Origin of the sequence: Methylocaldum sp. RMAD-M, assembly GCF_017832375.1 — a bacterium.
Classification (GTDB): Bacteria; Pseudomonadota; Gammaproteobacteria; order Methylococcales; family Methylococcaceae; genus Methylocaldum.
This window is the reverse complement of record NZ_JAFIBZ010000009.1, coordinates 1-57,671: the sequence shown is the minus strand read 5'-3', so window position 1 is coordinate 57,671 and position 57,671 is coordinate 1. Positions and strand designations below refer to the sequence as shown.

The 57,671-nt window shown below is 53.9% G+C and carries 55 protein-coding genes and 1 pseudogene (1 of these 56 running past the window's edge); 30 read left to right on the top strand and 26 right to left on the bottom strand.

The window, feature by feature from the left end:
• Window positions 1-489 carry the beginning of a redox-regulated ATPase YchF gene (ychF, locus tag JOD69_RS11140; RefSeq protein WP_077732554.1) on the bottom strand. It extends 603 nt beyond the left edge of the window, so only the first 489 of its 1,092 coding nucleotides appear in the window; its start codon is at window positions 487-489; its stop codon lies beyond the left edge, outside the window.
• 33 nt (window positions 490-522) lie between these two features.
• Window positions 523-1,986 carry a mannose-1-phosphate guanylyltransferase/mannose-6-phosphate isomerase gene (locus tag JOD69_RS11135; protein WP_086134758.1) on the bottom strand — a complete coding sequence of 488 codons (1,464 nt, stop codon included), beginning with the start codon at window positions 1,984-1,986 and terminating at the stop codon, window positions 523-525.
• Window positions 1,987-2,339: 353 nt separating this feature from the next.
• Here JOD69_RS11135 and JOD69_RS11130 point away from each other — a divergent pair, with 353 nt between their 5' ends.
• Window positions 2,340-5,102, top strand: a complete 2,763-nt coding sequence (locus JOD69_RS11130) for an EAL domain-containing protein (RefSeq protein WP_077732553.1) — start codon at window positions 2,340-2,342, stop codon at window positions 5,100-5,102.
• Window position 5,103: 1 nt separating this feature from the next.
• On the opposite strand, the gene waaA is transcribed toward JOD69_RS11130, so the two are convergent.
• The 15 genes from waaA to JOD69_RS11055 all read right to left on the bottom strand — a co-directional run bounded on the left by waaA (window position 5,104) and on the right by JOD69_RS11055 (window position 19,990).
• A complete protein-coding gene (waaA, locus tag JOD69_RS11125) occupies window positions 5,104-6,372 on the bottom strand; it encodes a lipid IV(A) 3-deoxy-D-manno-octulosonic acid transferase (RefSeq protein ID WP_077732552.1) in 1,269 nt (422 codons plus the stop codon).
• 60 nt (window positions 6,373-6,432) lie between these two features.
• On the bottom strand, window positions 6,433-6,879 hold the full coding sequence (gene rplI / locus JOD69_RS11120; protein WP_077732551.1) for a 50S ribosomal protein L9: 447 nt from the start codon (window positions 6,877-6,879) through the stop codon (window positions 6,433-6,435).
• 54 nt (window positions 6,880-6,933) lie between these two features.
• Complete coding sequence (locus tag JOD69_RS11115; protein ID WP_077732550.1) at window positions 6,934-7,677, bottom strand: hypothetical protein; 744 nt, start codon at window positions 7,675-7,677, stop codon at window positions 6,934-6,936.
• A gap of 199 nt (window positions 7,678-7,876) precedes the next feature.
• Complete coding sequence (gene rpsR, locus JOD69_RS11110) at window positions 7,877-8,104, bottom strand: 30S ribosomal protein S18 (RefSeq protein WP_077732549.1); 228 nt, start codon at window positions 8,102-8,104, stop codon at window positions 7,877-7,879.
• A 57-nt stretch (window positions 8,105-8,161) separates the two neighbouring features.
• Window positions 8,162-8,572: a 30S ribosomal protein S6 gene (gene rpsF / locus JOD69_RS11105; RefSeq protein WP_086134757.1), complete on the bottom strand. Its 411-nt coding sequence runs from the start codon at window positions 8,570-8,572 to the stop codon at window positions 8,162-8,164.
• Between the two features lie 274 nt (window positions 8,573-8,846).
• The gene (locus JOD69_RS11100) at window positions 8,847-10,220 is read right to left on the bottom strand and encodes a flagellar hook-length control protein FliK (protein WP_086134756.1); all 1,374 of its coding nucleotides are present in this window, start codon (window positions 10,218-10,220) and stop codon (window positions 8,847-8,849) included.
• 64 nt (window positions 10,221-10,284) lie between these two features.
• Window positions 10,285-10,740, bottom strand: coding sequence for a flagellar export protein FliJ (gene fliJ, locus JOD69_RS11095; RefSeq protein WP_086134755.1), 456 nt, complete (start codon window positions 10,738-10,740; stop codon window positions 10,285-10,287).
• A 44-nt stretch (window positions 10,741-10,784) separates the two neighbouring features.
• Window positions 10,785-12,146 (bottom strand): flagellar protein export ATPase FliI, encoded by a 1,362-nt coding sequence (gene fliI / locus JOD69_RS11090; protein WP_077732545.1) that lies wholly within the window; start codon window positions 12,144-12,146, stop codon window positions 10,785-10,787.
• Window positions 12,143-12,850, bottom strand: a complete 708-nt coding sequence (gene fliH, locus JOD69_RS11085; protein WP_086134754.1) for a flagellar assembly protein FliH — start codon at window positions 12,848-12,850, stop codon at window positions 12,143-12,145. Before fliH ends, fliI begins: the two co-directional genes overlap by 4 nt.
• Window positions 12,837-13,844: a flagellar motor switch protein FliG gene (gene fliG / locus JOD69_RS11080; RefSeq protein ID WP_077732543.1), complete on the bottom strand. Its 1,008-nt coding sequence runs from the start codon at window positions 13,842-13,844 to the stop codon at window positions 12,837-12,839. Before fliG ends, fliH begins: the two co-directional genes overlap by 14 nt.
• Window positions 13,837-15,543: a flagellar basal-body MS-ring/collar protein FliF gene (fliF, locus tag JOD69_RS11075; RefSeq protein WP_077732542.1), complete on the bottom strand. Its 1,707-nt coding sequence runs from the start codon at window positions 15,541-15,543 to the stop codon at window positions 13,837-13,839. The genes fliG and fliF overlap by 8 nt, the downstream gene beginning before the upstream one ends.
• Window positions 15,544-15,563: 20 nt before the next feature.
• Window positions 15,564-15,875 (bottom strand): flagellar hook-basal body complex protein FliE, encoded by a 312-nt coding sequence (fliE, locus tag JOD69_RS11070; protein WP_077732541.1) that lies wholly within the window; start codon window positions 15,873-15,875, stop codon window positions 15,564-15,566.
• 53 nt (window positions 15,876-15,928) lie between these two features.
• Window positions 15,929-17,269, bottom strand: coding sequence for a sigma-54 dependent transcriptional regulator (locus JOD69_RS11065; RefSeq protein WP_077732540.1), 1,341 nt, complete (start codon window positions 17,267-17,269; stop codon window positions 15,929-15,931).
• Complete coding sequence (locus tag JOD69_RS11060) at window positions 17,256-18,473, bottom strand: ATP-binding protein (RefSeq protein ID WP_245245566.1); 1,218 nt, start codon at window positions 18,471-18,473, stop codon at window positions 17,256-17,258. The genes JOD69_RS11065 and JOD69_RS11060 overlap by 14 nt, the downstream gene beginning before the upstream one ends.
• Window positions 18,474-18,583: 110 nt before the next feature.
• A complete protein-coding gene (locus JOD69_RS11055; RefSeq protein WP_210023949.1) occupies window positions 18,584-19,990 on the bottom strand; it encodes a sigma-54 dependent transcriptional regulator in 1,407 nt (468 codons plus the stop codon).
• Window positions 19,991-20,303: 313 nt separating this feature from the next.
• Between JOD69_RS11055 and JOD69_RS11050 the strand changes: the two genes are divergently transcribed.
• From JOD69_RS11050 to JOD69_RS25065, 3 genes and pseudogenes are all read left to right on the top strand, one after another.
• The gene (locus tag JOD69_RS11050; RefSeq protein WP_077732538.1) at window positions 20,304-20,924 is read left to right on the top strand and encodes an FHA domain-containing protein; all 621 of its coding nucleotides are present in this window, start codon (window positions 20,304-20,306) and stop codon (window positions 20,922-20,924) included.
• Between the two features lie 17 nt (window positions 20,925-20,941).
• On the top strand, window positions 20,942-21,322 hold the full coding sequence (locus JOD69_RS11045) for a PilZ domain-containing protein (protein ID WP_077732537.1): 381 nt from the start codon (window positions 20,942-20,944) through the stop codon (window positions 21,320-21,322).
• Between the two features lie 63 nt (window positions 21,323-21,385).
• A pseudogene (locus tag JOD69_RS25065) lies at window positions 21,386-21,622 on the top strand (transposase); the annotation flags it as partial.
• Window positions 21,623-21,901: 279 nt separating this feature from the next.
• Here the strand turns inward: JOD69_RS25065 and JOD69_RS11035 are convergent.
• From JOD69_RS11035 to JOD69_RS11020, 4 genes are all read right to left on the bottom strand, one after another.
• Window positions 21,902-22,633 carry a class I SAM-dependent methyltransferase gene (locus JOD69_RS11035; protein WP_077732536.1) on the bottom strand — a complete coding sequence of 244 codons (732 nt, stop codon included), beginning with the start codon at window positions 22,631-22,633 and terminating at the stop codon, window positions 21,902-21,904.
• A gap of 1,083 nt (window positions 22,634-23,716) precedes the next feature.
• Window positions 23,717-25,096, bottom strand: coding sequence for a DNA repair protein RadA (radA, locus tag JOD69_RS11030; protein ID WP_346425855.1), 1,380 nt, complete (start codon window positions 25,094-25,096; stop codon window positions 23,717-23,719).
• Window positions 25,087-25,827 carry a class I SAM-dependent methyltransferase gene (locus JOD69_RS11025; protein WP_210023948.1) on the bottom strand — a complete coding sequence of 247 codons (741 nt, stop codon included), beginning with the start codon at window positions 25,825-25,827 and terminating at the stop codon, window positions 25,087-25,089. The genes radA and JOD69_RS11025 overlap by 10 nt, the downstream gene beginning before the upstream one ends.
• 35 nt (window positions 25,828-25,862) lie before the next feature.
• A complete protein-coding gene (locus JOD69_RS11020; RefSeq protein ID WP_077732301.1) occupies window positions 25,863-26,981 on the bottom strand; it encodes a sorbosone dehydrogenase family protein in 1,119 nt (372 codons plus the stop codon).
• A 132-nt stretch (window positions 26,982-27,113) separates the two neighbouring features.
• Between JOD69_RS11020 and htpX the strand changes: the two genes are divergently transcribed.
• From htpX to JOD69_RS11005, 3 genes are all read left to right on the top strand, one after another.
• Window positions 27,114-28,007 (top strand): protease HtpX, encoded by an 894-nt coding sequence (gene htpX / locus JOD69_RS11015; RefSeq protein ID WP_205781108.1) that lies wholly within the window; start codon window positions 27,114-27,116, stop codon window positions 28,005-28,007.
• Between the two features lie 77 nt (window positions 28,008-28,084).
• Window positions 28,085-29,056 (top strand): folate-binding protein YgfZ, encoded by a 972-nt coding sequence (locus tag JOD69_RS11010; protein WP_210023947.1) that lies wholly within the window; start codon window positions 28,085-28,087, stop codon window positions 29,054-29,056.
• 28 nt (window positions 29,057-29,084) lie between these two features.
• Window positions 29,085-29,924: an HDOD domain-containing protein gene (locus tag JOD69_RS11005; protein WP_210023946.1), complete on the top strand. Its 840-nt coding sequence runs from the start codon at window positions 29,085-29,087 to the stop codon at window positions 29,922-29,924.
• 147 nt (window positions 29,925-30,071) lie between these two features.
• Here JOD69_RS11005 and JOD69_RS11000 read toward each other — a convergent pair whose 3' ends face one another.
• The 3 genes from JOD69_RS11000 to apaG form a co-directional block, all read right to left on the bottom strand.
• Entirely contained in the window at window positions 30,072-31,079 is a 1,008-nt protein-coding gene (locus tag JOD69_RS11000; RefSeq protein WP_139841112.1) for an AI-2E family transporter, read from the bottom strand.
• A gap of 210 nt (window positions 31,080-31,289) precedes the next feature.
• Complete coding sequence (locus JOD69_RS10995) at window positions 31,290-32,117, bottom strand: symmetrical bis(5'-nucleosyl)-tetraphosphatase (protein WP_210023945.1); 828 nt, start codon at window positions 32,115-32,117, stop codon at window positions 31,290-31,292.
• 3 nt (window positions 32,118-32,120) lie between these two features.
• The gene (gene apaG / locus JOD69_RS10990; RefSeq protein WP_077732294.1) at window positions 32,121-32,498 is read right to left on the bottom strand and encodes a Co2+/Mg2+ efflux protein ApaG; all 378 of its coding nucleotides are present in this window, start codon (window positions 32,496-32,498) and stop codon (window positions 32,121-32,123) included.
• 174 nt (window positions 32,499-32,672) lie between these two features.
• Between apaG and JOD69_RS10985 the strand changes: the two genes are divergently transcribed.
• Entirely contained in the window at window positions 32,673-33,185 is a 513-nt protein-coding gene (locus tag JOD69_RS10985; RefSeq protein ID WP_077732293.1) for an ankyrin repeat domain-containing protein, read from the top strand.
• A 26-nt stretch (window positions 33,186-33,211) separates the two neighbouring features.
• Window positions 33,212-34,582: a UDP-N-acetylmuramate:L-alanyl-gamma-D-glutamyl-meso-diaminopimelate ligase gene (gene mpl / locus JOD69_RS10980; protein ID WP_077732292.1), complete on the top strand. Its 1,371-nt coding sequence runs from the start codon at window positions 33,212-33,214 to the stop codon at window positions 34,580-34,582.
• Window positions 34,583-34,628: 46 nt separating this feature from the next.
• On the opposite strand, the gene JOD69_RS10975 is transcribed toward mpl, so the two are convergent.
• Both JOD69_RS10975 and JOD69_RS10970 read right to left on the bottom strand, forming a co-directional pair.
• Window positions 34,629-35,000 (bottom strand): DUF5615 family PIN-like protein, encoded by a 372-nt coding sequence (locus tag JOD69_RS10975; protein WP_210023944.1) that lies wholly within the window; start codon window positions 34,998-35,000, stop codon window positions 34,629-34,631.
• Window positions 34,997-35,227, bottom strand: a complete 231-nt coding sequence (locus tag JOD69_RS10970) for a DUF433 domain-containing protein (protein ID WP_210023943.1) — start codon at window positions 35,225-35,227, stop codon at window positions 34,997-34,999. The genes JOD69_RS10975 and JOD69_RS10970 overlap by 4 nt, the downstream gene beginning before the upstream one ends.
• 406 nt (window positions 35,228-35,633) lie before the next feature.
• On the opposite strand from JOD69_RS10970, the gene JOD69_RS10965 reads away from it, so the two are divergent.
• From JOD69_RS10965 to JOD69_RS10865, 21 genes are all read left to right on the top strand, one after another.
• On the top strand, window positions 35,634-35,783 hold the full coding sequence (locus tag JOD69_RS10965) for a hypothetical protein (RefSeq protein WP_205781105.1): 150 nt from the start codon (window positions 35,634-35,636) through the stop codon (window positions 35,781-35,783).
• Between the two features lie 180 nt (window positions 35,784-35,963).
• Window positions 35,964-36,230 carry a PIN domain-containing protein gene (locus JOD69_RS10960; protein ID WP_210023942.1) on the top strand — a complete coding sequence of 89 codons (267 nt, stop codon included), beginning with the start codon at window positions 35,964-35,966 and terminating at the stop codon, window positions 36,228-36,230.
• 611 nt (window positions 36,231-36,841) lie between these two features.
• Window positions 36,842-37,111 (top strand): BrnT family toxin, encoded by a 270-nt coding sequence (locus JOD69_RS10955; RefSeq protein ID WP_086134743.1) that lies wholly within the window; start codon window positions 36,842-36,844, stop codon window positions 37,109-37,111.
• Entirely contained in the window at window positions 37,092-37,313 is a 222-nt protein-coding gene (locus JOD69_RS10950; RefSeq protein WP_077732287.1) for a CopG family antitoxin, read from the top strand. The genes JOD69_RS10955 and JOD69_RS10950 overlap by 20 nt, the downstream gene beginning before the upstream one ends.
• A gap of 197 nt (window positions 37,314-37,510) precedes the next feature.
• Window positions 37,511-37,690, top strand: a complete 180-nt coding sequence (locus tag JOD69_RS10945; protein ID WP_086135718.1) for a PIN domain-containing protein — start codon at window positions 37,511-37,513, stop codon at window positions 37,688-37,690.
• Between the two features lie 148 nt (window positions 37,691-37,838).
• Entirely contained in the window at window positions 37,839-39,629 is a 1,791-nt protein-coding gene (locus JOD69_RS10940) for a glycosyltransferase (protein ID WP_210023941.1), read from the top strand.
• A gap of 611 nt (window positions 39,630-40,240) precedes the next feature.
• Window positions 40,241-41,059 (top strand): ABC transporter permease, encoded by an 819-nt coding sequence (locus JOD69_RS10935; RefSeq protein WP_210023940.1) that lies wholly within the window; start codon window positions 40,241-40,243, stop codon window positions 41,057-41,059.
• Entirely contained in the window at window positions 41,049-42,323 is a 1,275-nt protein-coding gene (locus tag JOD69_RS10930) for an ABC transporter ATP-binding protein (protein ID WP_210023939.1), read from the top strand. Before JOD69_RS10935 ends, JOD69_RS10930 begins: the two co-directional genes overlap by 11 nt.
• Window positions 42,310-44,184 (top strand): methyltransferase domain-containing protein, encoded by a 1,875-nt coding sequence (locus JOD69_RS10925; RefSeq protein WP_210023938.1) that lies wholly within the window; start codon window positions 42,310-42,312, stop codon window positions 44,182-44,184. Before JOD69_RS10930 ends, JOD69_RS10925 begins: the two co-directional genes overlap by 14 nt.
• A 1-nt stretch (window position 44,185) precedes the next feature.
• Complete coding sequence (locus JOD69_RS10920; RefSeq protein WP_210023937.1) at window positions 44,186-45,214, top strand: glycosyltransferase; 1,029 nt, start codon at window positions 44,186-44,188, stop codon at window positions 45,212-45,214.
• Between the two features lie 5 nt (window positions 45,215-45,219).
• Entirely contained in the window at window positions 45,220-46,968 is a 1,749-nt protein-coding gene (locus tag JOD69_RS25235) for a glycosyltransferase (RefSeq protein WP_210023936.1), read from the top strand.
• A 16-nt stretch (window positions 46,969-46,984) separates the two neighbouring features.
• On the top strand, window positions 46,985-48,856 hold the full coding sequence (locus JOD69_RS10910) for a hypothetical protein (protein ID WP_210023935.1): 1,872 nt from the start codon (window positions 46,985-46,987) through the stop codon (window positions 48,854-48,856).
• A gap of 10 nt (window positions 48,857-48,866) precedes the next feature.
• The gene (locus JOD69_RS10905) at window positions 48,867-49,817 is read left to right on the top strand and encodes an NAD-dependent epimerase/dehydratase family protein (protein WP_245245564.1); all 951 of its coding nucleotides are present in this window, start codon (window positions 48,867-48,869) and stop codon (window positions 49,815-49,817) included.
• The gene (locus tag JOD69_RS10900) at window positions 49,780-50,736 is read left to right on the top strand and encodes an acyltransferase (protein ID WP_210023933.1); all 957 of its coding nucleotides are present in this window, start codon (window positions 49,780-49,782) and stop codon (window positions 50,734-50,736) included. The genes JOD69_RS10905 and JOD69_RS10900 overlap by 38 nt, the downstream gene beginning before the upstream one ends.
• A gap of 468 nt (window positions 50,737-51,204) precedes the next feature.
• Window positions 51,205-52,071 carry a decaprenyl-phosphate phosphoribosyltransferase gene (locus JOD69_RS10895; protein ID WP_210023932.1) on the top strand — a complete coding sequence of 289 codons (867 nt, stop codon included), beginning with the start codon at window positions 51,205-51,207 and terminating at the stop codon, window positions 52,069-52,071.
• A complete protein-coding gene (locus JOD69_RS10890; protein WP_210023931.1) occupies window positions 52,068-53,030 on the top strand; it encodes a lysylphosphatidylglycerol synthase transmembrane domain-containing protein in 963 nt (320 codons plus the stop codon). The genes JOD69_RS10895 and JOD69_RS10890 overlap by 4 nt, the downstream gene beginning before the upstream one ends.
• Window positions 53,027-54,325, top strand: a complete 1,299-nt coding sequence (locus JOD69_RS10885) for an FAD-binding oxidoreductase (RefSeq protein ID WP_210023930.1) — start codon at window positions 53,027-53,029, stop codon at window positions 54,323-54,325. Before JOD69_RS10890 ends, JOD69_RS10885 begins: the two co-directional genes overlap by 4 nt.
• On the top strand, window positions 54,322-55,077 hold the full coding sequence (locus JOD69_RS10880) for an SDR family oxidoreductase (protein WP_245245563.1): 756 nt from the start codon (window positions 54,322-54,324) through the stop codon (window positions 55,075-55,077). The genes JOD69_RS10885 and JOD69_RS10880 overlap by 4 nt, the downstream gene beginning before the upstream one ends.
• Window positions 55,074-55,739, top strand: coding sequence for an HAD-IB family hydrolase (locus tag JOD69_RS10875; RefSeq protein ID WP_210023929.1), 666 nt, complete (start codon window positions 55,074-55,076; stop codon window positions 55,737-55,739). Before JOD69_RS10880 ends, JOD69_RS10875 begins: the two co-directional genes overlap by 4 nt.
• The gene (locus JOD69_RS10870; protein WP_210023928.1) at window positions 55,718-56,683 is read left to right on the top strand and encodes a glycosyltransferase family 2 protein; all 966 of its coding nucleotides are present in this window, start codon (window positions 55,718-55,720) and stop codon (window positions 56,681-56,683) included. Before JOD69_RS10875 ends, JOD69_RS10870 begins: the two co-directional genes overlap by 22 nt.
• A 274-nt stretch (window positions 56,684-56,957) precedes the next feature.
• Window positions 56,958-57,482 carry a Uma2 family endonuclease gene (locus JOD69_RS10865; protein ID WP_210023927.1) on the top strand — a complete coding sequence of 175 codons (525 nt, stop codon included), beginning with the start codon at window positions 56,958-56,960 and terminating at the stop codon, window positions 57,480-57,482.
• The last annotated feature ends 189 nt before the right edge of the window (window positions 57,483-57,671 follow it).

Here is a 57,671-nt window from a genome sequence, read left to right as displayed (position 1 = left end):
CTGCTTCTTTGCTAAATCTTCCTTGCTTCCGGATTTCGCCGATTTCGATACACGCTGCAAAGCTTTATCGGCCGTAGCTAGATCAGCCAAAGTCAGCTCTGTGTTGATGATTTCGATATCCGAAATGGGGTCGACTTTTCCTGCCACATGCACAACATCTTCGTCTTCGAAGCAGCGGACGACATGGGCAATGGCATCGGTCTCTCGAATGTGCGCGAGGAATTGGTTTCCCAACCCCTCCCCTTTAGACGCGCCGGCTACCAGGCCTGCAATATCGACAAATTCGATGGTCGTCGGTACAACGCGCTCCGGCTTTACAATTTCGGCCAGTGCGTCCAATCGGGGATCCGGTACGGGAACCACGCCGACGTTTGGGTCGATGGTACAAAAAGGATAATTTTCCGCCGCAATGGCTGCTTTTGTCAGTGCATTAAACAAGGTGGATTTGCCGACGTTCGGCAAACCCACGATTCCGCAGTGAAGCGTCATACGTGAATAATTTATATAGAGTCTGTAGATTATTTAAGATTCGAGGCGATGGTATCGGTCTTCGAACCGAACGATATCGTCCTCGCCGAGATAACTTCCGGATTGTACTTCAATGATTTCCAAAGGAATTGTGCCCGGATTTTCAAGGCGATGCCTAATGCCGAGCGGGATATAAGTGGACTCGTTTTCGGTGAGAAGAAAGGTATCTTCACCGCGCGTCACTTGCGCCGTGCCTTTGACGACGATCCAATGTTCCGCGCGATGGTGATGCATCTGTAGCGAGAGAGTCGCGCCAGGCTTAATCGTAAGGCGTTTTACCTGATAACGAGAGCCGTTATCGATCGACTCATAATCACCCCAGGGCCTGTGAACTTTCGCGTGGAACACGTGCTCCGATCTATTGGCTTTCTTGAGATACTCCGTGATCGACTTAACATCCTGAGCTCTATCTTTGTGGGCCACTAAAACAGCATCCGTGGTTTCGATCACTACAACGTCTTCTATACCGACCGTGGCCAAAAAACGGTTCTGCGAATACAGCAACGAGTTTCTCGTATCTTTGAGAAAGACATCGCCGATCGCGACGTTGCCGGAATCATCCGCAGGCTTCACTTCGCTGAGCGCCGGCCACGATCCAAGATCCGACCAACCCGCGTCCAGCGCCAATACGACGCCTCTAGGCACCTCCTCCGCCGCGGTGTTCAGCTTTTCCATGACAGCGTAATCGATCGAGTCACTAGGACATTGTGCAAATGCGTCCTTGTCGACACGTATGAAATCACCGTCACGTTTGCTGGCCGACAATGCCGCCTTGCAAGCGTCAAAGATTGCAGGCTGGCAACGACTAATTTGGTCAAGCCAGATTCCGGCCCGCATGATAAATATCCCACTGTTCCAGAAATAGCGGCCGGACGCGAGATAATCGGCAGCCGTTTTGGCATCCGGTTTTTCCGTAAACCCATCTAGAACGAATACGCCCTGCTCAATGTCAGCCCCGCGCCGAATATAACCAAAGCCTGTTTCCGGCTTTTGAGCCACTATGCCGAACGTGACGATGTCACCTTTGGCAGCCAGTTCCACGGCTTTCGACATTCGCGCCTGAAATTCTGCGACATTTTCTACGTGATGATCGGAGGGTAATACCACCAAAACGGGATCGCACTCATCCTCTAAAGCGTACAAAGCTGCAAGAGTCACTGCCGGCGCGGTATTTTTTCCGATAGGCTCAAGAAGAATAGCGCTTCGGTCCAAGCCCATCTGTCTAAGCTGCTCTGCCACGATAAACCGGTGCATTTCGTTGCAGACGACCAAGGGCGACAGTAACTCTAACTGGCCCTCCTGAGCGCCCATGCTAATGACCCGATAAATCGTTTCCTGAAAGAGACTTTTATCTCCGACAAGCGGGAGAAATTGTTTTGGGTAAGCTTCCCGTGAAAATGGCCATAATCGAGTACCGGCCCCTCCAGATAAAACCACAGCCTGAACAGATATCTTCATGAGCTTTCCGTAAAAATCGTCTGATCAGTACAAGAGTATAAACGAGGCGGCTGAATCCTAGCCATCCCAGTTGCTCACAGGTGACTTGTACTTCCATTCGTCACGAAAGAGCGAGGCGGCAAACGATTGATTATCATTACATGGGTTATACTGAAAAAAGGTTATCCGGATAAACGCCTAAGCCCGTTCTCTCAATTCAGTTCAAAATCTTGGCACTTCGAAAAATTTTCAACGGACCCGAATTCGGTAGTACTGCCAGACCGAAATCATATCCGGCGCGTCTTTCGGCTGGGCAGGCTCGGGCTAGTTCCAAACCACGATCACCCTTCCTGAGCCTCTTTTGGAAAGGTTTTTTGTTTCTCAGCATCATGATCGTCGGAATTGGCAGCGCCTTCGCCATTCTGAATTATTTCTATCTCGAGTACCAATTTCAGGAGCAGCGCCAACTCGATAGACGTTTGCTAAGCAGACAAGTTCAAGACTTGCTGGACCGTTCGACTTCCCGTTTGCAGCAAATCGGCTCTTTGCTAGCCTCGGTCGGCGGCTTTGCTTCTGCTTTGACCGGAGAGGACTATGCGGGATTACGGCAAGCCGCTAACGTTTTCAACGATTTTCAGTACGATCTGGACATCGAGCGTCTTGCATTGTTTAAGCCGAATGCACAGCGATTCTGGCAATGGGGGGGTACTCCTGCGCCGGCGCAGGCGCCGCGTCCAGAAGAGCAAGCTACGGTTTTACAGGTATTCAAGGAAGAAAAGCCCTTGTCGTTGTTGTCGTGCGCCCAACATTGCACTCTAAACGCATACCAACCGGTTTTGTCCCAGGGACAGGTCGTTGGCGTGTTCAGTCTTACCCAATCTATCGCGCAGCTCGTAGTCGAACACCGCTCATTGACCGGTTCAGACCTGGGGATCTTGATCGCGAATGGCACGGAAGACAATGCCTACTCTATCCCTAAGTGGTCTATGAGGATAGCCGCCCTCACCCACTTGGACCTCCTCGCTCCATTTCTGAAGCAGCTGTCCGAGCGTTTACCTAATCCGGTTATGGCGAGTGAGGACATTCATACTTGGAAAGGACGCTACTATGCGATCGATGTCATGCCGTTGAAGAATCTGCTTCAAGCGGAAGGATCGGTTCTGATGATAAGCGACGTCACCGCTCAGGTGAGTCACATTAGGCGAGCTGCCCGTGACGGTATTTTGCTGAGCGGTTTGAGCCTCTTAACGGCTGAGCTGCTGTTGCTTCTATTAATGCGCCTGCCGATCCGTCAGCTTCGCCGGCTGGCCGACACCCTACCGATGTTGGCACAAGGCGCCTATAAGGAAGCTCGACAGCGGCTTGCCCATCGGGCATCCGGACTCAACGATGAAATCACGATTCTGAGTGCAACAGCATTGACTCTGTCCCACCAACTTGAGGAGCAAGCACAGGCAATAACGCACAAGACCACCGAACTGGCCGCCGAGCGCGATTTCGTTCAAGGGCTATTGGACACTGCGCAGGTCATTATCCTGACCCAAACAAGTCAAGGGCGAATTCTTACTGCTAACGACTTTGTCATACAGATTACCGGTTATAGCCAAAGCGACCTTAGCGGCAAGGATTTTCTTTCCTTAATTTTGGAAAGCAAAATCGGGGACGATTTGGAGCAGGCACTGCTCGGATTATGGAATGGGCAACGGAAACGTCTGCAGCACGAGGCGGAATTACTGTGTAAAGACGGGACGCGCCGCTTCGTGGTCTGGGTGCACACCCGGCTCCATGAAAATAACCCGGAGGGCATTGCGATTCTGTCGGTCGGTCTCGACGTTACGGATAGAGTCGAAGCGGAAAACCGTATGATTTGGCTCGCGAACCATGACCCGTTGACCGGCCTATATAATCGTCACCGTTTCCAACAGGAATTAGAGCGTCAATTTATCGAAGCGGATAGAAACAGCACGCGAGCCGCCATCCTTCTTTTTGATCTTGACCACTTCAAGGACATCAATGACACCAGCGGGCATCTCGCCGGTGACGCCCTACTTCGAAAAATCGCGCAGGAACTGAAAAATCGCGTGCGCAAGACTGATATCGCAGCGAGACTGGGAGGCGATGAGTTCGCCATTCTCATGCCTAGTCAGACCGCGGAAGGTGCATTGGCATTCGCCAATCTTCTGAATCAAAGACTCACCGAACAACCGCTCAAAATCCAGCAAAAAATCTTCCGGATTTCGGCAAGCATCGGTATCGCCATGATTCCCGAGCATGGAACCGTGATGGACGAGGTCATGGCGAATGCCGATCTCGCGATGTATCAAGCGAAAGATCGCGGTCGCGGCCGGGTCCATTTATTTTCTTATGACGATCAATCCAAGCAGCGTATCAGCGAACGGACGTTGTGGAAACAGGCCATCCAGGAAGCGCTTACGGCGCGCCGGCTCGTATTTCATTATCAACCGATTGCCGTCATCAAGGGGCGTGAAATCCGCTTTTTCGAATCATTAATACGTCTGAAACGGATTGACGGCTCATTGGTCGCGCCAGCAGAGTTTCTCGAATTCGCTCAGCTTACGGGTCTAATCAACGAAATCGACCGCTATGCCGTTGAAGCAAACATACGATTGCTAACCGAATTTGCTGAACGGGCTCCCGCGGGAGCTGTCCATGTGAATCTTTCAGGCTCCGCGTTGACCAATCGCGATTGGACGGTGGCTTTAAAATCGGCCCTAAAAAACAACGTGTTAAAGCCCGAGCAATTAATCTTCGAGATCACCGAGACGGCCGCCATCGCCGACTTCGGTACAGCAAAAGAAATCATGGAAGATCTCGCCACTCTGGGCTTCCGTTTCGCGATAGACGACTTCGGCGCGGGGTTCGCTTCTTTCTCTTATTTGAGACATCTACCGGTGAAATTCGTGAAGATCGACAAGAGTTATGTGACCAACCTAATCGATAACCCGCAGGATCGAGCCTTCGTCTCGGCTATCACGACACTTGCCCATGGGAACGATATCGAGGTGATCGCCGAAGGCGTGGAGAACGAAGCTACTCTTGTTGCGCTCGGCGAGTTGGGCGTCGATATGGCACAGGGCTATTTTATCGGGCGCCCGGCACCGCTGGCGGGCGATTGAACTAAGGATTGCTGATCAACAAACCGAGTTGTTCGACTATTCGATCCACAGCTCCCTGATTCGACGAAACGAAGCGTTTCCCATTTTCGCCGACCTCGCTACGAAGACATTCGTCAGTTAGCAGGCGCCCTGTCCAAAGGGCTAACTCTTCAACGTTCTTCACTTCGATTCCTCCGCCGCTCTCTTTGAGCTTGCAAGCGATATCGGCGAAATTAAACATGTGTGGGCCGAACAAGACCGGCACCCCTGCAATGGCCGGTTCGAGCACATTGTGGCCACCGATGGGCGCCAAGCTGCCACCGACGAAGGCAACATCGGAAGCGGCGTAAAAAACGCGCAATTCCCCCAGTGTGTCGAGCAAGAAGACGTCGATGGATTCGTCACAAGGCTCACTCTCACTCCTGAGCCGGATCCCCAGGCCCATCTTTTCACACTCCGCAACGACATCGGCGATGCGGTGGGGATGTCGTGGCGCGAGCACCAGTAACAGTTCAGGGAATTGGCTACGAAGCCTGTCGAAAGCGCTTAGAATTTGGCTTTCTTCGCCGGGGTGTGTACTACCCGCGATAAAAATCGGGCGTTTACCGAAAAGCGTGTCTCGCAGAGCTTTGGCTCGATCTTGCGCTTCGGTCGGGAGTTCCGTGTCGAATTTGATGTTGCCGGTTACGGCAACGGAATTCGGATCTGCACCGATCGCCACGTATCGTCTGGCGTCCTCCGGTGTCTGAGCGGCGATCAACCGGACGTGAGATAAACTTTCGCGCGTTAGGGAACGAAGCTTGAGGTAACCGCGCGCCGACTTTTCGGATAGGCGACCGTTAACAATGGCGAGGGGTATGTCTCGCAGTCCGCAGACGCGATATAGATTCGGCCAGATTTCCGTCTCCAACACGACCGCGAGTATCGGACTGTAATGCCGGATAAACCGATTTACGCAATCGGGTAAGTCATAAGGCAAATAAACATGCTTTGCTGTTTCGCCTAAAACATCTTTTATTCGCGCGGAACCCGTCGGTGTTGTCGCCGTAACGAGTATGGTACTTGCCGGAAAACGATCTTTAACCGCACGAATCAGAGGAAACGCGGCTTCGGCCTCGCCGACGGAAACGGCGTGGAACCAAATCACGCCGGATTCCGGCTCGGAATCATAGACGGCCAGCCTTTCGAGCCAGCGCTGGGAGTAAGTTGACTCCTTACGGGCCCGCCAGAAGAGGCGCGCAAGGATGGCTGGCGCAAGGAAATAGAACAGCGCTGAGTAGATTAGCCTCACTAGGCTAGCAGGGGGCGAGGGTCCACATGGCTTTACAGGCCATGTGGACGCGCTTCGGCTTTATTCAGGGACAATCGAGAGCGCCACACTGGCTACGACATCGCCGTGCAGCTGCACGGTGATCTCGTAATCGCCCGCTTGGCGGATAGGGCCCGACGGTAAGCGTACTTCGTGTTTCTGAATGCTCACGCCGGCGGCCGTCACTGCTTCGGCGATATCTTTTGTGCCGACGGAGCCATATAGCCGTCCTTCTTCGCCCGCTTTCTGAGCGATCTTTACGGCTAGTTTACCAATAGCCTCGGCTCGAGCTTGAGCCGCAGCCAAGTCCGCAGCGGCTTTCTTCTCGAGCTCGGCACGTCTTTTCTCGAACTCAGCCAATTTTTCGGCAGTAGCCGCGACCGCCTTGCCCTGTGGAATCAAATAATTCCGGCCATAACCGGGTCTGACGGCAACTTTGTCGCCGAGATTCCCTAGACCCGCAATCTTTTCTAAAAGAATAATTTCCATCGTCGAATGCCTCGATAGTTTTTAGCGTTCTAATAATGACAGCAATAGTTCAGCTCAGCTTGGCGATAGCCTTTCTCGCCAATCAAACCAAAGGTCGCTCAACCCGACTAATGCGATTGGCACGATAATATAAGGAATGAATAACAGCGCTACATAAGTTCCGACTAGCCAAGCTTTCCACGATTTGCTGCGGGATACCAATGCGTGAAGCACCGAAAAGCCAACCAACAGAAATAGCGCGAAAAGCGGAAGGCTCAAATTCAAAGCGAGCTCCGCCATTCCTCCATTCGCCGTAACAGCGACTATCAGCGCCCCTATCCCGGAATAGGGAAATGCCGCGTGCATACGGAGTTCTATGAATTCTGAACGGAATCCGCCCGGATTAAAAAGCGCTGATTGCCACCATCGGGCGATCAATAAACCCAGCATCAGGCTAATCACCAGGCTAGCGGACACGATCCCGGTCATGTAACGTGCGGCCACCGCCGAGAAGTCGTTCCAGAGCTGATCCGCATCCAAGTCCGGAGAAGCGCCATCCATCAACGGTTTGAAAAACCGTTCCAAACCTTCCATCCAAATGGACGAAGGATCCGGATGAAGCCAATAGACCGCGGTCACCATGAGAATGCCCATGATCGACACAAATCCCAAAGCGGTCGATAGCTTGCCCGATTCTCGGAGAATCGCTGCTGTTAGCCACATCGGAACCCAAAGGAGAAGCCCGTAACCAACCGCATCGGCCATGCTGCCGATAAGAGCCCCGCCTAGAGCACCCAAAACCACGATGGATGCCGCCATTATAAGGCCACCCTCGTATACGCCTTTTCGCAGTGTGGGGAGGCCTACGGCTGCCGCAGCTAATAGGCTAAGAAACGGAACGACCCAAGATACGAGAGCCAGGGTGCAGGCCGCAAATACGGCTTGCACCCTTCCTCTCATGATAAAAGCGGCCAACGTGCGCATAATCAGGCCGCGCTTCCGCCGGAACTAAACTCACTTATTTGTGGGCGTCGGTATACGGCAACAGCGCCAAAAAACGAGCCCGCTTGATAGCAGTGGCGAGTTGCCTTTGGTATTTTCCCTTTGTTCCCGTAATCCGACTCGGGACGATTTTGCCTGTCTCCGAGATATATTCCCTCAGTACGTCGAGATCTTTGTAATCGATCTCTTTAACGCCCTCGGCGGTAAATCTGCAATATTTCTTACGCTTGAATTGGCGAACCATAGAAGACCTATTTCTTGATTAAGGTTGTCGTACGCGACCTGAAACTGGCTTGCAGCCTCAGGTATCCGATGAAGCCTCGGCTTCGTCGCCACCCTCTTCGTCGGCGTTCGCGGCGACTTCTTCGCCTCGTTCCGCTTCGGGTTCGGACTGGCCGGCTTTTGCCATCGGCGAGGGTTCGGTTACCGGCTCTTCACGACGAACCGTCAAGCTGCGCAAAACGGCATCATTAAAGCGGAACCCGCTCTCCAGTTCATCAAGGGTCTGCTGGTCGCATTCGATGTTCATCAACACATAGTGTGCTTTATGAACCTTATTGATGGGATAGGCCAATTGGCGACGCCCCCAGTCTTCCAGGCGATGGATTTTTCCATCACTGGACTCGATCATGGTGCGATAACGATCCAGCATGGCGGGGACTTGCGCGCTTTGGTCCGGATGAACCATAAAAACGATCTCATAATGTCGCATGTATGCTCCTTATGGGTTAAACAGCCTTCCGCACACGACGGTAAGGCAAGGAGTGGCGGCCTTTTGAGCCGCCAACCAGAACGAGCGATTGTAATGCGATCGCCGTGAGCTTACAAGTCAATGAATTGCTGTGAGAGAGAACGATAGCCGTGAATATACTTTGAATCGATCGGCATTACGGATCGGATTCTCGACATTTTTCTGAGCCGAGCCGACGTCCCCACAACCGACACTCGGCCTTCTTTGTTGCGTAACGGCAAAGGCACAATAAGATTCATGCGTATAAGTTGAGTAAGCCGTTAACCGCCGTGCCTCGATCTGAGTCTGTGGGGCCATTTTCCTCTTGAGTCGAAACATGCTCCGAAAAAGGCTGGCTCCGATCGCCAAAACTTGACTGTTGATTGAAATCGAAGGGCTGCCCTCTTTCATCGGACAATCCCGACGGAGCCGTTACATTGATGTCGGCCAGCGCAATCTCCTGAGCGCCGAGCATTTCGCGTAGCTTGGGTACAGCGGCCTCGATGGCCTCCCGAACTGAAGCGTGATGGGTCGCGAAATGGACCGTCGCTTGGTCTTGATCGATCTGGATACGGATTTCCAGAGGTCCTAAGTGTGCAGGATTGAGCCTGATTTCGGCCGTCTGCAGACCTTTATCGGTCATCCATAGGATGCGTTCTCCCAGTCCTTCCTGCCATCCAGCTTGATTCAAAGGCTTATCCAATGCCGGTATCGAATCGTTGGCAACAACCGTGGTGAGCTGAGATGCCGAAGGAACCGCTTGTAACGGAAAACCGGTCTCGATCGAGTTTTGGACTCCCTCGGCGGGAACGGCGGTCGGCGGTGACATGTACTTGTCGAACTGCGAAAAGAGACTTTCACCGGCTCCACGCTTGGTCGAATCCTGACCGTCCGATTCAGCGGTAAGCAATTGCGCCAGGAGCGCATCCGGCTCTTCGACTCCAGATGACGCCATTCCGGATAAGCTCTTTTCTGCAGGCGTCAACCCCTTTTCTTCGCCTTGGGATTGATAGAAGAATTGCTCGCCGCGCAGCCCTACGCCAAGGTTGTCGTCCGAACGGGATTCACCATGATCGGCTAACTCGCTGGTCCGGAGCTCTTGGCTCGTATGAATGAGTTCGTCCTGCGAGGTGAATGCTTCTGCACTCTCAGAACCTAAAGATTCCGCCTGTTGAGAGGACGTCAACGGAATCCCATGGGCGGCGAGTGCCGCCAACAGCGAATCGGCCGCACGGTTTTCGTTTTCAGACTCCAGATCCTCATCAGGCGGCACGGTCTTAGGCAACGAATTGCCTTCCGCCGGCAAGCCGTTGCCGCCGGGCACTTCAGCACCCGAATAGTCTTGGAACTGCCGATCGGAAAATGCTTCGAGATTGGATACATACTGGAGAAGCTCCTGCAGCGGATCCGCGCCTGTTTCGTTCGTTTCCGCGGCGGCGATTTCAGGACTTTCTCCGGTCCCATTGGATCCTGTGTTCCCCTTCATCGCTTCAAATTGCCTGACCAGCGCCGCGAGAAAGGCGGCCGGGTCCGCTTTGCTTTCCGGCGAGGTATTGCCGACAAGCTGGACCAATTCAAGAATGGAAGTCGGCGCGGCCGACACTGAAGTAATAGAAGTATTGATGTTCATGTCATAAATTCCGAGTTCGCATGACCATGGTCAGCAAATCGAATGCCAGAATGCTGAATCGAAATCATATGAATACGGTCAAGGTGCCGCCGCTTGAGCGGCGGCCCGCTCTCTCATCCTGCTCCGCTTGCTGTTTCTTTTCCTCCATGCGCGTCTCTTCCCTAAGCGAATGCTCGAAAACTTTCTTGATGCCCAGACTTCGCTTGCGCGCCGCTTCCCATTCGGCTTGGCGATTCTGAAGCTCTGCTTGCGCCGCATGAACGGCCTTTTCTTGGTCGGCGATTGCGGTATTGATCTTGGCCAGAAACATCCGGTACTCGATCAACTGACGAGTTCCGAGGCCCGCGTTTCCGGATCGTTGAAACTGGGCTGAATAATTGTCGCGGAACGTCATGAGACTATCGAGATTTCGCCGCGCGGATTCCACCTTTTTTTGGCTTTCCCCCAAAATTTGAGCCATTTGTTTCTCCCGTGATTCGGCGAGCTCCAAAACCGGGCTCAAGCGCTTCGATCGTTTCATACCTTAGTCCCGTTTTCTGAAGTTGTGAGGCATGCCGGATGTCGTTACGCGGATGCGCCCAATAATTTTTCCAAATCGTCGAGGCTTCGTTCGAAGCCGACCGCCTCGTGCAGATCCTGTTGCAGAAAACTCATGATGCCTGGATTCATGGCGATGGCTTCATCGATACGCGGATCGGATCCCTTGTGATAGGCCCCCACGGTGATCAGATCGCGATTTTGTTGATAGAGGGAGTATAGGCGTTTTAGACGCCTGGCAAGTTGCATATGCCGATCATCGGCAATGTCCGTCATCACGCGGCTGATCGAGGCTTCGATATCGATGGCAGGATAATGCCCGGAGTCAGCCAAGGCACGCGACAGCACGATATGGCCGTCCAGTATTCCGCGCGCCGCGTCGGCGATGGGGTCGTTGGCATCGTCGCCTTCGGCGAGCACGGTATAGAAGGCAGTGATCGACCCTTCCCCTTCGTTCCCGTTTCCCGCCCGCTCCACGAGTTGCGGCAGTTTTGCGAATACCGAGGGAGGATAGCCCTTGGTGGCGGGCGGCTCGTCGATCGCCAGAGCGATCTCGCGTTGCGCCTGCGCAAAGCGGGTCAGCGAATCCATCAAGAGCAGGACATCGAGACCTCGATTGCGAAAAAACTCGGCTATGCTCGTGGCCAACAAAGCGCCGTGCATTCGCATTAAAGGCGGGTAATCCGCCGGGGTTGCGATTACGACGGCCTTGGCGCGTCCTTCTTCGCCCAGAATTTTCTGCACGAACTCGTTAACCTCTCTGCCCCGCTCGCCGATCAGGCCCACCACCACTACATCGGCATTCGTGTATTTGGTCATCATGCCGAGCAGATTGCTCTTGCCAACGCCCGTTCCCGCAAACAATCCGAGCCGCTGTCCCCGGCCGACAGTGAGCAAGGCGTTGATTGCGCGGACCCCGACATCCAAGGGCTCGCGGATCGGCTTCCGCGCCAGCGGATTGATCGCGCTCCCGGTCAGCGGCATCGAGCAATCGCTCTGCACAGGCCCCTTGCCGTCCAATGGCTTGCCGGCCCCGTCCAACACCCGTCCGAGCAAACCGAAGCCCACTCGCACGGAAGAGGTTTTGGTCAGCGGTATGACCCGGCAGTCCGGCTCCAAACCCTGGATATCGCCGGTCGGCATCAAATAAATCCGCTCTCCTGCGAAACCGACAACTTCCGCTTCCACGCCGTTTCCATGCGCTGTCTTGACCAGGCAACGAGCTCCGACGGCCGCTCGGCAGCCGACTGCCTCAAGGGTGAGGCCGACCATACGGCTCAGCTTGCCTTCCACCAGCAATTCCGGCGGCTCGTTGAGACGCGCGCGGTAACTGGCCAGTTTCGCGGCCCACAATTCCTTGAGTCTAGGTGCCGGAGCGAGATTGGTCATGACCGATCCTCGTCCCGTTCGCCGCCGAATAAACGTGCGATTGTCGATGCGAGGCGTTTTTCGACTGTGGCGTCGATGTAAGACGTGTCGGTCGTTACCCGGCAGCCGCCACGGGTCAAGAGCGGATCTTCGACGACCTTCCAGCGTGGCCCCAATTCGTCCAGCGCGAGTGTAGACCGAATCAGCTCCGCATCGTCCGGATGCAAGTGAAGCGCTATTTTCCGCGCACTGGATGGAAGGATTGCCATGGCTTCGCGCACCACGGCAATGATTTCGCCGGGCTCGGTTTTCAGCTCTCGCCGAATGAGCTGCTTCGCGACGGCAATCGCCAACGCGACCAGTTCCTGCTCGACGCGATCGCCCACTTCGGCCAGCGGTTCGCTCAAGCAGTCGATCAATTCCTGTAAGCGCTGGGCCAAAGACGCCGCGTTTACGCGTCCTTCGTTGTATCCCTGGCGGTAACCTTCTTCGCGGCCGTCCCGATAGCCTTGCTCCGAACCCTCTTTGAATCCAGCGGCGCGGGCTTCCTCGTAAGCTTGCTTCTGCATCGCTTCGATTTCTTCCGCCGTGGGCATCGCCGGATAGTCCGTTTCCTCCTCGACCACGACCACGGGACATTCCTCTTCGGGTTCGCCCATGACCGGCAGCTTCCACGGTTCGAGTGAAGCGAGCTCCTCTGCGGAGAAGCCTTTAAATGAGCTCATCGCTACCGCCTAACGAGAGTTCGCCGGCCTCCGCCATGCGCCTTGCAATGGCTAGAATATCCTTTTGTGCGGCCTCCACCTCGCTTAAGCGGGCCGGGGGCGCGGCCTCCAAATCGTCGCGCAACATCTCTGCCGCCCGGCGCGACATGTTGCTGAAAATCTTTTCTTTCAGCGCGTCATCGGCGCCGCGCAGCGCGAGCAATAACGAATCCGTCGACACTTCGCGAAGCAAGGTCTGGATGCCCCGATCATCGATATCGACCAGATCGTCGAATACGAACATCTTGTCCTGGATCTTTTGGCTGAGGTCCGGATTGACTTCGCTGATCTGCTCCATGATCGAGGCTTCGACGGTGCTCTCGATAAAATTGAGAATATTGGCCGCGGTTTCGATGCCGCCGAGTGTCGACGATTTGACATTCGCATTCCCGCTCAGCTGTCTTTCCATGATGTCGTCAAGCTCGCGAAGGGCCGCCGGCTGTACGCCGGTGAGCGTAGCCACGCGCATGATGAGGTCCGGCCGCGCCCGTTCAGGGAGATAGCCGAGGGTTTCCGCGGCTTGGTCGCTGTCCAATAGAGACAAGATGATCGCGATGATTTGCGGGTGTTCGAGCCGGATCAGATCGGCGATGGCGCGTGGGTCCATCCATTTGAGTTGTTCCAGGCCCTTGCTGTTGCGGCCCAACAGGATACGGTCACAAACGCTGCTGGCCTTGTCGGCTCCCAAGGCCTGGGTAAGGAGATTGCGGATATATTCTTCCGAATTCACGCCCAGGGCGGTCTGGTTGCGGATATCGTCCACGAATTTCCCGAGGACGTCTTCCACCATTGGCATGGTGATGTTGCGAAGCTCAGCCATGGCCGCACCGATTTGCTGAACCTCTTTCGGCGACATGTGCTTGAGCACTTCCGCCGCCCTATCCTGCCCGACCGTCAGAAAGAACAGCGCGGCCCTCTGCGGCCCGTCCAATCTGCTCGACTCTGCTTCAGCCATTCACGTTCATCCAGTTCTTGATGACCTGCGCGACGCGCTTTGGATCCTGATCCACTGCCCTCTGCGCGAAAACCACGCGCTTTTCATGACTTTCGGGCGCTTCCAGCATCAACAGCTCTTCGTCCTCGTTCTCCTTTGAGATTTCGCGTGGCTCGCGGGCATCGACGATCGCGCCATCTTTAGTAGCCGAATCCGCTATGTCATTCGCATCGGCGCCGGACGATTCGCCTCGTCCCACTAGGCCTTTCACCGCCGGACGAAGTACGCCGAAGACCAGCACGAGCACGATTAGCGCTGCTCCCGCTTGCTTGACGATCGACCAAAACCAATCCTGCTCCCAAACCGGCGCAACCGGCAAAGTTTCGATCTCGCTGCGGAAGGCCGCGTTGGTTACGGTAACCCGGTCTCCGCGCGCGGCATCGTACCCTACGGCCTCCTTCACCAGATTGGCGAAACGAGTCAGATCTTCCTCGCTGTAGGGTTGGAGAGTCACCCCATTATCGCCTTGTGGAACGTGCTGATAGTCGACTACCACCGCGGCGGTGATGCGGCGGATGACACCCGCCCCTAGACGGGAGTGACTGATGGTCTTGTCCAGTTCGTAATTTCGGGTAGCGCTTTTGACGGTGCTGAGAGGAGGCTCCGAAGGGTTTTGCCCGGGTTGCGCTGCGCCAGTTGTTTCAGGCGCGATACCGGCAGGCGGCGGCTGATTCGACAGGGCTCCTGGCACGCCCTGCACTGCCGAGCCTTTGTTTTGTTCCTCGTTGGTCTGTTCGCTGCGCAAGGCGGGCAGGTCCGGGTTGTAGACTTCCTGAGTGCGCTCGGTGACGGTGAAATCGATATCAGCGGTGACCTGGGTGCGAAGCCCATCCCTGCCGACCACCGGGCTCAAGATGTTTTCGATACGCTCGATGAGATGCTCCTCGACCTGCTTTTTGTAGTCGAATTGCTTGGCGTTCGGATATAGGTCATTGCCGTTGTCCTTGGCATTGAGCAGATGCCCCCGCTGATCGACGACCGTAACTTGTCCGGGTTCCAACTGCGGCACGCTGGACGCCACCAGATGGACGATAGCCTCCACTTGTCCCGGCTCCAGGCCGCGTCCCGAATGCAATTCGACCATAACGGAAGCACTGGGTTTTTTAGCTTGCCGCACGAATACCGATTCTTTCGGCAATGCCAGATGAACGCGGGCCGATTTGACATTCCGAATGGTGGTGATCGAACGGGCAATCTCTCCCTCCAAAGCGCGTTGATACCGCGCGCCCTCAACCATTTGGCTAGCGCCAAAACCCGACTGTTTTTCCAACAGTTCGAAGCCGGTACCGCTTTCCTTGGGCAACCCCATCCCGGCCAGTTTCAATCGCACCGCATGGACCTGATCGGCCGGAACCAATATGGCGCCGGTCGTCGGCTGGATCTGGTGTTGTATGTTGAGTTTTTGCAACGCTTCGACGATTTCTCCGCCCTCCTTTTCCTCCAAGTTGGAAAACAAGGTTGCATATTCGGTTTTGTTAGCCCACAGCAGCACGGCGATCGCCGTCGCCACCGTGAACGCGAGAGCGGCGATCAAGCCGATTTGTCGGCCGCGCGGCATCCGCATCCAGGTCCTGAGGACCGGCGACGATTTCTCGCTTTGGACGACCGCGGCTTGCCCGCCCGGCACCAGGTTTTTGCTTTCGCTTTGACTGAGTTCCATCTGGCGCTATCGTTTCCGGACTACATGGGCATGTTCATGACGTCCTTGTAAGCCTCCACAAGCTTGTTCCTGACCTGTACCATGGCCTGGAACGACAGACTGGCTTTCTGCAGCGAGATCATCACTTCCGACAGATTGGCATCGGTCGCGCCGGACTCGAACGCTTCCGCCAATTTGTTGGCTTGCTGCTGAGTTTCGTTGACCTTGTCGATCGAATCCTTGAGCAAAGTGCCAAAATCGACCGCGTTATCGGTAGGCAATGCGGTGCTGCGGGCCTGATCCCGCATGATGCGCATTTGTGTGAGAACCTTATTGATATCGAGCTCGCTCATGGTAATGCCCGTTTTTTGTCACTACGCCCATAAATGCATGATCCGCGCCAACGTTATACGGCCGCCAGATGGCCGGCTTCGCGCATCTTGGCAAGCTTGTAGCGGAGCGTCCGTTCGCTGATTCCCAGCCGCTCCGCAGTCGATTTACGGCTGCCGTTCTGCTCCTTCAGCGTATCCAGAATGATTTTTTCCTCGTGGGTCCGCAGGCCGCCCATCAGCGAGTCGGCGGCGGATGAATCGGGCTCCGGCGAAATTCCGTCGCTGCCGTAGAGATCATCCTCGAACACCAGATCTTCGGGCGCGATGCGACCGCCGGATTGGAGTATCAAGGCTCTTTGAATCGAGTTGTCCAACTCCCGCACGTTACCCGGCCATCGGTAGGCCGACAGCCGATCGGCCGCTTCCTTGCTCAGTTCAGGTAACGGTTTGCCGCTACGCCAGTGACGCCGGACAAAGGCTTCCGCCAGCGGAACAATGTCTTCCTTCCGTTCCCGTAACGGCGGGATGGTCAGCGGAAAGACGCTTAAGCGGTAATAAAGGTCTTCCCTGAAAAGCCCGCGGCTGATCCATTCTTTCGGATTCCGGTTGGTGGTCGCCAATATGCGGATATCCAGTGCGAGCGGCTTGCGTCCGCCGAGACGCTCGACTTCGCGTTCCTGGAGAACCCTGAGCAACTTCGCCTGCAGGGGCAGGTTCATCTCGGATATTTCATCGAGCAGCACGGTGCCGCCTTGAGCCATTTCGAGTTTCCCAGGCACTGTTTGGACCGCTCCGGTGTAAGCGCCTTTCTCGTAGCCGAAAAGCTCCGCCTCGAGCATGTTTTCGGGGATCGCGGCACAGTTTATGGCCACGAAAGGGCCCTCGTGCCGAAGGGAACTCTGATGGATATAGCGAGCCAGAACTTCCTTGCCGGTTCCGCTCTCACCCTGAATGAGCACCGTTGCGTCGGATTTCGCGATCCGTGCCGCCAAGCCTAGCAGCTTTTTCATCGCCGGGCTTTCCGCCACTCGTCCGTCTGTTTTCTCCGGCTTCGGCAGGATACGTCGCGATACCTGCTCGACCAAGGTTTCCGCCGCAAAGGGCTTGACCAGATAGTCGCAGGCTCCTGCCTGCATCGCTTGAACCGCATTTTCGATAGTGCCGTAGGCGGTCATGAGGAGGACCGGAACATCCGGATAGTCCGCTCTGATGCGTTCGAGCAAGCTCAGTCCGTGCAATTTAGGCATCTGCACGTCGCTGATCACCAGTCTTACCTGCGACTCTGCCAATTTGGCGAGCGCCTCCGCGCCATCCCCTGCGGCCATGGTCCGATAACCGGCGATTTCCAAAGTATCCGTCAAGGCCTCCGACAAGGAGGGGTCGTCTTCGACGATCAAAATGTCAGTTTGCTGCATCATCTCCTCCCATAAAGGCGGCACGGCCGGAAAAGTTGCCCGGCAAAGGCGTGCCGCCAGGACTTAAAGGCAGTCGAATACGAAAGGTCGTACCAAAACCCTCCGAGGATTCGCACCAGATTCGCCCGAGATGCGCTTTGACCACGTATTCGGCGATCGCCAACCCGAGTCCGGTGCCGTTGGCTCGGGTTGTGAAAAACGGCTCGAAAATCCGTGCTCTGATGTTTTCGGCTATCCCAGGACCGTTGTCCGACACGCTGATGTCCAGATATCGAGGCTCGCGCCGATCCGCCACGACCGTTACGCTGCCCTCGCCGCCCACGGCGTCCACGGCGTTGCTGACCAAGTTGATCAGTATGCCCAGGAGCGCGTCGCCGTTGCCGTGCAGATCGTCTTCGTCGGACCGGTTGGCAACCGTGAAACGTATCGGTTTGCCCTGCATCAACGGCTCACAGTTTTCCATGAGCTTGGTCATGAGCTCGCTGATCGAAAACCGCTCCTTGGCCAAGGTTCCCATCCGGGCGAAGGTCAGCATATCGTTGACCTGACGCTCCAAGTGGTGGAGCCGCTCGGTCAGCTTGGCTGCAAATTTCGAGCGGTGGGAAACGTCAAGATCGGATTTTGCGAGATGAGAGGCGTAGAGCAGCGCGGTTGCCAAAGGCGTGCGCACCTGATGGGCAAGGCTCGCCACCATTTCCCCCAGTGCCGAGAGTCGCCTTTGATGATCCGCCCACTCCTGGAGAGAGCGCATTTCCGTTACGTCCGTAAGGAGCACGATTTGCCCCGGTTCATCGCCGAGCGGGCTGAGGGTAAGGCTTATGGTTTTTCCATCGGGCAAGAGTCTTTGGTGGGGGTTTTCGACGATCGGCAAGGCATTCAGGACGTCGCGCCACATCCGTCCCAAAAGCGGTTCGCCGAGAAACAGCCCGGCAACCGGGTTGTACTCTACGATCAGACCGCGACCGTCGATCACGACCACGCCGCCCGGCAGAGTCTTCAGGAGTAATTGTAGGCGGTTGGCCAATAACTCTTTTTCGGCCAAGGTTTTCAGTCGCTCGCTTCGGGCAGCCGCGAGCTCTTCGCTGAGACGCGCGACCTGGGCTTCGAGGTCGAGGTAGGACTGGGTCAGATTCTCAGAAAGCGCATTGAATACCTGGAAGGCATCCTGCAAGCGCTGGGCATTGTCGAAAATTTGGTTGACCAAGGGAGCGCCGAGTCCGGTAAAAGTTGAACCTGACCGGCGAGAAGCAATCAAAGTGCCACTTTGTTGCCCCATAAAAACAATGGCTTGGACGGCCTCCTTTTGGAGGGACGTCAAATTACCGTCGTCTCTTCTCCCCGCAAGCCGTATTTGCGCAACTTCTCGACCAAAGTCGTGCGGCGCATTTTGAGAAGATTGGCGGCGTGGGCCACGACGCCGTTACACTCGTCCAGGGCCTGCTTGATCAACTCGCATTCCAGATTGTTCAAATGCTCGCGCAAGTCCAAACCTTCTCCCGGCAAGCGGGCAAGGACGAGTCCATCGGTAGCGGATACACTTTCGGCGTTCGGCTCGCGCCTGAGCGTGGCGTCTTCCGGTTTGACATACTGTTGGAATTTTTCCGGCAAATCTGCCGCATCGACGACGCCGTTTGGAAATAATATCGCCAGACGCTCGATCAAATTGGCCAGTTCACGTACGTTTCCTGGCCAATGGTACCGCTGCAAAACCCGAAGAGCGGCCGGCGTAAGCCGCATGTCTCCCCGCTTTTCGGCTTTGAGACGGGCGGTAAGATCCTCGACCAGAGTCGGTACGTCTTCCAGTCGCTCGCGCAGCGACGGTACATCGATCGGAAAGACATTGAGACGGTAATAAAGATCTTCCCTAAATCGGTTCCGGCCGATTTCCTCTTCCAGATTGCGGTGAGTCGCCGCGATGATGCGTACGTCGCACTGAATGGTCCTATTGCTGCCTACCCTCTCGAAGCAGCGCTCCTGCAAGACTCGCAGCAACTTTACCTGCATCGACAGGGGCATGTCCCCGATTTCATCCAAAAACAGCGTGCCGCCTTCGGCCATTTCGAAACGTCCTTGGCGGGAACTGAGCGCCCCGGTGAAAGCGCCCTTCTCGTGACCGAAAAGCTCGCTTTCCAGCAGCTCACCCGGTATGGCGCCGCAATTCACGGGTACGAACGGCTTGCTTCGGCGGGCGGAGTAATAATGTAAGTTGCGAGCGATAACCTCTTTGCCGGTGCCCGACTCGCCTAAGATCAGAACCGTTGCGTCGGACGGAGCGACTTGCTGAATGAGTTTGCGCGTGCGTTGGACGGCTGCGCTGGCGCCGGTCAAACTGCGGAACAACTCCGAAGGGCGGACGTTGACCACTTCCGGCGCTCCCCGGCTGATCTTTTCGAGGCAGGCGCTCAAAGCAGCGTGATTGGTCGGCCAGGCCAATACGGCGGAAGCTCTGTTTTCCAACCCGGCCGGCAAAGGTCTTGTCGGCGACTTATCCATTACTAGGACAAGCGGCGCTTGCCTGTAAAGCTCCACGATCCGCAAAATCACCTTTTCGATGTCGTCGTCCACGCCGACGAAGATTGCGTCGAATTCCGGTTCAGTTTCGTCTCTGAGGGTATCCAAATCGCATGCGATGACCTCACAATCAAGGAACCTAAGAATAATCCTCAGTTCGGTCAACAAGGCGCTATCGCTTTGGAGTAATAAAATTCGGCGCAAGCCCATCTAGTTTGCTCTCCAATGGCCCGACCCTGAAACGTGAGTCGACCGGTTCGGATGGTATGGTAAATATGCAACAACAAACGGCTTGAAAGTTTAGCCGTCAAAATATCGTCGTCAACAGAACGTTTTTTAGGCGAACATCGAAATGCATCAATTCAGCGAGCGGGAAATAGCGATATAAGCTATTTTTTATTTATTTGAAAAAAGCCGAGTCGCCGATTAGCGACACAAATATTAACGTGACGCGAACGAGACAAGGGAATAGCATGTATACTTTTGACAACAATCGACTTTATGTATCAAGGCGAGCTTTTTAATGGCCAAATTAACGCTCACATTCAGAGGCAAGTCACTCCAGGCCATCACGCTTAGGCCGGGCGAGATCAGCATAGGTCGCGATCCGTCCAATCTCTTGCATATCGATAGTCTGGCCGTTGCGCCCCAACACGCGATTATCGAGTCCACGCCCGAACAAAATATCATTCGCGAAGTCGATAGCGAGTTTCCTGTTTTCGTCAATGACAAAAAGATCGCCGAACATGCGCTCGGTCACGGCGACCGAATTACCGTCGGCAAACATGTGATTTTCTTCACCAAGGAAGAGATCTTCAGATCGGAGAGGCAAGCGGACGCCGAGTCGGAACCGGAAGTCTGGACAGACGCCGATGCCAAATTTTTCAATGGCAGCTTGCAGGTGTTGAACGGACGGCAGATCGGGCTGGTGATACCATTGAAGAAATCTTTGGTTCGTCTCGGAAAAGAAGGCTCCGGCGTGGTCATCATCGCCAAGCGCAAGAGCGGGTATTTTATTTCGCCTTTGGCGGACGGCACCTCGCTGACCATCAACGACAAGCCCGTAAAGGATCAGGCCGTGCTCTTGAACGACGGCGATCTCATCAAGGTCAATGAATCCCTAATGCAATTCTTTCAAGAGTAACCGCACGGAGCTGCTTAATGTCCAGCATCAGGCGTTCGGAAAAACGCCATTTTCATCGTATAGCTCATGACGCGCCCGCCACGCTATTTCATAAAGATGACAGCTTTCCCTGCAAAATCCTGGACCTTTCGCTCAAGGGCTGTCTGATCGAGCTCGATGCGGACCGGCCCCTTGATCCAGACTATATCTACGAACTTCGCATCGATCTGAGCGGGACGGTTCGCATCTTGATGGGCGTTTCCTTAGCCCACCGCAGCGGAACGAAGATCGGCCTCGTGTGCCAACGTACGGATCTGGACAGCATTTCCGCGCTGAAGAGGTTGGTCGAACTCAATTTGGGCGACGAGGAACTGCTCGAGCGAGATTTACAGGCGCTGGCGTCGAGCTCGGACCATTAACCCTCTGTACTACAGCCGCAGTTGTTGGTCTAAGAGGCATAGTAATCGACTGAGGAGGCCACCATGAGGGCTTACCTGGTGAAACCGTTGGCCGACCCGGAGGCGGTGCTGATGGTGGACGAGACGGGCTCTCTGAAGAATGGCATCCACTCGGTTGGCGTGAAGCGGCAATACAGCGACACAGCCGGTCGCATCGAGAACAGCCAGACACGTCTTGGCCTAGTCAAGCTGGTGGCACCGGCATCAGTGGAGCGCCGGCAGTGCCATTACCGACGCCGCTGTCGCGGTCATCCACCATAACTGCGGCTGTAGTACTAGACGTCGGACGAAAAGTCGGCCCCGGAAAACTAAAATCGAATTGGGAACCGGACCATATCAACGCCTTCCTTGGCGTCATTTTGGCGGCTGATTGACAAAACCAGAATAAGCCGGATATGGATTTTTCGTGAGTCAGCGACTATGAAAATCTTCTTTTCAAGCCGGGGCACGCCGTACGGTCAGTTTTTTATCTGACGTCGGGTTTCGGCCGTCTAAGTAAACATCCACAAATCTGCGGCCACTAACGAAAGTCCGGCCTACTCAGATCGGCTGCGCCGCCTGCTGTTTCTGCACAATGTACAGAAGATTGCTGTACCTGGAGCTAAGGGCGCCAAAGGACAAAATGCTGCCTACTACCTTTACGGAGTGGATCAGCAGCCGAAAGACACCTTTGCCGGGTCTCATGTAGCCGTCGCCGTATTCCGCTAGGACGGTAAAGTCATTTTTCTTACAAAAGTCCCATATGCCGCGCCGTGAAACCACCGGATCGTAATGAACCGGATAGGGTTCATAGCCCGGTTTGCCAGCGTTCCGGAAACCCAGGAAAATGCGGTAATAAAGCACATGAAACCAATGCGGTGTCATGCGGGTTATAAACCCATGAACGGAATGGGGGTCTGGTATGCGAATAACGATGATTCCGCCGGGCTTGACCCATCGGCTGAGGTTGTTTAGTACCTGCTCTGCGCCCTTAATGTGCTCGAGGACATACGAGCTGTAGATCACATCGTAGTGATGCTCGGGAAGTTGTACCGAGCGTAGGTCTCCTTCAACCGCTATATCGAGATCGCCGATATCGTCCTTTCTCATCTTTAGCGCGGCTGCGTCGAGGTCAACGCCGGTTAATACATATTCGACCCCGTTAAGATTCAATTGCCATCTCCGGCCACAACCCGCTTCCAGTATCTCCAGCGGCTTCGCGGAAGTCGATTGTGCCTTGATGTAGTCTACGATTACTTCGCACTCTTTTTCTCGACTCTGAATCAGGTCCATTTTGTCACTCCTAAGTAGTTGCCCGATGTGAAATCGCCTCCAAAAACCGACATTGAATCTGAACCCGGACAATATATGAGGTCTTTCGCCGCGTCAAATTCAGTGTTTAATCGGGAAATCTGAATAATCCGGATATCGGTTTTTCTCGGACTGACGGCTTTAAAATCGTCCGTTTCGAGCTGGGCTACAGGAGTGTGGTCAGGTCAGGTTTTTTTATGCTTGATTTTGATTTCGACTCCTTGCGTTTTGCCAAGCCGCGCCGCATAAAGAAATCTGAAGCGAATTGCAAAAGTCCGACCGTCCGGCTTCGGTAGTGCTTGATCGACTGAGTCGATACCGGCCTCGGATATGGGCTGGTTTACTCTTACACTCGCAATGTCCGACATTGACAGCCTACCTCCCTGGGCGCATCGTTTCCCAAATCGGCTAGCGCTATGGCGAGCCGGCAGGAGACGGTCCGGTCTTTTCGGAAATTGCCAATCCTGCCGGAGCACCAGAACAGCGGCGAACCGCCGGTCGAGGAAACGCTGAGAGCAAGCATAGCCTGGATGAAACGAAGTAGCATCCAGGGCTTATGCCGTCTCGTTCATCGACCACTCCTCCTGGATTCCGTTTCACTCCATCCAGGCTACGTGCTGAATCGCAGATTTCGGGAACTAATGAATTCCACCCATGATCTGCTTTAAGCCGGTTCTCCTGAGAAAGCAAAGGAACTCCTCGGCTCTAGGAGCGTTCGTTATTAATCAGGCCCGTAAATACCCTCCTGGTATTTCGGGCCGCCGCCCAGGCCGGTACACGCCCGGCCTGGGCTCACGCGGCTTGTCGCCGCGCCGGGGCATCCCTGCCCCGGATTAACCCGGCCTATATTTATAGGCCGGGTTAATAGTATCTTGGTGAGGTCAGCCGGTAGGACGAAGTGAGGAACGACAAATCGGCAGGATTGATGAAAAGTATCCCTGTTTTCCACCCTACCGGGCGCGTCGCGTCCCAATTCTCTCCTGGAGAATTTGTGCCGATCTGCACGGCGGAACAGCCCCCAGTGTGCGGACAGGGATGGTCCGGCACGAGCCGCATCGTTCTCGATCACAACGCGGCCAGGGCATCGCGCAGACTTCTTACCGGCACGATCTCCAAATTCTTGATTCCCCCTTTCGCGACATTCTTGGCGGGCGCCAAGGCATGGGTGAACCCGTGTTTTGCGGCCTCCTTGAGCCTTTCCTCGCCGTTTTGAACCGGCCTGACCTCGCCGTTGAGTCCCAATTCCCCGAATACCACCCAGTCCTTCGGAATGGGACGGTCCCGGTAGCTGGACACGACCGCCAAGGCCACCGCCAGATCGCCCGCGGTTTCGGTAAGGCGCAGCCCACCCACCATATTGACGAAAACGTCCTGATTGAACAAAGGGATTCCACCGTGCCTATGGAGCACCGCCAACAGCATGGCCAGCCGATTTTGTTCCATGCCCACGGCGACCCGGCGCGGTGTCGGCGAATGGGACTCATCGACCAAGGCTTGAACTTCCACCAGAAGAGGCCGGCTGCCTTCGCGCATCACCATCACGACGCTGCCGGGAGCGTCTTCCTCGCCGCGCGACAAGAATAGCGCCGAAGGATTGCGCACCTCTCTGAGCCCGGTTTCGGTCATGGCGAATACGCCAAGCTCGTTGACCGCGCCGAAGCGGTTCTTGAACGCCCGAATAACCCGAAACCGGCTACTCGAATCGCCCTCGAAATAAAGCACGGTATCCACCATGTGCTCCAGCACGCGGGGGCCCGCCAGGGCGCCTTCCTTGGTGACATGACCGACGAGGAATACGGTCGTCGGCGTCTGCTTGGCATATCGAACCAATTGTGCAGCACACTCCCTCACCTGAGCCACGGAGCCCGGCGCCGATTGCAGAATTTCGCTGAACGTGGTTTGGATCGAATCGATGACCAGAACGTCCGGCCGGGCCTCCGATGCAACGGCCAAGATCCGCTCCAGCGAGGTTTCGGCAATGATCTGCACGCCGGCGCAAGACAGTTGCAGCCGCTTGGCGCGAAGGCTTACCTGCCTTATGGATTCTTCGCCGGTCACATAGAGCACCCGCTGGCGTTCGCTCAAGGTAGCGAGGGTTTGCAGCAAGAGGGTCGATTTGCCGATACCGGGATCGCCGCCGATCAGGATGGCGGAACCTGTGACCAGTCCGCCGCCCAAGACTCTGTCGAATTCTTCGATGCCGGTCGGCGTTCTGAAAATTTCTTCCGCTTCGACCTCCGCGAGCGAGACGGGAGACGCGCGTTCGGAGGCCCCTGCATAGCCCGAGAAGCGCGAGGCGGACGGCGCCACCCGATCCTCCACGCCTTCCACCATCGAATTCCAGGAATTGCAGGCCGGACACTGTCCGGACCACTTGGTTTGAGCGTGCCCGCACTCGGTACAGCGAAACACGATCTTCCGGTCTTTGGTACGGCTTACGGCCACGGTTTACCCCCGCTGACCAAAGCGTTCACATCCTGCCGAAAATGCACCGTCACCGCATCGAAGCCGATCTCGCGCATGGCGCCCAAACCCTTATCGAGAGGCATGACGTGATCGGGAGATTCGTCGCTGAAAAGGTGAACGATCCACTGTTCCAAAAGGTCGATGCGGTTAAGCTCGGTAAACGTACGGAAGTATTGCCTTACCTCCTCCTGAGTCGACTGCAGATGGGTCAGGGAATCGTCCAGGGCATAGCGATCGCCGTTGACGAATACCCCTCCCGGCTTTAGAACGCGAAAGATTTCTTCGAGCACTCGGACACGATAGCCATTCAGAAAGTTGTGCAGCGTATAGGCCGAGGCGACGACGTCTATGCTTGCCGACGGCACTCCCTGTAGATAGGACAGAGCATCGTTTTCGACCAGTCGCAGGCGTCCATGCTCCAAAACGCCGGCCAGATTCCGACGCGCTTGGCTCAACATGGTGAATTCGTTGTCGACCGCAGTAATCATCGCATCGGATCGTGCGCGGATGAGATTCATAGTCGTCACGCCGGTGCCGCAGCCGAGTTCAAGCAAATTTAACGATTCCGTCGAAACCTTGGGCGTCCAGCCGGCCACGAACTCGCCGACTCGCCGGCTCATGTCGGCCGCCGCGGGACAAATCCGCTTTAGCATTTCGTATTCTTCCCCGATCGGGCCGGAAAAAAGTTTTTCAGCAGTCACTTCATTCATGATCGATCATTAAGAGTTACAAATTAAGCATCGGTTCACGGTCGATAAACAATGCGGTAAATCGCCCCGGCCTTATCGTCCGATACCAATAGCGCTCCATCGGGCATTTCCAAGACATCCACCGGTCGGCCGAGGACTTCGCCGTTGGGCCGCAACCAGCCTTCCGCGAAAATCTTGTCGTTGACGGGTTTTCCCCCGCGGAATTCGACCATCACGACCCGATAGCCGACGGGCGCACTTCGATTCCATGAACCGTGCTGGGCGACGAAAAGCTGGCCCCGATATTCGGCCGGAAATTGCTTGCCGGTGTAAAAGCGCATGCCGAGCGGTGCGACGTGGGCCGGATACGTCCACGCGGGCGACTCGAATTCGGCGCAGGATTTCCCTTTGCCGAAAGACGGATCGACGATGTCCTTGCCATGGCAATGCGGAAATCCGAAATGCAGCCCCGGTTTCGGCGCATGATTCAGCTCATCGGGCGGCACGTCGTCGCCCATCCAGTCGCGTCCGTTCTCGTTCAACCACAGTTCTTTCGTTTCCGGATGCCAGTCGAAACCGACGGTATTGCGGATGCCGCGAGCATAAATTTCGAAGTTCGAGCCGTCCTTGTCCAATCGCGTCAGCGTCGCGTAAATGTCTTTTTCGGAAAGGCAGACATTGCAGGGAGCGCCCACGGGGGCATAAAGCTTCCCGTCCGGTCCCACTCGCAGATATTTCCAGCCGTGGTGCACATCCTCGGGATAGCGGTCGAAGACGATCTCCGGCTTGGGTGGGTTCGATACCTGCCGCCCGATGTCCTTGAACCTCAGAATGCGCGGAATCTCCGCAACATACAGGTCGCCATCGACATAAGCGATGCCGTTCGGCATGTTCAAGTTCTCGGCCAGCACCTGGACCTGATCGGCTTTGCCATCGCCGTCCCGATCGCGCACTGCGTAAACCTTGCCCTCCTCCATGCTGCCTACATATACGGTACCGTCGTTCCCCAAAGCCAAAGACCTGGCGTTGGGCGTCTGATCGGTGTAGAGCGCGATTCGAAAACCGGGAGGGAGCTTGATCTCGCTCAACAGCGCTTCGGCCCGGACTTCGGCGCAGACCGTCAAACCGAGCGCACACGCCGCGAGCTTCAGCCAAGAATGTTCTCTTACGTCCATACGTCTCCCTCAATGAGCTGAAAGATTCATGAAAGGCTTGGAGGGCAAAATTGTGTTTACGGCGAACGACTTGATTTTTAATGCTTCGCCTCCAAATATGGTAACACCCACGATTTCCATAGGTGACCGACAATCATGCGCATATTTCTCTTTCTGCTCACTAACGCCGCGGTACTGCTTCTGATCAGCATCATTTTCCATGTCTTGGGGCTCGGCAACTTTCTCACCCAGCGCGGCGTTCATCTGAACCTCGACAGCTTGCTCCTGATGTCCGCCATCATCGGCATGAGCGGCTCCTTCATTTCGCTGATGATGTCCAAATGGATGGCCAAACAATCCATGGGCGTCTACGTGATCGAGCAACCGACCAATCAAACCGAGCGCTGGCTGGTCGACACTGTCCGGCGCCACGCGCAGCAGGCCGGCATCGGCATGCCCGAGGTAGGGATTTTCGATTCCCCGGAGCCCAATGCGTTCGCGACCGGCATGAACAAGAACGATGCTCTCGTCGCCGTCAGCACCGGTCTTATGCACCACATGAATGCCGATGAAGTGGAAGCCGTTTTGGGACACGAGATCAGTCACGTGGCCAACGGCGATATGGTCACCCTGGGCCTTATTCAGGGCGTAGTGAATACGTTCGTCTACTTCTTCGCCTCCATCGCGGGCCATCTCATCGACCGGGTGGTGTTCCGCTCGGAAGATGACCGTGGCGGGTATGGACCGGCCTATTATTTGACGCAAATTGTGGCGCAAATATTCCTCTCCATTCTGGCGACGATGGTTGTCATGTGGTTCTCCCGCTGGCGCGAGTTTCGCGCCGATGCCGGCGGCGCGCGCCTGGCCGGTCAGAACAGGATGATCGGAGCCCTGAGGGCCTTGCAGCGAGCCCATGACCATAGAGATTTGCCCGGCGAGTTCGCTGCGTTTGGAATCAACGGCGGTTTAGGCTACGGCTTCAAGAAACTCTTCATGAGCCATCCTCCGCTGGAGGAGCGTATCGCCGCTCTGCAGAATCTGCGCTAACGTAAAGCGCCCTTGCCGCCCGCCCGAGAACCCCATCCGGGCGGGCTTTTTTATCGATTGACCACGGGACTACATCCATGAGCATCGAATGGTCGGACCTACTGAGCGAAAGCGAGGCTACCGCCGATTTTCGGGCAAAGGGCGAAGGATCGGCGTTTTGCGGTTTGGCCGATTTAGGCTTGTTGCGGGTTTCCGGCGTCGATGCGGAGACTTTTCTGCAAGGCCAATCGACTTGCGATATCGCCAGCCTTGGGTTCGACGAATCCGGGCTCGGAGCTTTTTGTAATCCCAAGGGCCGCGTCATAGCGAGCTTCCGTGTCCTTCGCCGCGTCGAAGGTTATTACCTCTTTGTGCCGGCCGATTTGGTGGAGGCGATACACAAGCGCCTTCGCATGTATGTGCTGCGCTCGAAAGTTTCCATAGAAAATCTGACGCCGCACTGGGGATTCATCGGGCTTTTCCGGCCCGGCTCCGGGCTTCTCGATGGCCAGGGCGGCGACGTGCTGGCGGTCCGCGTCGACCAAAGCTCCGCGCGCATTCTGATTGCCGCACCGAACGAGACCGCCAAGCGACTCTGGGAAGGTCTCCTGTCGTCATCGGATTACAGCCTGGTCAGTTCCGGTGCGTGGCGCTTGAAGGAAATCGAAGACGGTCTTCCGAGCGAAACGCAGGTGACCAGCGAGGAATTCCTCCCGCAGATGCTCAATCTCGATATTCTGGGCGGCGTCAGCTATCGCAAGGGTTGCTATACCGGGCAGGAGGTCGTGGCACGGACGCACTTTCTCGGGCACCTGAAACGACGGATGTTTCGTCTTCGAACGATCAGCGAGCACGAGCCCAAGCCCGGCGATCCGCTCTATCAGTCCGGCGAAGCCGATGGGCAGCGGGTCGGGCAAGTCGTCGCTGCGGCGCCTGAAGCGGAGCGGAGTTTTCAATTGCTGGCGGTTCTGCCTCTCGACCGCGCTCCAGATGCCGATCTCCGGCTCTTTCGACCCGACGGTCCGGCCGCCGAGTTTCTGACTTTGCCCTATACTTTCGACGTTCCATAACAATAATGCGGATAGAGTTCAGTCAAATATGGACCTAAGAAACGAGCAGGTCTTTCTCGATTACATCAAAGCCGCGATCGAGAACGATAAATTGCAATTGCCCACGATTCCGGAAGTCGCCCTCAAGGTTCGCCAAGCGATCAACAAGGACAACGCGTCGGATGCCGAGATAGCAAAAACGATTTCGTCCGATCCGGCGCTTTCCGCGCGGCTCCTGCAAATCGCCAACAGTCCGCTCTACAGGGCCAGGCAGAAAATCGACAATCTTCAAGCCGCCATCACCCGAATGGGACATAACACCATCCGCAGCTTGGTGATGAATTTGGCGATGAAGCAAGTTTTCAAACCCACTTCCCTGTTGTTGGAAAGCCGTTTTCACGACATTTGGCAACACAGTCTCAATGTCGCCGCCGTGAGCCGCGCTTTGGCGCTGCGCGCCCGTCCGCTGGATCCCGACCAAGCCATGCTTGCCGGGCTTGTTCATCAGATCGGTAAACTGCCGATCCTCGCGTTGGCGGAAAAGTTTTCCGAACTATTGGAAGATGATGCGGTGCTGGAAAACCACCTCGAGAATTTGCACACGCAGATCGGCAAAATCATCATGGAAACTTGGGGGCTCCCGGACAGTTTGAGTCGTGCGGCCTGGGAATATAGGGATTTCGAGAGAAGCGGCAACCCCGTGCCGGATTATGTGGATCTGGTGCAGGTCGCTTATCTGGAAAGCGTGATGGGCACGAAGGCAGCGCCCGATGTCGACCTTTCGGGAGTCCCGGCCTTCACCAAGCTCGGGCTCGATCCCGAAATCGAAGTCCTGGAAATCGAAGGCGTCGCCGTCGAGGTCGAAGAAGCACAGCAACTGTTTGCGTAAGCACAAAGTAGGTCGGCGATCCTTTGCCGACAAACCCGTTTGTCGACCGGCTTTGCCTCGGGAAAGGATTCCCGACCTACATGGCGACACAATTTCGTAGGCCGGCAATCTTTCGCCGGCGAGTCCGCCATAGCTAGGCGATTCGACTCAAGGCTGATAACGCGGCGCGGACTCCAGCCATTCATGCCATACCGCCATGCCCACGGCCAGAATCACCGGTCCCACGAATAAACCTATGAACCCGAAACTGGCCAACCCGCCCAAGACCCCGAACATTACGACCACGAACGGAATGCGGGTGGTGCGGCTGATGACCAGGGGGCGGACCAGGTTGTCTATCCAACTCACGACCAAGGTTCCCCAGAGGAACAACACGGCTCCGGCCCAATAGTCTCCGTTCAGCATCAGCCACAGGCTTGCGGAAATCCAGACCGCTACCGTGCCGAAAGGGATCAGCGCGAAAAACGTGGTAAATGCGGCGAGAAGGACCGGCGCCCTGATGCCGACAATCCAGTACCCTATTCCGGCCATGACGCCTTGGGCTATAGCCGTCAGTACAATGCCGTAAACGACCGCCTTGACGGTCACTTCTGTGGTGGAAAGGTACTCGTCGGCGCGTTCGCCCAGAGCCAGCAACAACCCTTGACGCACCTCATAAATCAACCGGTGCCCGTCGCGGTAAACGAAAAACATCAAGAATACGGTGAAGAAAAGCTTCGCGCCCAGGTAGCCGACGCCTTCCAACATGCCCACGACTCTACCGGAAAGTCCGGTCAGCCAAGGCAATACATACCGGCGCATCAAGCCCTGCAAGTCCTCGAATTGATCGAATATGAACTGTAGCTCGGCGCCGAGAATGGGAATCTTGCTTAACCATTCGGGCAACTCCGGTTTCTGGTCCAGCCAGGCGGGGAGTCGCTGGAAAAACTCGACCATTTCGGCCTGAAGAATAATGGTCAGGCCGATAAACGGAATGATCAGCAAGGCGGCCAAAAGCAAAGTCATGGTAAGCGCACTGAGGCTGCTCCGTCCTTCCAACAAGCGCGTTAGGCGAACGTGGAGAGGCCATGTCGCATAAACCAAGATCACGGCCCAGCCGATCGGCTGCAGGAAAGCGCTCATGACCTGGAAGATCAAGAACACCAGTACGGTCAAAAAGACGCCTAGCGTGATAAAGCGCAGAACTCTGTCGATGGTTAGTCTCCCCGACGTGATAGAGGCGGTTCCTTTTCCGTCAAACCTGCCTGTTTGGCTGAAGCTATATGCCCAAAAACATTGCGATACTCAGAAGCTCATGTAGGGCGGAATAGCGTACTCGCGTATTCCGCCGTTCCAATCGGCGCATTACGCTAGCGCTAATGCGCCCTACGAAGGCTTCTGATAGCCGCCTTCGCGGCACGATACGCAGAAGCGTTTCTTTTCCCCGTCGAGTCGAAGCGCCGTCAACTCCCCTCCCCACAGGCAGCCGGTATCGATCCCGTAAACATCATCGTCGGCATAAAACCCTAAGGTCGACCAATGGCCGAAAACGATTTCGGCCCCGGCGCTTTTCCGTCCCGGCACCTTGAACCAAGGCATCAGATGAGACGGTTGCGTCCCGGGACCGCCTTTCTCCTTGAAATCGGTACGCCCGTAGCGGTCGCAGTACCGAACGCGCGTAAAACAGTTGGTGATGAAACGCAGCCTGTCCCATCCCTGCAAGGTCTCTGTCCAAAGATCGGGTTGATCGCCGTACATATGCCGAAACAGCTCAACGAAATCATCGCCCTGCAAACAGCTTTCCACCTCCTTGGCATAACGTTCTGCATCCTCCGCACTCCACTGGGGCGGCAAACCGGCGTGAATCAAGTAAAATGCTCCGTCTCGAAACAATAACGGACGGCGGCGCAACCAATCGATGAGGATGTCGCGATCGGGAGCGGTGAGGACATCGGAAAACGTGTCCTTGCGCTTTGTCCTCGACACGCCGTGTGCCACGGCGAGAAGATGCAGGTCGTGATTGCCGAGCACGGTAACGGCCCTGTCCCCCAAGGATCGGATAAACCGTAGAGTCTCCAGCGATTGCGGGCCGCGGTTGACCAAATCGCCCGTGAACCAGAGCCGGTCCTCAGCCGGATCGAAACGGATCTGGTCCAGAAGACGTTGAAGCTCGGCGAAGCAACCCTGTACGTCGCCAATTGCGTATATCGCCATCGATCAGTGCAAGGTTCGCGGAATGGCCAGGGTGAACGACGGTATTTCGGCATCGAAATGCTCACCGTCATCGGCAATCATTTGATATTCGCCTCGCATCGTGCCCACCGGCGTTTCGATCATGGCGGCGCTGGTATAGCGAAAGGATTCGCCCGGAGAAAGATGAGGCTGTTCACCCACTACCCCTTCCCCGCGGACTTCCTGTATCTTTCCGTGCGCATCGGTGATGATCCAGTGCCGGGATACCAATTTCGCGGGCACGTCGCCGGCGTTCCGGATGGTGATGGTATAGGCGAACACATAGCGGTTCGTCTCCGGGGAGGATTCGGCTTCCAGATAATCGGTTACGGCGTCGATATCGATACGATACTTGTTGTTCATGGCTTGGACTATGGTTACAGACGATTGTTTTTTTGCCGATAGTTTAAACGGAAGAGAGTTCTTCAAGCACCTTTCGCAACCGCCGACGAGCTGGATCACCATGGAGTCGCGCGGCGCGTTCCGGAGTACTCGGCAATTTTAAAGAATGTCTTTCGGACCAAACCGGTTTTCGCTATGTTAAAAAAAGCCATGCTCGTTCTTGCCCTGCTCGCGTCGACAACCGTTCTGCAAGCGGAAGATCCGAATCAGGCACTGTTCGCCGCGGCCGCATCCGGGCAGCTGGAACGGCTGGATTCGCTGCTCGCCCAGGGCGCGGACGTCAACGGCAAAAACGGCGCCGGCCGCACGCCGCTGATGGCGGCGGCATTTTCGGGCAATGTCCGCGTGATCAGAAAGCTTTTGAGTTTCGGCGCCGATCCCGATGCAGCGGACCAGCGCGGGGTGACCGCGCTCATGGAGGCTGCCGCGCAAGGCTACGAGGATGCCGTCAGGGCGCTGATCGCCGGCGGAGCGGACGTTTCCGCAAAAGAAAATTCAGGACTCACGCTTATCGATCGAGCCAAGAAAAGCGGGCATATGCGGATCGCAGCGATATTGGAACAAGCCGCGATGGTTAAACCCGTCTCGGAAGGCAAAACGGATGACGGAACGTCCGCGAACAAAAACCCGGACAACGTCAAGAAATAACGGACCGAACCTAAGAGGACAGGATCGTGCACATTCATATTTTGGGCATCTGCGGGACATTTATGGGCGGTTTGGCGATCATGGCCAAACAAATGGGCCATCACGTCACCGGCTCCGACCAAAACGTTTATCCCCCCATGAGCACCCAGCTCGAGGAGCAAGGAATCGCGCTCATGAAAGGATACAGCCCGGAGAATCTGGACCCGGCGCCCGACCTGGTCGTGGTAGGCAATGCCATCTCCCGCGGCAATCCGGAAATAGAAGCGGTGCTCAATCGGGGACTCGCCTACACGTCGGGTCCGCAGTGGCTTTATTGCTATGTGCTGAAGAACTCCTGGGTGCTGGCCGTGGCCGGAACGCACGGCAAAACGACCACATCGAGCATGCTCGCCTGGATACTCGAAAGCGCGGGACTCAAGCCCGGCTTTCTGATCGGAGGCGTCCCACTCAATTTCGGCTTGTCCGCGCGTCTGGGCGACGGCCGGTTTTTCATCGTCGAAGCCGACGAGTACGATACCGCTTTTTTCGATAAACGTTCCAAGTTCGTCCATTACCGGCCGCGCACGACGATTCTCAATAACCTGGAATTCGACCACGCCGACATTTTTCCCGACCTCGCCGCAATCCAGCGGCAGTTTCACCACTTGATACGCAGCATTCCGGGAAACGGGCTCATCATCGCTCCGGAGACGGACAAAACCCTGGCCGAAGTCCTGCAAATGGGTTGCTGGACGCCGGTCGAGAAAACGACTTTGGAAGTAAATCCCGAGAACGCCGTTTGGCGTGCTGCTCTGTTGGCACCCGACGGCAGCCAATTCCAGCTTTACCACCAGGGACGGCCCAGCGGTGTCGTGGAATGGAGCCTGACCGGCCGCCACAATGTTATGAACGCGCTTTCCGCCATCGCCGCAGCCCACCACGCCGGCGTAAGCCCCGAAGAGGCCGCGGCCGCGTTGAGCATGTTCAAGAATGTCAGACGCCGACTGGAAGTACGCGCCCGCATCGACGGAATCACCCTTTACGACGATTTCGCCCACCATCCCACCGCCATCGCCACGACGCTCGAAGGCTTGCGCGCGCGTGTCGACAGCGCCCGCATCATCGCCGTGTTGGAACCCAGGTCCAACACCATGCGCATGGGCGTTCACGCCGATACGCTTGCCGATTCCTTGAAGGCTGCCGATCAATCCATCATTTTCCAACCCGAAGACCTCGGTTGGGACGCCGAGCAGGCAATTCAGGGAGCCGAACACATTAGCGTATGCCGCTCGCTGGATTCAATCGTGGAGCGACTGGCGAAAGACGCCCGCCCCGGCGACCATCTGGTTTTCATGAGCAACGGCAGCTTCGGCGGGATTCACAAAAAGGTCGAGGACGCTTTGCGCGCGGCTATGTAATGTACGCACCGCGCGCATTTGCCGCTCAGTGCCAAAACGGCTTGGCCTATCGGAAGTGTAAGGGTAGGAGCCGCAACCGGGTGCGATTCGGATCAATGGTGAGCAACGCACCTTCTTCCAGCTCGGCCGTCATTTGCAACAGGGCATCGCTAACCGGCTTGCCGATTGCGTCCGGGCTGACATCTTCGGCACGAATTTGCACGACGCTGGGTTTCTCGCCGTGGGTTGCCGCAAGAATCGCGCTGAAGTCCAGGTCGTGCGTGAGCACCACGTAGCCGTTGGCCTTGGCGAAGGCCATGATTTCCGCGTCCGGGGCATTGGCTGCGCCGAGTGTAGACCAATGCGCCGCCTCGAAGCCCGCGTCAGCCAATAGGCTAACCCAACGCGGTGACAGATTCATGTCGACCAATAACTTCATGCGTTAGCCAGCGTAATTTCCCGTTCTTCCGCACGCCACGCGGCGTAGCGTAGCGCCTGTAGGATATCCTCGCGTTCGAGGTAGGGATAATCCGAGAGGACCTCTTCGATGCTGTGCCCTGCTCCGATTTGGCCGACGATCATACCGACCGTTACCCGCATGCCACGGATGCACGCCTTGCCGCCCATGACGCCGGGTTGCTGAGTAATGCGGTTTAGTGATTCCATGTTCACCTCCTCATCTTAATTTATTGCGAGACTAGGCTATTGAGACCAAATTTCAAGAACTATTTTCGAACATGAACCTATGCGTTGCGCACGTTCCCCGGCTTAAGGTCATGGCGTAGAATGCTGGTCCAGGATTAAATATGCAGAAATCAGTATTGGAATTTACTCCATGAGAACCACGTTATTGACCCGGCCTATAAATGTAGGCCGGGTCAATCCGGGGCAGGGATGCCCCGGCGCGGCGACAAGCCGCGTGAGCCCAGGCCGGGCGTGTACCGGGCCTGGGCGGCGGCCCGAAATACCAGGAGGGTATTTACGGGCCTGATTAATAGATATCGACGACCGCTTGCTGAGTGAGGCCAATGAACATGTCAGTTTGACTCGTTTGATCGAGGAAGGTCTTTCGATGCGACTGCGCACTTCGCAACGTTCTGGCAAGATGCGCCCGGTATTGCCGGTCTACGCCGGACGGGGTGGATTGCGGCCGACGATACGCGACACATTGATCCAGCGCGCCCTACTCGAGGCGGCAGATGAAGCGGATTCGGCCCAGTGACGCCCGATGTCAATGTCCTTTTGGCCGCCTCTAGGCAGGATCATCCGCACCATCAGTCGGCCCTGGCTTGGCTGGAGATGCCCTAGCCAAAAGCGTCGAAGGGCAATCGTTGGCCATTTTGTCGGTGGTGGCTTCGGGATTCCTGCGCCTAGCCACGCATCCCAAGGTTTTTAGGTTTTTGTGGAGCCTACGCCCCTTGATGCGGCTTTGGCTTTCCTGCGTGCCGTGCTGGATTCGCCAGGGGTGGTCCTACCTTCGTTGGGCGACGAATGGCCAGAGGTCGAGCAATTGTGCGCGCGATACAATCTGACCGGCAATGCGGTCCCGGATGCCTGGATTGCCGCTGCAGCGCAAAGCCATCATTTGCACCCGGTGACTTTCGACAAAGGCTTTAAAGGCTTTCGTAAATTGCTGAAGTCCAGCATGGTGACGGTGCTCAAGGCGTGAGGTATCAAGTACACAAATGCGTTCAATACGTTCCCTGCATGGCTTGTGGGTCGGCAATTCTTGGCCGCCCGGTGCGTTTGTAGGATGGGCTCAGATACGACAAATCAGCAGGACGACCGATTACTAGCCTCATTCCTGACGCTCATCCTTCGGGCCGTGCCTCGCACGTTCCAATCGACCAAAGCCATCTCAGGCTTTGGTCGCAGGGCAAACGTCGTTTACCACATTCGGCTCCCGGCGAATTGGTACGCGGCAAGCAGCGCGAAAAACACCGGACGGGGATTGTGCGGCATGAACCGCACCCGCATGGTTCGCGGTACATGGCTCGTAGATCGGTAATTCTTTGCCGACGACCGTATCTGAGGGCAAATGACCTTAAGGAGCTCTGAACAAGTGGATTCCGTTCATGCCCCTTCGACAGGCTCAGGAGAGCGTTCGACAAGTCTGTCCTGAGCCGACTCGAAGGACTTAATCAGAGCTTCCTTAAGGATCAAGAGCAGCCGTGTAGAGTATGGCACCAGGCTCGCTGCCCCGAACTGGAGGTCCTGGTTACCGTCATAAAAAGTATAAAAAAGGTTCTATAATTATTCTTTTTCTGCTATATCCCCAATATGGCTTTCGAATATGATCAGGACAAAAGCTCTGCTAACAAGCACAAACACGGAATTGATTTCGACGAGGCGCAAACTTTGTGGGACGATCCCGATCTTATCGAAATTCCAGCGAAGACAGTGGACGAACCGCGCTATTTGGTCATAGGCATGATCGGCGGCAAGCATTGGTCAGCGGTCGTCACCTATCGAAACGAGAACATCCGTCTGATTTCCGTCAGGCGCTCCCGGAAAGAAGAGATAGAAATCTATGAAAGCTTCGGATTTTGACGAGAAATTTGATGCAGGCGAGGACGTGACGGCCATGCTCGACCTTGAAAAGGCGCGCCGCCCCGGCCTGGAGCAGAAGCGCGTCAATGTGGATTTTCCCGTCTGGATGGTGCGTTCGCTCGATCGAGAAGCGCATCGGCTAGGTGTGACTCGTCAATCCCTAATCAAGCTCTGGCTAGCGGATAAGTTGCAACACCACTAAGAGCCTACCAGGCCGTTCGCCCTGAGCCTGTCGAAGGGCCTGTCCTGAGCCGAGTCGAAGGGTTTTTGGGACCTACCGGGATAGGCTCTAAGCCGTCGAAGAATAGCCAAATTTGCTTTGAGCCACCGAAAGACTGCCCTGCCTGGTCAATTTGGTACTGGGATTCCTTTGTCACCCCAACCTACGCACTTCCGTCGTTGGGCGACGAATGGCCAGAGGTCGAGCAATTGTGCGTGCGACACAATCTGACCGGCAATGCAGTCCCGGATGCCTGGATTGCCGATGCAGCGCAAAGCCATCATTTGCACCTGGTGACTTTCGACAAAGGCTTTCGTAAATTGCTGAAGTCCAGCATCGTGACGGTGCTCAAGGCATAAGGTATAAGGTACGCCGTGCATACCCCGTATGGTTTGTAGGTCGGCAATCCTTTGCCGACAAATGTGTTTGAAGGACACACAATTGTCAGGGGCAAAGTGCAATCATTTGTGATTTTTATATGACAGGGCTATCCCAAAACTGGACGCAATGAAGCCGATTTCCGTCATCATCGTCAACTTTAACGCTGGTCATTTTCTTTCCGACTGCGTGCGCTCGGTGCTTGCATCCACCGTACCGATCGAAGCAATCGTCGTCGACAACCGGTCCACCGACGACAGCATGGACATTCTGCGCCGTGATTTTCCGGACGAAAATCGGTTGAAAATCATCGAAAATCAGGAAAACCTCGGCTTCGCCAAAGCGAACAATATCGCCCTGCCTGTCGCACAAGGCGACTATCTCCTATTCCTGAATCCGGACTGTCTGATTCGGCCGGATACGCTCTCCAGAATGCTGGCCGTCATGGAAAAACGTCCGCAGATTGGGATGGCGGGGTGTTTAATCCGCAACCCCGACGGAAGCGAACAGGCAGGGTGCCGGCGCGCGGTTCCGACACCGTGGCGGACGTTTGTCCGGCTCACGAGTCTATACAGGCTCTCGAAGTACCATCCAAAACTGAATAGCTTTATCCAAACGGACACTCCCCTACCAACCGAACCCGTCGAAATCGAAGCCATTTCCGGCGCATTCATGCTGGTGCGACGCAGCGCCCTGGAAAAGGTCGGGCCTTTGGACGAAGGCTATTTCATGCACTGCGAGGACTTGGACTGGTGCATGCGTTTCCGCCAGGCGGGATTCCAGATTCTCTTCGTGCCCGACATCGAAATCCTGCACGTCGGCGGCGTTTGCAGCGCCTCGCGGCCAGCCCTGGTGGAATACTACAAGCACAGAGGGATGGTTCGCTTTTACAGAAAGTTCTTCCGCCATCAATATCCGACCGGTCTCATGTGGCTCGTTATGGCGGGTATCGGTATTCGGTATTTCGCAAGATCGTTGGCAGTCATGATCAGTCCGAAAAAGAAGGGCGACATTGCCGACTCCTCGAAAATTCATCCTGAACCGGTCGAATCGGTCGAACATCCTCTCGCTAACCGGCGGGCAATCGTCACCGGAGCCACCAGCTTAATCGGCGATTTTTTGTTACCCGCTTTGCTTCGAGCCGGTTTCGAGGTTCACGCCATAAGCCGCAAGCCGCCGATCCGGCCAGCCCATCGGCATGTTGTTTGGCATCGACAGGACATCAGTAACGGCGGATTAGCTGAAACCTACGGGGCCGAAATATTGATCCACTTAGCCCCTTTATGGACGTTACCGCCTCTATTGGAAGGTCTCGCCGGCGCAGAGATAAAACGCATCATCGCCTTCAGTTCGACCAGCCTCTTTACGAAAGAGAACTCGGGGTACGAACAAGAGCGTGAAATGGTAAGCAAGCTAAAAAAAGCCGAGGAGGACCTTCATGCTTACTGCGCAAAACGGAATATCGATTGGACGATCTTTCGGCCCACGATGGTCTATAGCCTAGGAAGAGACAAAAACGTTACGACTATCGCTCGGTTTATCAAACGGTTCCGGTTTTTTCCCTTGGTCGGAACCGGCGATGGATTACGCCAGCCTGTTCATGCAGAGGATTTAGCTATAGCCTGCCTCGATGCAATCGATAGCGAAAAAACGTTCAGCAAATCTTATAACTTAAGTGGTGGAGAAGTTCTTACTTATTGCGATATGGTCAATCGGATATCCCGGCATCTCGGAACCAAATGTAAAATAATCCATATACCTCTTCCAGTTATGAGATTTGCCCTAGTTTGGTTATCGAATATACCGGGTTACCAAAAAGTGACCCCAGAAGCTGCGAATCGGATAAATTTGGATATGTGTTTCGATCATTCTGATGCCGAAACTGATATTAGCTTTAAACCTCGCCGATTCATTTCATGAATATTCCATCTTCTTAAGATAATTAATTATCAGGATTTCTGTTCGCCCAAATAATATTATGGGTTGTTTATAAAGATCTGGTTTACTTTCGTATGCTGCGTTTACTAGAACATGGGTCTATCGCATTTTTCTAGTTCTGACTATAATTTGAGCCTTTTTAACGAAGGACTTAAGTAGTCCCACTCACCCAAGAGCAATGCCATTACGTTAAGTCGTATTTCGTCTTTCCGGCAAGGATTCCCGGAACCCAAAAGCCAAGGATGCCGCCGGCTTACTCAGATCCCTATGCCCTGGATGTCGGCAGCCCAATCGGAAACGGTCGCTTTAATCGCGCCCCTTCCCTGCCGGCATGATGGACCGACTTAACGGCATCAGGGAGTGGGTTGGGGAGATCCGAACAGGCCTGTACCTCCTTTACACACAATAACCTTTAGCGTCGTAAACTCGTTCAAAAACCACCGGCTTCTACACACAAGAACACAAGCGCCAAACACTGCATTGCCAGGATGACCTATTTCCCGCTCTCGCAAAGTCCGTACACAAGCCTCGGCTAGACGCAATCAAAGACAAAACACACACCGACCTGTTAACACTCGAAGCACATTCGCCTGATGCAGAATTTCAGCCTTTCTCCCCGCGAAATGACGGCCAGCCTTTGGCGCAATCAAAATCTCATCAAAACACTTGTCAAGCGTGAAGTCATCGGCCGCTATCGCGGTTCAGTCCTTGGCATTCTGTGGTCGTTCTTCAACCCGGTATTCATGTTGACCGTTTATACCTTCGTCTTCAGTGTCGTATTCAAGGCTCGATGGGTTGGCGGCGGGGACTCAAAAACTGAGTTCGCGCTTATCCTCTTTGCGGGCTTGATGGTATTCAATCTGTTTGCAGAATGCGTCAACCGGGCGCCGAGTTTAATTCTTTCTAACGTCAACTACGTTAAGAAAGTTGTTTTTCCCTTGGAGATCCTGCCGGTGGTATCCTTCGGCGCAGCCTTGTTTCACACTGCCATCAGCTTTGGAGTGTGGCTATTATTCTTCCTGCTCTTTTTCGGTCTACCGCCGGTTACAGCCTTGTTGCTGCCTATCGTTATACTTCCCTTGGCGGCACTTACTCTCGGCCTCTCTTGGTTTCTCGCCTCATTGGGCGTCTATCTACGTGACGTTGGGCAGTTCATCGGCATCGCAACCACCGCGCTCCTATTTCTCAGCCCTATTTTCTATCCGGTTTCCGAATTACCCGAGAAATACCAAACGTTGTTACTCCTCAATCCACTCACACCGGTAATTGAGCAAGTCAGAGATATTTTACTCTGGGGGAAAATGCCGGATTGGGTTTTCTTCGGCGGCTATTTTGCTGTCTCAACTTTTATTGCTTGGTTAGGCTTTGCCTGGTTCCAGAAGACACGAAAAGGATTTGCTGATGTGCTCTGAAATCACTAAAAGTAATACGCCTCTCGCTACAGAGAGCGCAACACCCGTCGGCACGGGTAACGATATCGCCATCCGCGTTACCAATCTTAGCAAGTGCTATCACATTTATGACAAGCCCCATAACCGGCTATTTCAGATGCTTACGCACGGACGCAGGCAGTTCTATCGGGAATTCTGGGCACTTAGAGATGTTTCATTTGAAATCAAAAAAGGCGAAACAGTAGGCATCGTGGGTCGCAACGGCAGTGGTAAATCCACCCTGCTACAACTCATCTGCGGGACACTTAATCTTACCGCTGGTCATATTATGGTCAATGGCCGGATTGCGGCACTTCTCGAGCTCGGTGCTGGCTTTAATCCCGAATTTACTGGACGAGAAAATGTTCATTTGGCCGCCTCCCTATATGGGTTAAGCCCTAACGAAATCGAAGCACGTTTTCATGATATCGCTGCGTTTGCTGACATTGGCGAGTTCATCGAGCAACCAGTTAAAACATACTCAAGTGGCATGTATGTCCGCTTGGCCTTCTCCGTTGCAATCCATGTTACCCCAGATGTATTAATCGTGGATGAAGCACTTAGTGTTGGTGACATCGCATTCCGCAACAAATGTCTTGAAGAAATTCAAAAGATGGTGGCACGCGGTGTCACTATTCTGTTCGTTACTCATGAGATCAGCACCCTACAAATGCTCTGTTCACGAGTACTATGGTTGGACAGAGGGCAACTCAAGGCTAGCGGAGATCCGGTTCGTATTTCGCAGAACTATTATGTGGACTTGATTGGCCAGATTGACGCCGTTAATACTGATCGTAATTTCCTCCCTCCTCAGCAAGAAACAGGCAAAGCACACTTCCAGTATATAAACCTGATAGGTGGTACCGAAGATGTATTTTTAAGTGGACAGACGCTGCGTATTTCCTTTGCCCTAAAAGCTAAGAGGCGCATAGGCCCAATTATCTTTACGATTAGCATTTATCGTGCTGACGGTGACTGGGTAATCGGGCAGACCAGCCGTGACAAAGGAGTCATTTGGCCGGTTGCGAATGAGGGTGAAATCCACCGTGGCACTCTTGAGTTGTCTCCACTTTGCTTGGCACCTGGAGATTATCTGGTTGCCCTTAGTGCATGCTCAGAAGACTACACGATTTGCTATGCACTTACTGAATTGACTTTACGGTTTTCGGTACGCTCCTCTTTTCCCACGTGGGGAAAATTTCTTCATCCGTGTCAATGGTTAATTGAAAATAATGATGATGTCTAACATTTTTTCAGAGAATAGAGATGCTACTGCCGCAGAACATCTATGCCCACTTTGTGGTTTCGCCACTGGAATAAATCTACTATGTAAAGTAGATAGCTTTTCCATTTACGCTTGTAGTCGCTGTGGTGCAGACCATGTTTATCCTTCCCCAGATCCTGTCACACTCAAAGATTACTACAATAGGAACGAATGGTTCGAGGGAGGGGAAAAAGGTGGATACAGTGACTATGACGCACAAACCGCCTGGTCTTTGGACCTCATGTCTTCTCTATTGGCTCCTTTCGGCGACCAGCAGGGACTGTCGATATTAGATGTTGGATGCGGCTACGGCACTCATCTCAATTATGCGGCAGAGCGAGGCTGGAAATGCTTCGGAGTTGAATTGTCCGATCATGCACGCAGTATTGCTCAGACTCGCCTCGGACATCGGGCGCAGGTAGTAGAGTCAGTCGCCGACCTTATTCCACATAATTTCGATCTGATTCTCATGTTCGATGTAATCGAGCACCTGCCTTCACCATACACGCTGTTTTTCAGCCTATTTTCTATCGGCGCGATCACTCCAAAAACACAACTGGTCATTGTGACTCCTAATGCGGGTTCTGACGAGGCACTGCGCGACCCAGGTGGGTGGGTCTATCGCCATCCACCATCGCATTTAGTGTATTACTCCGCTAAAACGTTACGTTTTCTGCTCGAAAGACTTCATTTCTCTCAGGTGGAAATACGAGGGCTTCATCCAGTAGAACCCAATAGCCAACAAGAAGCATCTTTCTCAGGCTTTGGAGGACTGCTAGCTATTGCTAGTGGCAGTGATTTCACTGAATTTATGCGCGAACGCTACGTACCAGGAACATGGTCGAAAATAGCAGAATACGAGCATTTGCCTAGATACGCTTTGGCAAAAATCTTTGCTCAAGGCAAATCGACGCTTGATTTTGGATGCGGTACAGGTTATGGCTCCGCGATTCTTGCAGAATCAGCAAGCAAGGTGATTGGTCTTGATATTGATCAGAAGGCGATAGATTGGGCTACTCAAACGCACTCAAACGATCATCTTCATTTCCATCGTTGCGATGACCTTGGATCAACTTTAGAGGCGAAGTCATTCGACGTGGTCACTTGTTTTGAAATGATTGAGCATGTGAATCATGAAACACAAAAAAAGGTAATCGCGAGCATTGCGCGCCTTCTTCGAGAAGATGGACAATTGATAATTTCTACGCCAAATCCAGAGGTTACAAAGTTATATGGTGAGAATCCATACCATCTCCGTGAGATGACCGAATCAGAGTTTCTCCAACTCCTCCGGGAGCATTTCGCCCACGTTAGGATATTGCAACAGCGAATATACAATAGCGTTGCTTTCGATGGATTGACATCAAATAAAGTACTGCATTCAGCGCCGTTACAGCAGAATTGTCGGGGCGAGAGAGGTAAACCACTCGCGTTTATTGCGATCTGCTCTCAGGTTCCCATATCGGAAATTCCAGAGTTGGTCTTTTTTGATGAAAATACAGATTTCACGTTGGATTTCATGACTCACGTAAACAAGCTCCATCAGCGACAATATGAGTCCTATCGTTTATTGGAGCAGGTGCGCTTACGCGAGCAACAGATCTCGGCCTATCAATCCCAAGCCAACGAATTCCAGCAACAGATCTCGGCCTATCAATCCCAAGCCATCGAATTTGACAAGCAACTTCGCCACGCGAACGCTCAGTTGAACACCTTGAATGAGGAGCTGAAAGATCTTCAGCGTATTAGGACCGAAGAACTTGGGAGTTTGCGATCACTCCTCCGAAATCTATTCCAGCTTATCCTTTCTCGAACTGTCGGTCTTATAGGTCATCGAGGCTAAAATGAACGATATGGCCTTACCCGCCATCCCCACGAAGGTTTCACATGCCCCTCAAACTAGTCCTCACGACTCATCGCTCGTAAGCAGCTTAGGGAGCTATCTATGCTCTCTTGTAATCCCTACGAAGAACGGCGGTGTTCTATTTTCTCAGACAGTCGAGGCATTGAGTAAGCAGACATGCTGGAATGAGGTGGAGTTCATTGTCATCGATTCCGGGTCTCGAGACGATACATGTGAAATCGCACACTCTGCGGGAGCAAAGGTAATCAGAATTCCACCGGAAGAATTCAATCACGGATCAACACGCGATTATGGGATTTCGATCGCTTCATGCGAGATGGTGATCCTCATGGTGCAAGATGCAGTTCCTTGTGATCGTTTTCTGATCGAGAGACTTTTGGCCAGTTTGCAGGAGAACGGAGTCGCTGGCGTCTACGCACGGCAGATTGCACAGCCGACTGCCGATGTTCTCACGAAGCGAAATCTGTCTTCTTGGCTTACCGGTCGGATAGAACGGGAAACACGCTTTATTACCGACCTTAAATGGTACGAGTCTTTGCCACCGTTACAAAAATACTTTTACTGCAACTTCGACAATGTTTGTTCTGGATTAAGAAAAACTGTATGGCGGGAGGAGCCTTTCGGACACGTTGACTTCGGTGAAGATATCGACTGGGCAGAGCGCGTGCTAAAAAAAGGATACAAGATTGTGTATGAGCCAGCTGCAGCGGTTGTTCACTCCCATGACCGACCGCTGAGCTACGAGTACAACCGAACCTATGTTTGTCATCGCAAGCTTTACCGGCAATTCCGGCTCCAACTTGTCCCGTCTCGGAATACGATAATTAGAGCTTGGATACGTGCGTCGTTGTTGGACATGCGATACGTGATACGTACGGAAAAACGGCCCGGAACCATGTTAAAAATGCTATTCAAAGTACCTGTTCTCAACTTGTTCAGCGCGCTCGGACAGTACAGAGCGGCGCAAGATGAAATTCGGGGTGTGGTTAACAAAGTTAGGAACGTTTAATCGACGTGAAAATATTACTAACGGTTCATCAGTTCTTTCCCGATTACTTTTCCGGAACCGAGGTGCTGACATTTAGTGTTGCGAAGGAGTTATTGAGTAGAGGACATCATGTTTCTGTATTTACAGGCTACCCAGCGCGAAAACTAATGCCTGACTCCCAGCGCTTCGATAACTATGAGATCGAGGGCATTCAGGTCTATCGATTTCACCACGCGTTTGTTCCTATGGGGGAGCAGCAAGTGGTGTCAGAGATTGAGTACAACAATCACTTTGCAGCGCGATATTTTGCGGGTCTTGTGGATGAGATTGAGCCTGATATTGTTCATTTCTTCCACTTCAGCCGTCTGGGGGCCGCTCTTATTGATGTCGTTTGGCTGCGGAATATCCCCGCTTATTACACGCCAACCGATTTCTGGGCGGTTTGCCCAACGAGTCAACTACTCCTGGAAGACGGTAACGTGTGTAATGGCCCGTCTCCCCATGGAGGGAATTGTGTTAAGCACGTGGCGATGTTAACGCGCTGGCGGCACTATTCAAGTATTGTGCGACATCTGCCTGATACAGCCATCGATGTTGCTGCAGTCGTTGCCAAGTCGGTGGATATCATTAGATTCCCCTTCAAGCATGAGATCGCGGCGCTGAGTGGCCGGAAGCCTTTTAACATTTCGCGATTGAATGTGCTCCAAGGCATCATTTCCCCAACCAAGCTCATGACCGATGTATTGGTGCGGAACGGGGTAAGGCAAGATCTGATTACACAGTCGGCTTATGGCATTAATGTTTCTGGATTTGACGAAGCGCAACAGAGGATTTCATCGGATCAGGGTATTACGTTTGGCTATATCGGCACGCTTGCTCCACATAAAGGCTGTCATGTTCTGATTCGGGCGTTTCTTAGCTCCAACCATAACGAGGCGCGCCTGAAGATCTATGGTAACCCCAATGAATTTCCTGATTACGTGGCCGAGTTGAAAGAGGCGGCGGAAGGATGCGGTTCGATCGAGTTTTGCGGCACCTTCCCCAACTCTCAGGTTGCCGAGGTATTGGCTGGCATTGATGTGCTGGTGGTCCCATCAGTCTGGTATGAAAACACCCCTTTGGTTGTGTATTCGGCTTTAGCGGCCAAATGTCCGGTGGTTGCATCCAACTTCCCCGGTATGTCCGAGGTCGTTCGCGATGGTTGGAATGGAATGCTGTTTAAGCCCCGGAGCGCTGAAGCATTAAGCGCATGTTTGAGGCGACTGCAAAACGAACCCAAATTGCGCACTGAACTCAGCAAAAACTGCCAACGGCCCAAGTCAATTTCCACCTATGTTGACGAACTTCTCGGGCTCTACGAACAAGCTTCTTGTCTCCCAAAACACACACTGCCACAACAGCAAGTTTTTGAACCGCTTGTTTCATCGAATCAGGGAGGATTCGTCGCCGGTTGGGCTGTGATCTCCCCGGATGAGCCCAAAGCCATCCGTGTTTTCGACGGGGAGCACGAAATCGGGCTGACAACTCGCTTTATGCCCAGGCTGGATGTCAGAGATGGATTGAGAAATTCAGGCATAAAGCTCAACACTGCCAATCTTGGATTTCTCTTGAATCTTACGCGGCCGACGAATCGTTCAACGGCAATCCTTGAGATCGAGGACAAGCAAGGCACAAAACACCGAATTCCATTTTCCAGCTTGACGGTAGGTGAGTCCGTGCAACTTGGCGATCGAGAGTTCATCGGACTGGACCACGAAGAATTTTCACAAATTTAAGAATAAGAACGAGCAGATGACAAAGACAAACTCGCGTTTCACGTCTACGCAGATACTCATGCTCTTTTGCGGCATCGTGGTGGTGCTGCTCTTCTCCATGCATTTCCGCCTTGGTCCGGAGTTGGCCGACGACGGGGCATTCTTCTTACGTTATGCCGAGAACATGCTGAAGGGGGAGTTCTGGGTCTGGAATCTTGGCGAACCTCCGGTTTGGGGGGCTTCTGCACCGCTTTATCCTCTTGTGGTGGCCTTACCCATGGCGCTTGGCGTATCGCCGGAAGCTGCAATTGTAGGGGTAAGTCTTGCTCTGGCTTCGGTGAGTTTGGCTGCGGTCACGCTCATGCTGGGCGAACGCTTTGGCATTATCACCGGGTGTGCATTTCTTGTGCTCGCAGCGCTGGATACCGGAATGATGTATTTTTCCGGTGCCGGCCTGGAGACTCCTCTTACCATTGCATTGCTGACTTTCGCCCTGTGGACTTTGCTGTACCAGCCGCGCGCTTGGATTATCGGTGTCGCGGCAGGCTTGCTAATGGTCAATAAACTTGACCTGGTGCCTGTGGGTGGGTTGCTTTTACTGGCGCACTGGATTCAGAGCAAGCAGTTTCCCCGGCACGCGATTATCGTCGCTGTGGCAATCGCCTTGGCATGGTATGGGTTTGCTTGGATGTACTTTGGCGCGCCAGTACCGAATTCCTTCCTCACCAAGTCTCTGTACCAGAACGATCAACCCAAAATCATCGATTGGACCTGGTTTGGTGGGTTTGTCTTCTGGGTGGGTATCCATAAATGGCTGGCGGGATTTTCGGCCTTTGCCTTGTGGCGCGGCGCACGCATGCTTCTTCCGCTCATCGTTCTATTGGGTGGCATGGTATTAGTGCACCTGATCGCCTATACCATTAAATACCCGTTTGAGCCATACAACTGGTACGCAATGCCTGCACTGTTCGCTTTGTTGGTGGCCGGTGCAATTGGGGTTGGCAAGTTGTCTGAGCTCGCCGGACAGTGTTTTAAAAAGAGATCGTGGGCTGCTGCTGGTAGTGCTGCGATTGGAATACTTGGAGTGGTCTTTTTTAACGCCATCAATTCTGAAGTTATAGGCACGTCTAATATCAAGATGTTTGCCTCGCATCACGAGTTTGATCGTGCCGAGGCTGGCCGGTGGGTTGCTGAAAACACTCCTAAAGAATTCGTTGTTTATTCGATGTGGGGTAACCCGGCTTATTATTCGCACCGTAAGGTGCTGGATGGCTCTTTCCTTAACCGACATTTCGAGTCGGTCGATTTGGTCAAACAATATCGCCCCGAAATTCTGATACTCCAAAACAATCCGGGTAGTACGCCCATGACTCCTGTTTTTGCATCAACGCGCGGCGAGAATTACAGAGTAATTAAAGTTTTCGATAAAACTTATGCGGCGGGAATGGACTACTTTTTCGCTGTTCTCGCCCGCGAAGACGTGATCGACAAGATTAGAAATATTGATCCTCCGCGCGATTTGATGCCTTTCGTGCATTCCGTTGAACTCGGGGATCAATTCGGCATTTTAAGGCCGCAGGGCTTGGGCACATTATTTGTCCATCCCGGGGCGAATATGCCAACACGCTTCAACTTTAGTGCCATCGACTATTTGCGTGAGAGTGAGAAAAAAACCTTGCGCATCCATGCCCGCGTGGCGCCGAACGTACCAGAGGACGCCATCCAGCGCGGTGCGGCTAATGTGCGCTTCCGCATCTTGCAAGGCGAACAGGTGCTCGTCGATGCCGTCGTCAAGGTGGGGGAGCCGCTACAACGTGGGTTGTCCGTCACTGGGGTACAGCCATTTCAGTTCATTGTCGATAACAATGGCGGTGCGGATACCGATTGGTTGCTGCTCTCGATCCACTGAAACTCAAAGTATGAACAGTACAAAACGTTGTCTCGTACTCGGCGGCAGAGGCTTCATCGGGTCACACCTCGTGGATGCTTTGCTTGCAAAAGGTTATCGCGTGCGCTGCTTTGACCGACCGCACGTGATGCCGCTAGGTGAATCGCACATAGAAAATCAAAATTTCGAATTATTCGAAGGCGATCTGGTGAGTGAGGCAGACGTTGCGGCTGCCCTGGAAGGCTGCGATATCTGTTTCCATCTTATTTCCACAACATTACCCAAATCTTCAAATGCCGATCCAGTATTTGATGTGGAAAGCAATTTGCTGGGCACAGTCCGGTTACTCACGCACGCAGTGAAAACCAGTGTGAAAAAGGTAGTTTTCGTCTCTTCGGGCGGAACAGTTTATGGGACTCCCGTGCAGGTTCCGATTCCAGAAACACATCCGAATAATCCGATTTGCTCTTACGGCATTACCAAATTGACGATTGAAAAATACCTCGGTCTTTTTCATCAACTCCATGATCTTGATTATGCGGTTCTACGCATCGCCAATCCATTTGGTGAGCGGCAGCGGACGCACGCAAGCCAGGGTGCAGTCGCCGTTTTTTTAGGAAAGGCTCTGCGTGGCAGCCCGATTGAAATTTGGGGGGATGGCTCGGTCATTCGCGACTATATCCATATCAACGATGTCGTTTCAGCAATGCTTTCTGTGCTTGATTATTCTGGGCCAGAGCACGTGTTTAACATAGGTTCCGGGCATGGTTTGAGCTTGAATGAGGTGCTCGATGCTATCGAAAGAGTCACTCATCGACCGACACTGCGCCGCTACGTTGCGGGGCGACCGTTTGATGTTCCCGCCAGCGTGTTATGCATTGAAAGAGCTAAGTTACTGCTGGGCTGGACGCCCGCAGTGTCATTTGAAGATGGATTAGCACGTTTTGCCGATTGGCTTGAACAACATCCTGACGAAGGGTAATAAGCAATTGGATGCTAAAAAAATTCATTGTCTTACATCGCTTCGATTCTTTGCGGCGAGTGCGATAGTCTTCTTGCATTCGCGGCCATTTTTCGAGATCACCTCTGGCCGACTGACAAACTGGCCACTTCATTATGGGGTTACTTTCTTTTTTGTGCTGTCTGGTTTTATCCTGACCTACGTCTATCAAGATATTCCGCCTGGACGTCGACGCGACTTCTATATTTCCAGAATTGCTCGAATATGGCCAGCACACGTTGCTTCGCTGATTTTGCTTCCTTTCTTGCTTCCATCAGTCCAGTGGATATGGGAGGGGGCCAATCCACTTTTGGTTACCATTACCAATGTGCTGTTAATGCAAGCAATTATCCCAATCCCTGAGTACTATTTTTCTTATAACGGCGTGGCGTGGAGCATTTCCACAGAAATATTTTTTTATGCAGCATTTCCATTTCTGCTTTTGAATTGGTCTAGTACTTGGTTATGGAAACTTGCATGCAGTCTGCTGCTTGCCTTACTTGTCGTGCTCGCATCCGATTATTTAGCACTGCCACCATTCTCTCCATCCGTATTTTTAAAGGTTACCTCTCATGGAATGGTGTATATCAGCCCAGTTGTGCGTATCTTTGAGTTCATGCTCGGAATGGTCGCAGCCAAAATAGCAATTAGAAATGGCATTGGTATTGATAAAAGGCGACCACTGCTTCCGTGGACACTGGCAGAATTGGGTACCTTGATATTAGCACTATATGTGGCGGCCATGCTTAGTAATTTGCCTTCCCGATTCGGTGCCACCAAGGAAACTGCATTAGTTACTTGGATCATACATAGTTCAGGCGCCATTTTTTTTGCACTTATGATAGCTGTAATGTCTTTTCAAGGTGGATTGCTTTCTCGGCTCTTACGGCTCGAACTCTGATATTACTAGGAGAGATCTCATTTCCATTATATATGGTTCATCAAATTATCCTCCGCTGGTATAACACCAATATTGCTGCGTTCACGCATATCCCAGATACAGTTCGCTTAGTCGCTTATTGGATCTGCTGCCTTTTGCTTTCATATGGAATATGGCGTTATTTCGAGACCCCGGCTCGAATGCATATCAGGAGCGTTTTTGCCTATTTGTTTGGTAATCAAAAAGTGTGTCGATCTACATAAATGGTCGTGTTGTTAGCAGCGTTTTAAGGAACATTGGTCTGACAATTAAAATGGAATTGTTTGTGGGACCACCCGATAAAGCAAGCTCTGCAATCAGTCACACAAAAGTACTTCTCAATAAAATCCATGCATTACAGATAGCCGTGCCTTGCCCGCCCAGATTTTCTTAAATATCGGATCAATAAGACTGAACTATTACTTGTTGCTTGGCTAAATGGCTATGTTAATGTTGAGAATCCTTCGCCCGCATCAATGGATCAAGAATGGTTTCGTTCTTCTCGGTGCTTTATTTTCCCATCAGTGGGATTACCCAGTTCTGTTTTCGGCATTCTTAGCTTTTATTACCTTCTGCGCCATCGCGAGCGCTGTCTATGTTTTGAACGACATCCTTGATGTCGAGGCCGATCGCCAGCATCCAGTGAAGTGCAAGCGACCAATTGCCAGTGGGGAGCTTTCAGTACATCAGGCTTGGATGCTATTTACAGTTCTTGCTTTATTAGCCGTTGCAGTAGCTGCGTGGGGAGTAGGACCTTGGGCATTGCTCTTCGTCATATCCTATGCAGTGCTGAACGTGGGCTACTCCTGGCATCTTAAGCATGTGGTAATCCTGGATGTGTTCATCATCTCAGCCGGCTTTATGTTGCGCATCCTAACCGGCACGGTGGGTATTGGAATCGAACCCTCCCAATGGCTACTGCTTTGCGGATTAATGCTGACGCTGTTTTTAGGTTTCGCCAAGCGTCGGGCAGAACTTCTGATGTTGGAATCTTCTGGCCATCGTGATCGCGCTGCCATGCGTCGCGTGCTGGATGATTACAGCCCAACCATGCTGGAGCAGTTCATAGCGGTCAGTGCAGCCTGCACGATCCTGAGCTACGGGCTTTACACCGTCAGCACGGATACCGTTGCCCTACATGGCACGCATAATTTGATATATACCTTGCCATTTGTGATTTACGGGATCTTCCGTTACTTATACCTGCTACACCACAGAGCTAGCGGTAATGACACCGCTCGTGACTTATTGACGGACAGACACATGCTCGCCACTGTCGCACTATGGCTAACCGTGACGTTGGGGCTGCTTATATGAGAGAGAAGTTGCTTGAGGGCTGGCGTTTACGGACGCTGATTGCCTCTATCCTGGTGACAGTGGTTGGCTATCTGGCATTTTCCATTTGGAGCGGCTGGCAGGATGTTCTGCGGGCATTTGCACTGGTGGGGCCGTCGGGGCTAGCAGCAGCTCTTGGTATGTCGATGTTGAATTACTGGCTTCGCTTTGTGCGTTGGCAGATGTACCTTAACGCCTTGGGGCATTCCGTGCCTTGGCAACCCAGCGGACGGATTTATCTTGCTGGCTTTGCCTTAACCACCACGCCGGGCAAAGCCGGAGAGGCCATGCGCGGTGTACTTCTCAAGCCTTGGAGCGTGCCTTACCCGCATAGTTTCGCGGCCCTCCTAAGTGAACGTCTTTCTGACTTGACGGCTGTTGTTCTACTTACTTTGTTCGGCTTATCTGTTTACCCTCAGGCTCATGCCGTGATAGTTCTAGGAATGATAGCTGTGCTGTCAGGCCTGGTGGTACTTTCTCAGGCTACTTTACTGCAGCGTTTATATGCTTGTACCTCTGGTACGACTCGGCGGGTAATTCGCTTATTGCATCACCTCGCGCACATGCTGATTGAAGCACGGCGTTGTCATTCAGCGCGGGTACTGCTTCCAGCCACAATACTTAGCGTACTGGCCTGGGGAGCCGAGGCAGCTGCGTTCCACTGGATTCTCCAATGGCTTGGGGCGGATATCTCGTTGGCCTTTGCCGTTTTTGTCTATGCACTCGCTATGCTGGCTGGTGCTTTAAGCTTCCTACCTGGTGGGTTGGGGGGAGCGGAAGCAGTCATGGCGGGGCTGCTGGTTTGGAAAGGTATGTCGACGGCTGAGGCTGTAGCGGCTACGGTGCTAATTCGGCTGGCCACCTTATGGTTTGCCGTGACATTGGGCCTAGTAAGCTTGATCATTAGCCGGAATGATAGGAACCGTAAGGTTATCGCATGAGTATTCCACCGCGCTCATGGAACCGCATCCCGACTCTACACCATGCGAAACTTCTTAATCTGACTGATCGTTCCGCGCCACTGCCTAGTAGTTTTAACGGTTCTCTGCTTGCTCACGGCAACGGGCGCAGCTATGGCGATGTATGCCTGAATGAAGGCGGTACACTGTTGCTTACACAATGCATGAACCACTTCATTGCCTTCGACCGTGCGACAGGCCGCTTATGCTGCGAGGCTGGGGTCCTGCTCAAGGAGATTCTTGACCTTGTGGTGCCTCAGGGTTGGTTTCTGCCGGTTACACCCGGCACCCGTTTTGTTACCGTAGGCGGTGCCATCGCCAACGATGTCCACGGCAAGAATCATCATTTAGCCGGTAGTTTCGGCCATCATGTGGTTCGACTTGAGCTATTGCGCTCGGATGGCAGTCGCATCGTCTGTAGCCCAACTGAATCCAACGACTGGTTCGCTGCGACTGTTGGCGGTCTTGGCCTGACTGGTCTTATTACTTGGGCAGAATTACAACTTATACCCGTCGCCAACGCCTTTATGTGGGTCGAATCCCGCCGATTTACAAATCTCGAAGAATTCTGGACTTTAAACGAGGAGGCGGAGTCACGTTGGCCATATACGGTTGCGTGGATCGACTGCCTGTACAGCGGTGGGGGCCGTGGCATTTTCATCAGCGGGAGTCACGCACCTCCGCACGAGAAATTGCCTGTTTACCGTGAGAAATCGCGTCGTTTGGCTTTTGACCCACCTTTTTCGCTCGTCAATCGTCTAAGCCTGCGTGCGTTTAATGCCGTCTACTATTACAAGCCGCTTAAATCCAGACCTACGCTAACCCATTACACACCTTACTTTTACCCTCTCGATGGTTTGTTGGAATGGAATCGCATATACGGACGCAGGGGGTTTTTTCAATATCAATGTGTGTTGCCGCCGCAGACCAGCCGGGAAGGCGTCGCCGAGCTTCTGCGGCGTATTAGTGCGAGCGGTCAGGGTTCGTTCCTCGCGGTTCTCAAAACCTTCGGTCATCGACAATCACATGGGCTATTGTCCTTTCCTCGTCCAGGCGTAACACTAGCCTTGGATTTTCCAAATCTGGGTGAGCGTACTCACCGTCTATTCCGCGAACTCGATGCCGTAATACGCGATGCTCGCGGTGCACTCTATCCCGCCAAGGACGCACGTATGCCGGCGGAGATGTTTCGGGCCGGATATCCGCACTGGGAGCGTTTCAGTACATTTATCGATCCTCGGTTTTCGTCCAGCTTTTGGAGAAGAGTCGCCTCATGAACTCTCTGCTTCGCACTGTCATATTCGGCGCCACTTCCGCTATTGCTCAGGAAGTTGCCCGCCAATTGGTCGCTAGGGGTAGCTCGGTATACTGTATCGGGCGTAATCCAGAGAAACTCGAGGTACTGCTTAACGATCTACGGGTAAGAGCGAACGCCAGCCAAATTATCGAAGGTCAATCTGCAGATTTGGAAAATACCGATTGTCATGAAGCGCTGCTCATCTCAGCCGTGCAGGCGCTCGGCACCCTTGATGCAATATTGATTGCCCATGGCAGTTTGTCAGACCAAACGAGATGTCAAGCCTCCGCCAGTCTCACAATAAAGGAAATCCATACCAACGCCTTGAGTGCCATTTCGCTGCTTACCCTAGCGGCGAATGTTATGGAATCTCAACAACGTGGTGTAATCGCTGCGATCAGCTCCGTCGCAGGTGACCGAGGGCGACAGAGCAACTATGTATATGGCGCCGCCAAGGGCATGCTATCGCTTTTTCTCCAAGGACTGCGCAACCGGCTGACGAAAAAAGGAGTAGCAGTTGTCACTGTCAAGCCAGGTTTCGTCGATACGCCGATGACTGCCGCATTCGACAAAAGCGGCTTACTGTGGACAAAGCCGGACATTGTGGCCCGCGGCATCGTCCGTGCGATGGAACGGGGCGATCGGGAGGTGTACCTACCTGAATACTGGCGTTGGATCATGTTAGTGATACGTCACATTCCCGAATGTATTTTTGTCAGAATGAGTTTATGAGTCGCACCGTAGCGTTCTTTGATTTCGATGGCACCTTAACGCGGCGTGATTCGCTGCTTCCCTTCTTGCGTTACATTGTAGGATCTCCCCAATTTTTCCTACGTATGTTGGCGCTGAGCCCTGTGTTAGGAGGGTACGCAGCTAAAGTCGTGAAGAACGATATTGCGAAGGAGATTGTACTCGGCCGTTTTCTGGCCGGGATGGAGATCGAGGAGCTGCATCGACTGGGAGGGAAATTTGCCCGCGATAAGCTTCCTGAGCTAGTCCGCTCGACTGGCATTGAGCGTTTGCGCTGGCACCAATCGCAAAAGCATATGTGTGTATTAGTCAGCGCCTCACTCGATCTTTACCTAAAGCCATGGGCCCGCGATATAGGCTTTGATGATTTCATTACCTCTACTCTGGAGGTCGATGGTGCAGGGAAAGTTCTTGGGAGCCTCAGCGGAGGAAATTGTTTTGGCGCTGAGAAGGTGAAGCGAATACAAACCTGGTTATCAGGGAAACAAGTCTCGATGTCTTACGCATATGGAGACAGCGCAGGAGATTTGCCTATGCTCAAATTGGCCAATCAGGGATATCTGCTGCGAAGCGGAGAGTTCCGCTTGATAAATGATTCCGGTTCTTCTGCTGTGAGAGGCGCATGGCATCAGTCACTCTGGTAATTGTGAATTGGAATGCAGGCCAGTGGCTCCCGCAATGTATCCAAAAGGCTCTAGATCAGACAGTAAAACCTGAACAAATTATTGTTGTCGATAACGCTTCCACCGACGGGTCACTAAAGACACTTGCAGCCTGGTCTGAAATTACTATTGTCCAGATGTCCCGAAATACAGGTTTTGCCTATGCAAACAATGCGGCTTTTTCTCGATGCAATACCAAGTATGTAGCTTTGCTAAACCCAGATGCTTTCCCAGCGCGAGACTGGCTGGAGCGCCTATTAACCGCGGCAACAGCTACTCCACAAGGGGCCGCTTTCGGGTCACGACAAATGATGGCAGAGACACCAGACCGGCTGGATGGTCGGGGCGATGTGTATCATGCAAGTGGCCTTTTCTGGCGGGCCGGTCATGGTCACCGCTGTGGCGAGCGAGATCTTATGCGTAGCGAGATATTCTCGCCCTGTGCCGGAGCTGCGCTTTACCGGCGTGACGCCCTGGTGGCGGTGAACGGTTTCGACAGCGATTTCTTCTGCTATGCCGAAGATGTCGACCTAGGATTTCGTCTCCGCCTGGCAGGACACAGTTGCCATTATGTACCCGAAGCGGTCGTTTACCACATCGGCTCAGCAACAACAGGTGGCCAACAAAGTGACTTTTCGGTATACCACGGCCATCGCAATCTGGTTTGGACCTTTGTAAAGAACATGCCAGGCGCGCTGTTTTGGTTGCTCTTGCCCATGCACGTGTTGCTGAACCTCGTTACGGTAGTGTGGTTCACGGCTCGCGGGCAAGGCCGGGTAATTCTCCGCGCCAAGTGGCATGCTATCAAAGGGTTGCCTCAAGCTTGGGCGAAGCGCAAGAAAATCCAAGCTAGCCGAGTCGCCACTGTTCGGGAAATTTGGCGTGTGTTGGATAAGCGTCTTATTCCCAGCCGCCGTGGTCGCTGAGCGGAACAGAAAAATCAAGATACTCGTCCGAAGAATCCGGTGTCGCTGGAAAGCTCACGTTCTAAGTCTGGTGGGCGTCTCTGCCGAGTCCGTATGCCGACCTTCTTGGGTCTCGCTACTCGCGGCGTCAATTGCCCACTCTGCGGGTCTTATGAAGAGGCGCCCTAGCCGGGCGGCGTGATATCCCAGCAACCAACGCAGGCGCATGCCACCGATTGACAGGCGCCTCTTGCGCGCCTAAGTTTTGGCCTATCCGCTCCTGTGGAGGACCGTCATGAATGTCAATGCCGAATCGTTTCCGCGCCGTCACCGGATCACCGTCGAGGACTACCACCGCATGGGCGAAGCCGGCATTTTTTCCGAAGATGACCGGGTGGAGCTCATCGAGGGGGAAGTCATCGATATGGCTCCGATTGGCAGCAAACATGCAAATACCGTAGACGAATTTGTTCAGCTGATCGCAAGACAATTACCAAAAAAGGGACGTCTACGTGTGCAAAATCCCGTATTGCTTAACGATGGGAGTGAGCCTCAGCCGGATCTCACAATTGTGGCTAATCGCAGTTACTCCGCTGCTCACCCGAGTCCAGAGGACATCCTGCTCCTGATCGAAGTCGCGGATACGTCCCTCGAATACGACCGCTCGGTCAAGATTCCGCTGTACGGCCGCCACGGTATTCCGGAAGTCTGGTTGGTCGATCTCGAAAGCCGGACGGTCGAGGTGTTCCGTGAACCGTCGGCGGAGGGCTACCGCGCGCTGCAACGTAAGCGTCCGCCGAGGACCGTCTCGACGGGTTGAAAGGCTCAGGCGACACTGGTGCGAGCGGACGCATGGGGTGTCCGCGCACTCTTGAGGTGGACGCACTGATGACTCACGATGCTGACTTCACAACGGGCGTGGTGGCGATGGATACCTTGGGCCGGCGGCGGTTTGCGCCTGAGTTCAAGCGCGAACTGGTGGAGCGGACCCTACAGCCGGGCGCCTCGG

Coding starts and splice junctions, on each gene's coding strand:
- JOD69_RS11135 (WP_086134758.1), bottom strand. CDS start 1,986: ATGAAGATATCTGTTCAGGCTGTGGTTTTATCTGGAGGGGCCGGTACT.
- rplI (WP_077732551.1), bottom strand. CDS start 6,879: ATGGAAATTATTCTTTTAGAAAAGATTGCGGGTCTAGGGAATCTCGGC.
- JOD69_RS11115 (WP_077732550.1), bottom strand. CDS start 7,677: ATGGCGGCATCCATCGTGGTTTTGGGTGCTCTAGGCGGGGCTCTTATC.
- rpsR (WP_077732549.1), bottom strand. CDS start 8,104: ATGGTTCGCCAATTCAAGCGTAAGAAATATTGCAGATTTACCGCCGAG.
- rpsF (WP_086134757.1), bottom strand. CDS start 8,572: ATGCGACATTATGAGATCGTTTTTATGGTTCATCCGGACCAAAGCGCG.
- JOD69_RS11100 (WP_086134756.1), bottom strand. CDS start 10,220: ATGAACATCAATACTTCTATTACTTCAGTGTCGGCCGCGCCGACTTCC.
- fliJ (WP_086134755.1), bottom strand. CDS start 10,740: ATGAAACGATCGAAGCGCTTGAGCCCGGTTTTGGAGCTCGCCGAATCA.
- fliI (WP_077732545.1), bottom strand. CDS start 12,146: ATGACCAATCTCGCTCCGGCACCTAGACTCAAGGAATTGTGGGCCGCG.
- fliH (WP_086134754.1), bottom strand. CDS start 12,850: ATGAGCTCATTTAAAGGCTTCTCCGCAGAGGAGCTCGCTTCACTCGAA.
- fliG (WP_077732543.1), bottom strand. CDS start 13,844: ATGGCTGAAGCAGAGTCGAGCAGATTGGACGGGCCGCAGAGGGCCGCG.
- fliF (WP_077732542.1), bottom strand. CDS start 15,543: ATGGAACTCAGTCAAAGCGAAAGCAAAAACCTGGTGCCGGGCGGGCAA.
- fliE (WP_077732541.1), bottom strand. CDS start 15,875: ATGAGCGAGCTCGATATCAATAAGGTTCTCACACAAATGCGCATCATG.
- JOD69_RS11065 (WP_077732540.1), bottom strand. CDS start 17,269: ATGCAGCAAACTGACATTTTGATCGTCGAAGACGACCCCTCCTTGTCG.
- JOD69_RS11055 (WP_210023949.1), bottom strand. CDS start 19,990: ATGGGCTTGCGCCGAATTTTATTACTCCAAAGCGATAGCGCCTTGTTG.
- JOD69_RS11050 (WP_077732538.1), top strand. CDS start 20,304: ATGGCCAAATTAACGCTCACATTCAGAGGCAAGTCACTCCAGGCCATC.
- JOD69_RS11045 (WP_077732537.1), top strand. CDS start 20,942: ATGTCCAGCATCAGGCGTTCGGAAAAACGCCATTTTCATCGTATAGCT.
- JOD69_RS11035 (WP_077732536.1), bottom strand. CDS start 22,633: ATGGACCTGATTCAGAGTCGAGAAAAAGAGTGCGAAGTAATCGTAGAC.
- JOD69_RS11025 (WP_210023948.1), bottom strand. CDS start 25,827: ATGAATGAAGTGACTGCTGAAAAACTTTTTTCCGGCCCGATCGGGGAA.
- JOD69_RS11020 (WP_077732301.1), bottom strand. CDS start 26,981: ATGGACGTAAGAGAACATTCTTGGCTGAAGCTCGCGGCGTGTGCGCTC.
- JOD69_RS11010 (WP_210023947.1), top strand. CDS start 28,085: ATGAGCATCGAATGGTCGGACCTACTGAGCGAAAGCGAGGCTACCGCC.
- JOD69_RS11005 (WP_210023946.1), top strand. CDS start 29,085: ATGGACCTAAGAAACGAGCAGGTCTTTCTCGATTACATCAAAGCCGCG.
- JOD69_RS10995 (WP_210023945.1), bottom strand. CDS start 32,117: ATGGCGATATACGCAATTGGCGACGTACAGGGTTGCTTCGCCGAGCTT.
- apaG (WP_077732294.1), bottom strand. CDS start 32,498: ATGAACAACAAGTATCGTATCGATATCGACGCCGTAACCGATTATCTG.
- JOD69_RS10985 (WP_077732293.1), top strand. CDS start 32,673: ATGTTAAAAAAAGCCATGCTCGTTCTTGCCCTGCTCGCGTCGACAACC.
- JOD69_RS10975 (WP_210023944.1), bottom strand. CDS start 35,000: ATGAAGTTATTGGTCGACATGAATCTGTCACCGCGTTGGGTTAGCCTA.
- JOD69_RS10970 (WP_210023943.1), bottom strand. CDS start 35,227: ATGGAATCACTAAACCGCATTACTCAGCAACCCGGCGTCATGGGCGGC.
- JOD69_RS10965 (WP_205781105.1), top strand. CDS start 35,634: ATGCGACTGCGCACTTCGCAACGTTCTGGCAAGATGCGCCCGGTATTG.
- JOD69_RS10955 (WP_086134743.1), top strand. CDS start 36,842: ATGGCTTTCGAATATGATCAGGACAAAAGCTCTGCTAACAAGCACAAA.
- JOD69_RS10950 (WP_077732287.1), top strand. CDS start 37,092: ATGAAAGCTTCGGATTTTGACGAGAAATTTGATGCAGGCGAGGACGTG.
- JOD69_RS10940 (WP_210023941.1), top strand. CDS start 37,839: ATGAAGCCGATTTCCGTCATCATCGTCAACTTTAACGCTGGTCATTTT.
- JOD69_RS10935 (WP_210023940.1), top strand. CDS start 40,241: ATGCAGAATTTCAGCCTTTCTCCCCGCGAAATGACGGCCAGCCTTTGG.
- JOD69_RS10930 (WP_210023939.1), top strand. CDS start 41,049: ATGTGCTCTGAAATCACTAAAAGTAATACGCCTCTCGCTACAGAGAGC.
- JOD69_RS10925 (WP_210023938.1), top strand. CDS start 42,310: ATGATGATGTCTAACATTTTTTCAGAGAATAGAGATGCTACTGCCGCA.
- JOD69_RS10920 (WP_210023937.1), top strand. CDS start 44,186: ATGAACGATATGGCCTTACCCGCCATCCCCACGAAGGTTTCACATGCC.
- JOD69_RS10910 (WP_210023935.1), top strand. CDS start 46,985: ATGACAAAGACAAACTCGCGTTTCACGTCTACGCAGATACTCATGCTC.
- JOD69_RS10905 (WP_245245564.1), top strand. CDS start 48,867: ATGAACAGTACAAAACGTTGTCTCGTACTCGGCGGCAGAGGCTTCATC.
- JOD69_RS10895 (WP_210023932.1), top strand. CDS start 51,205: ATGTTGAGAATCCTTCGCCCGCATCAATGGATCAAGAATGGTTTCGTT.
- JOD69_RS10890 (WP_210023931.1), top strand. CDS start 52,068: ATGAGAGAGAAGTTGCTTGAGGGCTGGCGTTTACGGACGCTGATTGCC.
- JOD69_RS10885 (WP_210023930.1), top strand. CDS start 53,027: ATGAGTATTCCACCGCGCTCATGGAACCGCATCCCGACTCTACACCAT.
- JOD69_RS10880 (WP_245245563.1), top strand. CDS start 54,322: ATGAACTCTCTGCTTCGCACTGTCATATTCGGCGCCACTTCCGCTATT.
- JOD69_RS10875 (WP_210023929.1), top strand. CDS start 55,074: ATGAGTCGCACCGTAGCGTTCTTTGATTTCGATGGCACCTTAACGCGG.
- JOD69_RS10870 (WP_210023928.1), top strand. CDS start 55,718: ATGGCATCAGTCACTCTGGTAATTGTGAATTGGAATGCAGGCCAGTGG.
- JOD69_RS10865 (WP_210023927.1), top strand. CDS start 56,958: ATGAATGTCAATGCCGAATCGTTTCCGCGCCGTCACCGGATCACCGTC.